This window comes from Actinoplanes rectilineatus (assembly GCF_000962825.1).
In the GTDB taxonomy this organism is placed as follows: Bacteria; Actinomycetota; Actinomycetes; order Mycobacteriales; family Micromonosporaceae; genus Actinoplanes; species Actinoplanes rectilineatus.
Genome location: NZ_JZKF01000012.1, coordinates 113,228 through 158,853, shown reverse-complemented (window position 1 = coordinate 158,853; position 45,626 = coordinate 113,228). Strand labels below are relative to the sequence as shown.

General features: G+C 72.3%; 44 protein-coding genes. 29 read left to right on the top strand and 15 right to left on the bottom strand.

Annotated elements, in window-relative coordinates; all coding sequences use genetic code 11:
• Positions 1-118: 118 nt before the first annotated feature.
• Positions 119-3,067: a M4 family metallopeptidase gene (locus tag WH85_RS12540; protein WP_157410960.1), complete on the bottom strand. Its 2,949-nt coding sequence runs from the start codon at positions 3,065-3,067 to the stop codon at positions 119-121.
• A gap of 261 nt (positions 3,068-3,328) precedes the next feature.
• On the opposite strand from WH85_RS12540, the gene WH85_RS12535 reads away from it, so the two are divergent.
• Entirely contained in the window at positions 3,329-4,372 is a 1,044-nt protein-coding gene (locus tag WH85_RS12535) for a helix-turn-helix domain-containing protein (RefSeq protein ID WP_045741960.1), read from the top strand.
• A gap of 27 nt (positions 4,373-4,399) precedes the next feature.
• Here WH85_RS12535 and WH85_RS52225 read toward each other — a convergent pair whose 3' ends face one another.
• Positions 4,400-5,350, bottom strand: a complete 951-nt coding sequence (locus WH85_RS52225) for a helix-turn-helix domain-containing protein (RefSeq protein ID WP_211275350.1) — start codon at positions 5,348-5,350, stop codon at positions 4,400-4,402.
• Positions 5,351-5,503: 153 nt separating this feature from the next.
• On the opposite strand from WH85_RS52225, the gene WH85_RS46940 reads away from it, so the two are divergent.
• A complete protein-coding gene (locus WH85_RS46940) occupies positions 5,504-6,550 on the top strand; it encodes an SAM-dependent methyltransferase (protein WP_052720380.1) in 1,047 nt (348 codons plus the stop codon).
• Positions 6,543-7,217 (top strand): hemerythrin domain-containing protein, encoded by a 675-nt coding sequence (locus WH85_RS12520; RefSeq protein ID WP_083448954.1) that lies wholly within the window; start codon positions 6,543-6,545, stop codon positions 7,215-7,217. The genes WH85_RS46940 and WH85_RS12520 overlap by 8 nt, the downstream gene beginning before the upstream one ends.
• A 28-nt stretch (positions 7,218-7,245) precedes the next feature.
• Here the strand turns inward: WH85_RS12520 and WH85_RS12515 are convergent, their stop codons facing one another.
• Positions 7,246-7,917 (bottom strand): SDR family oxidoreductase, encoded by a 672-nt coding sequence (locus WH85_RS12515; RefSeq protein ID WP_045741958.1) that lies wholly within the window; start codon positions 7,915-7,917, stop codon positions 7,246-7,248.
• Positions 7,918-7,989: 72 nt separating this feature from the next.
• Between WH85_RS12515 and WH85_RS12510 the strand changes: the two genes are divergently transcribed.
• A complete protein-coding gene (locus WH85_RS12510; protein ID WP_063775499.1) occupies positions 7,990-8,595 on the top strand; it encodes a TetR/AcrR family transcriptional regulator in 606 nt (201 codons plus the stop codon).
• Here WH85_RS12510 and WH85_RS12505 read toward each other — a convergent pair.
• Positions 8,569-9,027 (bottom strand): YybH family protein, encoded by a 459-nt coding sequence (locus tag WH85_RS12505; RefSeq protein WP_045741957.1) that lies wholly within the window; start codon positions 9,025-9,027, stop codon positions 8,569-8,571. The two genes, WH85_RS12510 and WH85_RS12505, sit on opposite strands and share 27 nt — an antisense overlap.
• A 106-nt stretch (positions 9,028-9,133) precedes the next feature.
• On the opposite strand from WH85_RS12505, the gene WH85_RS12500 reads away from it, so the two are divergent.
• Entirely contained in the window at positions 9,134-9,793 is a 660-nt protein-coding gene (locus WH85_RS12500) for a TetR/AcrR family transcriptional regulator (protein ID WP_045741956.1), read from the top strand.
• A 49-nt stretch (positions 9,794-9,842) separates the two neighbouring features.
• Here the strand turns inward: WH85_RS12500 and WH85_RS12495 are convergent, their stop codons facing one another.
• Positions 9,843-10,742, bottom strand: a complete 900-nt coding sequence (locus tag WH85_RS12495) for a TIGR04222 domain-containing membrane protein (RefSeq protein WP_045741955.1) — start codon at positions 10,740-10,742, stop codon at positions 9,843-9,845.
• 125 nt (positions 10,743-10,867) lie between these two features.
• On the opposite strand from WH85_RS12495, the gene WH85_RS12490 reads away from it, so the two are divergent.
• From WH85_RS12490 to WH85_RS12465, 6 genes are all read left to right on the top strand, one after another.
• Positions 10,868-11,920 carry a LacI family DNA-binding transcriptional regulator gene (locus WH85_RS12490; protein WP_045741954.1) on the top strand — a complete coding sequence of 351 codons (1,053 nt, stop codon included), beginning with the start codon at positions 10,868-10,870 and terminating at the stop codon, positions 11,918-11,920.
• Between the two features lie 89 nt (positions 11,921-12,009).
• A complete protein-coding gene (locus WH85_RS52875) occupies positions 12,010-13,278 on the top strand; it encodes an extracellular solute-binding protein (protein ID WP_045741953.1) in 1,269 nt (422 codons plus the stop codon).
• Entirely contained in the window at positions 13,275-14,159 is an 885-nt protein-coding gene (locus WH85_RS12480; protein WP_045741952.1) for a carbohydrate ABC transporter permease, read from the top strand. Before WH85_RS52875 ends, WH85_RS12480 begins: the two co-directional genes overlap by 4 nt.
• A complete protein-coding gene (locus WH85_RS12475) occupies positions 14,156-14,971 on the top strand; it encodes a carbohydrate ABC transporter permease (protein WP_045741951.1) in 816 nt (271 codons plus the stop codon). The genes WH85_RS12480 and WH85_RS12475 overlap by 4 nt, the downstream gene beginning before the upstream one ends.
• Positions 14,972-14,981: 10 nt before the next feature.
• Complete coding sequence (locus WH85_RS12470; RefSeq protein WP_045741950.1) at positions 14,982-16,151, top strand: glycoside hydrolase family 1 protein; 1,170 nt, start codon at positions 14,982-14,984, stop codon at positions 16,149-16,151.
• Complete coding sequence (locus WH85_RS12465) at positions 16,112-17,902, top strand: glycoside hydrolase family 3 protein (RefSeq protein ID WP_245673911.1); 1,791 nt, start codon at positions 16,112-16,114, stop codon at positions 17,900-17,902. Before WH85_RS12470 ends, WH85_RS12465 begins: the two co-directional genes overlap by 40 nt.
• Here the strand turns inward: WH85_RS12465 and WH85_RS12460 are convergent, their stop codons facing one another.
• Both WH85_RS12460 and WH85_RS12455 read right to left on the bottom strand, forming a co-directional pair.
• Positions 17,903-20,056, bottom strand: a complete 2,154-nt coding sequence (locus WH85_RS12460; protein WP_157410959.1) for a carbohydrate-binding protein — start codon at positions 20,054-20,056, stop codon at positions 17,903-17,905.
• A 125-nt stretch (positions 20,057-20,181) separates the two neighbouring features.
• The gene (locus WH85_RS12455; RefSeq protein WP_157410958.1) at positions 20,182-21,180 is read right to left on the bottom strand and encodes a hypothetical protein; all 999 of its coding nucleotides are present in this window, start codon (positions 21,178-21,180) and stop codon (positions 20,182-20,184) included.
• Positions 21,181-21,602: 422 nt separating this feature from the next.
• On the opposite strand from WH85_RS12455, the gene WH85_RS12450 reads away from it, so the two are divergent.
• The 7 genes from WH85_RS12450 (at position 21,603) to WH85_RS12420 (ending at position 26,035) form a co-directional block, all read left to right on the top strand.
• Positions 21,603-23,228 carry a glycosyltransferase family 2 protein gene (locus WH85_RS12450; RefSeq protein ID WP_063775498.1) on the top strand — a complete coding sequence of 542 codons (1,626 nt, stop codon included), beginning with the start codon at positions 21,603-21,605 and terminating at the stop codon, positions 23,226-23,228.
• 202 nt (positions 23,229-23,430) lie between these two features.
• Positions 23,431-23,913, top strand: a complete 483-nt coding sequence (locus WH85_RS12445) for an Asp23/Gls24 family envelope stress response protein (RefSeq protein ID WP_211275348.1) — start codon at positions 23,431-23,433, stop codon at positions 23,911-23,913.
• On the top strand, positions 23,910-24,206 hold the full coding sequence (locus WH85_RS12440) for a hypothetical protein (RefSeq protein WP_211275347.1): 297 nt from the start codon (positions 23,910-23,912) through the stop codon (positions 24,204-24,206). Before WH85_RS12445 ends, WH85_RS12440 begins: the two co-directional genes overlap by 4 nt.
• Positions 24,207-24,242: 36 nt before the next feature.
• Positions 24,243-24,422: a hypothetical protein gene (locus WH85_RS12435; protein WP_045741946.1), complete on the top strand. Its 180-nt coding sequence runs from the start codon at positions 24,243-24,245 to the stop codon at positions 24,420-24,422.
• On the top strand, positions 24,415-24,897 hold the full coding sequence (locus tag WH85_RS12430) for an Asp23/Gls24 family envelope stress response protein (protein WP_052720375.1): 483 nt from the start codon (positions 24,415-24,417) through the stop codon (positions 24,895-24,897). Before WH85_RS12435 ends, WH85_RS12430 begins: the two co-directional genes overlap by 8 nt.
• On the top strand, positions 24,894-25,454 hold the full coding sequence (locus WH85_RS46935; protein WP_157410957.1) for a DUF6286 domain-containing protein: 561 nt from the start codon (positions 24,894-24,896) through the stop codon (positions 25,452-25,454). The genes WH85_RS12430 and WH85_RS46935 overlap by 4 nt, the downstream gene beginning before the upstream one ends.
• The gene (locus tag WH85_RS12420; RefSeq protein WP_045741945.1) at positions 25,454-26,035 is read left to right on the top strand and encodes a hypothetical protein; all 582 of its coding nucleotides are present in this window, start codon (positions 25,454-25,456) and stop codon (positions 26,033-26,035) included. The genes WH85_RS46935 and WH85_RS12420 overlap by 1 nt, the downstream gene beginning before the upstream one ends.
• Before the next feature lie 84 nt (positions 26,036-26,119).
• On the opposite strand, the gene WH85_RS12415 is transcribed toward WH85_RS12420, so the two are convergent.
• From WH85_RS12415 to WH85_RS50310, 3 genes are all read right to left on the bottom strand, one after another.
• Positions 26,120-26,683 carry a hypothetical protein gene (locus WH85_RS12415; protein WP_045741944.1) on the bottom strand — a complete coding sequence of 188 codons (564 nt, stop codon included), beginning with the start codon at positions 26,681-26,683 and terminating at the stop codon, positions 26,120-26,122.
• 139 nt (positions 26,684-26,822) lie between these two features.
• A complete protein-coding gene (gene tkt / locus WH85_RS12410; protein WP_045741943.1) occupies positions 26,823-29,033 on the bottom strand; it encodes a transketolase in 2,211 nt (736 codons plus the stop codon).
• Positions 29,030-29,173 (bottom strand): hypothetical protein, encoded by a 144-nt coding sequence (locus WH85_RS50310; protein ID WP_157410956.1) that lies wholly within the window; start codon positions 29,171-29,173, stop codon positions 29,030-29,032. The genes tkt and WH85_RS50310 overlap by 4 nt, the downstream gene beginning before the upstream one ends.
• A gap of 214 nt (positions 29,174-29,387) precedes the next feature.
• Here WH85_RS50310 and WH85_RS12405 point away from each other — a divergent pair, with 214 nt between their 5' ends.
• A complete protein-coding gene (locus WH85_RS12405; protein ID WP_045741942.1) occupies positions 29,388-29,669 on the top strand; it encodes a hypothetical protein in 282 nt (93 codons plus the stop codon).
• A gap of 72 nt (positions 29,670-29,741) precedes the next feature.
• Here WH85_RS12405 and WH85_RS12400 read toward each other — a convergent pair whose 3' ends face one another.
• The gene (locus WH85_RS12400; protein WP_045741941.1) at positions 29,742-30,524 is read right to left on the bottom strand and encodes an IclR family transcriptional regulator; all 783 of its coding nucleotides are present in this window, start codon (positions 30,522-30,524) and stop codon (positions 29,742-29,744) included.
• Positions 30,525-30,761: 237 nt separating this feature from the next.
• Between WH85_RS12400 and WH85_RS12395 the strand changes: the two genes are divergently transcribed.
• From WH85_RS12395 to WH85_RS12355, 9 genes are all read left to right on the top strand, one after another.
• Complete coding sequence (locus tag WH85_RS12395; RefSeq protein WP_083448953.1) at positions 30,762-32,348, top strand: ABC transporter substrate-binding protein; 1,587 nt, start codon at positions 30,762-30,764, stop codon at positions 32,346-32,348.
• The gene (locus WH85_RS12390; protein WP_045741939.1) at positions 32,342-33,364 is read left to right on the top strand and encodes an ABC transporter permease; all 1,023 of its coding nucleotides are present in this window, start codon (positions 32,342-32,344) and stop codon (positions 33,362-33,364) included. Before WH85_RS12395 ends, WH85_RS12390 begins: the two co-directional genes overlap by 7 nt.
• The gene (locus WH85_RS12385; protein WP_083448952.1) at positions 33,361-34,179 is read left to right on the top strand and encodes an ABC transporter permease; all 819 of its coding nucleotides are present in this window, start codon (positions 33,361-33,363) and stop codon (positions 34,177-34,179) included. The genes WH85_RS12390 and WH85_RS12385 overlap by 4 nt, the downstream gene beginning before the upstream one ends.
• Positions 34,176-35,081 carry an ATP-binding cassette domain-containing protein gene (locus WH85_RS12380; RefSeq protein WP_052720369.1) on the top strand — a complete coding sequence of 302 codons (906 nt, stop codon included), beginning with the start codon at positions 34,176-34,178 and terminating at the stop codon, positions 35,079-35,081. The genes WH85_RS12385 and WH85_RS12380 overlap by 4 nt, the downstream gene beginning before the upstream one ends.
• On the top strand, positions 35,078-35,812 hold the full coding sequence (locus WH85_RS12375) for an ABC transporter ATP-binding protein (protein ID WP_045741938.1): 735 nt from the start codon (positions 35,078-35,080) through the stop codon (positions 35,810-35,812). Before WH85_RS12380 ends, WH85_RS12375 begins: the two co-directional genes overlap by 4 nt.
• Positions 35,809-36,696, top strand: a complete 888-nt coding sequence (locus WH85_RS12370) for an amidohydrolase family protein (protein WP_045741937.1) — start codon at positions 35,809-35,811, stop codon at positions 36,694-36,696. The genes WH85_RS12375 and WH85_RS12370 overlap by 4 nt, the downstream gene beginning before the upstream one ends.
• A gap of 16 nt (positions 36,697-36,712) precedes the next feature.
• On the top strand, positions 36,713-38,176 hold the full coding sequence (locus tag WH85_RS12365; RefSeq protein ID WP_045741936.1) for a dihydroorotase: 1,464 nt from the start codon (positions 36,713-36,715) through the stop codon (positions 38,174-38,176).
• A 74-nt stretch (positions 38,177-38,250) separates the two neighbouring features.
• The gene (locus WH85_RS12360; RefSeq protein WP_063775497.1) at positions 38,251-39,585 is read left to right on the top strand and encodes an MFS transporter; all 1,335 of its coding nucleotides are present in this window, start codon (positions 38,251-38,253) and stop codon (positions 39,583-39,585) included.
• Entirely contained in the window at positions 39,582-40,814 is a 1,233-nt protein-coding gene (locus tag WH85_RS12355; protein ID WP_045741935.1) for an MFS transporter, read from the top strand. Before WH85_RS12360 ends, WH85_RS12355 begins: the two co-directional genes overlap by 4 nt.
• Positions 40,815-41,637: 823 nt before the next feature.
• On the opposite strand, the gene WH85_RS12350 is transcribed toward WH85_RS12355, so the two are convergent.
• Positions 41,638-41,997 carry a peptidase inhibitor family I36 protein gene (locus WH85_RS12350; RefSeq protein ID WP_083448950.1) on the bottom strand — a complete coding sequence of 120 codons (360 nt, stop codon included), beginning with the start codon at positions 41,995-41,997 and terminating at the stop codon, positions 41,638-41,640.
• Between the two features lie 217 nt (positions 41,998-42,214).
• Complete coding sequence (locus WH85_RS12345) at positions 42,215-43,279, bottom strand: threonine aldolase family protein (protein ID WP_211275346.1); 1,065 nt, start codon at positions 43,277-43,279, stop codon at positions 42,215-42,217.
• A 71-nt stretch (positions 43,280-43,350) separates the two neighbouring features.
• On the opposite strand from WH85_RS12345, the gene WH85_RS12340 reads away from it, so the two are divergent.
• Complete coding sequence (locus WH85_RS12340; RefSeq protein ID WP_045741932.1) at positions 43,351-44,232, top strand: LysR family transcriptional regulator; 882 nt, start codon at positions 43,351-43,353, stop codon at positions 44,230-44,232.
• Positions 44,233-44,323: 91 nt separating this feature from the next.
• On the opposite strand, the gene WH85_RS12335 is transcribed toward WH85_RS12340, so the two are convergent.
• Together WH85_RS12335 and WH85_RS12330 are read right to left on the bottom strand one after the other, a co-directional pair.
• On the bottom strand, positions 44,324-44,815 hold the full coding sequence (locus WH85_RS12335; RefSeq protein WP_045741982.1) for a MarR family winged helix-turn-helix transcriptional regulator: 492 nt from the start codon (positions 44,813-44,815) through the stop codon (positions 44,324-44,326).
• A gap of 127 nt (positions 44,816-44,942) precedes the next feature.
• On the bottom strand, positions 44,943-45,464 hold the full coding sequence (locus WH85_RS12330; RefSeq protein WP_211275345.1) for a MarR family winged helix-turn-helix transcriptional regulator: 522 nt from the start codon (positions 45,462-45,464) through the stop codon (positions 44,943-44,945).
• Positions 45,465-45,626 lie beyond the last annotated feature (162 nt).

Genomic DNA, 45,626 nt, shown 5'->3' with positions numbered 1-45,626 from the left:
CGGCCGCCGGGGGTTGCCGGTTTTTGTTCGCCGCGGGGGGGGGGGGGGGGGGGGGGGGGGGGGGTGGGGGGGGTGACACCCCGGCGCCCCGCCGCCCGCCGGATGCCGCGGGTGGTGCCTACTTGCAGGACTTGACTCCCGTCGCGTACGCCAGGCCGAAGCCCGCCGCCGACGAGTCCATGAAGATCACCTCGCGTCCGGTCGCGGCTGTCGCGAACATCTGCGCGCCCGGGCTGCACGATGCCGGGCCGAGGTACCTGCCCTGGAACGTGTACTGCTTGAGTTTCGGATTGAGTGAGTTGTCGGGGTAGCCGCCGGTCTCGATCCAGGCCTGCACCGGCGCCTCCTCGGTGACGGTGAGGGTGGTGTCGGACAACGCGACGGTGTCGGCGCGGATCGCCTGCGGGGAGTTCTCCTCGAACAGCAGGTGACTGGTGCCGGTGGCGAAGTCGAAGAGCCGCACGGAGTCGTGGTAGGCGCCCTGACTCCACTCGCCGTCGATGATCGTGCCGTAGTCGCGGTCGGTCATCCAGGCGACCGCGGTGTCGGACACGTCGGGGTAGCTCATCCTCTCGGCGCCGACGTCGCCGCCGGCGTAGGCCGTCTGCCCGGTCGTGACGTCATGGACCTCGACGCCCAGCGACCAGTAGTAGCCGTCGGCGTCGGGCTGGTTGAAGATCTCGTAGCGGACGTAGGAGATCTTCCCGCCCTTGACGTCCGGTGCCGTCGCGCTGCCGAACCAGCCGGGATGGGTGAGGGTGTGCACGGTCGGCGAACCGCCGCGCAGGTAGCGCACCACGTCGAGATATCCCTGCGCCGGGTCGTACTGGCTCCACGCGACGACGCCGCCGTCGAAGCCGAGGCCGCTGATGCGTTCCGGGGAGCTGTAGAGCTCCGTGACGGGGCCGCCGCCGATGGGCGCCGACAGGATGCGGTTGGTCTCGTACGTCGGTGATGCGGGGTTCAGTGCGATCGACAGCCACACGACGCGTCTGCCGTCGGTGTGCGGGAAGCTGTTGACGCTGCCGTCGTCGGGGGAGATCCGGTACGGGGTGCCCTTGCCGTTGGTGCGGCCGGCCCAGATCGAGGTCGGTTCGGTGCGGTTCGCGTCGGACCGGGGCACGGCGAACCAGCCGCCGGCCACGCTCGCCTTCATGTCGGCGTACATGCCGGTGTTGAGCCGGTCGATCAGGACCTCGGTGCCCTTGCCGTACAGGTTCGCCTTCCACTTCGCGGTGATCCCGCGGGAGTCGAACGCGGTGCGTACCACCTTGAGGTCGGTGTTGTTCAGGCGGAACGACCTGGCGGAGGCGATGATCGCTTCGCGGGCGTCGACGAAGTCGGACATGGGCGTCAGGTAGTCGGTGAGGGCGCGGTAGACGATCTTGTCGGCGGTCGTCCTGCCGAGTTTCTGGCGCAGGTCCCAGAGGGCGCCGGACACGATCGTCGAGTTGAGGTGCACGCCGCCGTCGTCCATCGAGGGCGTGTCGATGAGGTGCTGGAAGTCCGCGGTGGTGGCGCCGTCGTCGAGGTCGCGCAGGGCGCACTGGGCGGGGGCCAGGGTGCGGCAGAGGTCACCGCCGAGCAGGCTCGCCTGCGGGTCGGACATCGGGGTGCCCGACGTGTCGACGTCGATGGCGTTGCCGAAGTAGTCGGCGACAGCCTCGTTGAGGGCCCCCGACTGTCCGGCGTAGACGAGGTTCGCGGTGTTCTCGACCACGCCGTGGGTCATCTCGTGGCCCACCACGTCCGGGTCGGCGGACAGCGGCAGGTACTCGGCGTCGCCGCTGCCGTACACCATGCGGGTGCCGTCCCAGTACGCGTTCACCCACGGGTAGCCGCCGTAGGTGATGCCCACGATCGAGTCGATCGGCATGCCGGCGTCGTCCAGGCTGTCGCGCCCGAGTTTCGCCTGGTACCACTCGAACACCTGCGCGGCGTCCCAGGCGGCGTCGACGGCGCCGGCGTCGGTCAGGTCGGCGCCGAGCGTGGTCGACGCGGAGACGAACGGTGCCAGGCCCTCCGGCCACTGGCCGCTCATCAGGTTGTAGTAGTCCCAGCCCCGGCCGTCCCAGGTGGTGACCGGCACCGTCCGGCCGCTCGGCAGTTTGTGGGTCAGGTCCTGCATGAGGTACGCGCCGGTGCCGGACTGGACCAGCGGCAGCGACACGGCCGTGCCGTGCAGGGTCGTGCCCTGGCCGACGACCGGGGCCGTCCCGTCACCGGCCGTGCCCGGCGCGGTGCCGGTCTGCGGTGCGGTGGTGGCACCGGCGGCCAGGGCGGCGGCCTGCGCTGCGGAGACGAAGGACTTGATCCGGCTGACGCTGAGCAGCGGCACCCCGTTGGTCGCGCCCACGTAGACGTCGCGGAGCACGGGCTGACCCGTGACGGCGTCCTTGCCCTTGACCAGGATGCGCCGCGCGAGCACACCGGTGCCGGTCGGCATGACCAGGAGTCCCTGGTCGGTGCCGGTGAGGTCGGTGGGGGTCCGGCCGGGCGCCTGCCCGGGGCGGGAGTCGGGGGCGACGACCGCGGTGCCGGGGTGCAGGCTCCTGCGGACCTCCTCGACCGCCCGGGAGACGGCGACGGCCGCGGGGATCGCGGTGGCGTTCGTGTCGACGTCCAGGTTGGTGAAGTAGGTTCCCGAGGTTCCGGTCACCGTGCGCCTGCCGGCGGTCTTCTCGGTACGGACCACGTACTGGGCGCCGAACACGGGCAGGCCCTTGTACTTCTGGTCCAGGCGGACCGTCTCCCGCTCGTCCTGTGTCTCGACGCTCGCGGTGGTGAGGGTGCCTGTCGGATCGTCGATCCGGTAGCGGTCCTGGTGGCCGGCGAGGTGGGCCTTGGCGGCCTGGTCCGCTGCGATCGTGGCGTTGACCGGGTCGGCGACGTCCTCCACGAGCGCGGGGGTGTCCGTGGGAGGCGCCGCGGTGACCGGGACGGGCACCTCCGGCGCCGTCGTGCCGGCCGGCGACGGGTCCGCCGCGTTCGCGGGCTGGGCGGTGGTTCCCAGGATGGCAGCCGTCGCCAGGACGGCGATCGCGGGTAGTGCCTTGGGTCTACGCACGTGTTGCTCCTGCAAGGTCGTGGACGGCGTCCATCCGCCGGCCGGTTCGTCTCCGCACCGGTACGCCCACCTCACCCCGGTGCCGGAGGGCGCCACAAGGACGATGTTGTGCACCTGCGCAAGTGCGCAGCGGCGCCCCGCCCGTCCACACCGGACGAACGGGGAACCGGTGCCCGGCGGCTTCTTACAGATCCGTAATCACCGATTCATCGCAGCGAGAGGCGCCGCGGGCATCCTCATGGCGGAGGATGACGAGAACGTATGGACGACACGGATATACCCTGGTCGGCGACGGGTCTTGATCCACTGGCCGGCCGTGTGCTGGAGCACCTGGTGGCCGTGCGATCGGCGGACCGCGACGAGGTGGCGTCGGCGGCCGGTGTGTCACCGTCGGAGGCGGAGCGGGCGCTGCGGCACCTCACCGACGCGGCCCTGGCGTCGCGGATCGGCGGTGCGGTGCCGCGCTGGGCGGCCGCCCCGCCGCGGCCGTCGCTCGGCGCCCTGCTGGCCCGCCGACGGGCCGAGCTCGCCCGCGTCGAGAATCTCGTGGAGCGGCTCTCCGAAGCGCACGAGGCGGTGTCCTCCGCGCGTGCCACGGACATGGTCGAGGTGCTCATGAGCCGGGACGAGGTTCCGGCGCGCTACCGCCAGCTGCTGAGGGGAAGCTCGTCGGAGGTGCTGCATCTGGCGAAGCCGCCCTATGTGACGGGTGCGGCGGCGTCCGGCGAGACGGCCGCCGTGACGCCCGGCGTCCGGATGCGTTCGGTGTACGAGCTGGACGGCTTCACCGATGCGGTGTCGCTGCGCACGGCCCTGCGCGGGACGGGCCAGGGCGGGAAACTGCGGCTCACGTCGCAGATCCCGGTGAAACTGGCGATCTTCGATCGGGGTGCCGCGCTGATGCCGATCTGGGGTGACCGCCCGTCGTCGGGTTCCGTGGTGGTGCACTCGCCCGCCCTGGTGACGGCGCTCGTCGCGTTGTTCGAGAGCGTGTGGGAGCGGGCCGAACCGGTGTCGCTGACGAAACGGCACGACCTGCCGGAGCCGGAGCCGGAGCGTGGACTGCCGGCCTCGGGACGGGACCTGCGGACCCGGGAGATCCTGCGCATGATGGCCGCCGGGATGAAGGACGAGACGATCGCCCGGATCCTCGCGGTCAGCCGTCGTACCGTCCAGCAGCACATCAGCGATGCGGGTTCGCTGCTCGGCGCCCGGACCCGTTTCCAGCTCGCCGTGCTGGCGGGCAAGCGGGGGTGGCTGAGCGAGCAGGGCGACAGCATGCCGCAGCCGCTGCCGGCGCGATGAGACGGTGGCCCCGGGCGGGGGAGCCGCTCAGGGCGCCCTGGTGTGGTCCGCGACGTAGCCGGTGGGCGTGGTGCCGTACCGCCGTTTGAAGGCCCGGCTGAAGTGGCCGCCGTCGGCGAACCGCCACCGGGCGGCGATCTCGGCGACGCTCAGGCGCCCGGCCGCGTCGACGAGGTCCTGGCGGGCCCGGCCGAGACGGTGGTCGCGGATGCAGGCGGCCACCGACTCGCCGCCGGCGGCGAACGCGCGCTGCAGGGTCCGGGTGGAGACGTGCAGTTCCCGTGCCAGCGTGGCCGGTCCGAGGTCGCGGTCGGCGAGCCGTGCGGCCATCAGCTCCTTCGCGGCCTGGACGAGGGCCGGCGCCGTGCGCGGGTCCGCGGGGCCGACGGCGCCGCGGATCACCGCCGCGGCCAGTTCGACCAGCGCGTCGCGGGCCGCCCGGGCCCCGGGCGGGCTCAGGTCCGGCGCCGTCCGGCGCAGCAGGTTCGCGTACGCCGTCAGCAGCCGCATCTCGGCGGTGTCCGCCGGTCCGTGGGCGACCCGGTCGCCGAGCACGGGGACGAGCCCGGCGCCGGGCAGGGTGATGGACAGCCCCGCGGTGTGCGGTCCGTTGGTGAAACTCGCCGGCCGGTCGAGCCGCCGGATCGCGAAGCTCCCGGCGGGCACGGCGTGCGTGTCGCGGCCGACCTGCAGCTCGGCCGAGCCCCGGCGGACCAGGATCAGCGTCACGCCGCCCTCCCCGCCGGTCGGTTTGCCGGCGCGTACGGCGGAGAAGCCCTCGTGGTGGTGCAGCAGCGCGTCGTGGACCCGTGTCTGGTGGAAGCGGATGCGCAGGTCGGCGAGCGTCGCGGGATCGTAGGCGGGGGTGGCCGCCGGGGCGCCGAGCCAGGCCCGCCAGCGCCGGAGGGACACCGACAGCCCGGTGGCGCCGAGCGGCCGGGTGTCCAATGCGAACGTCGTCGTTGCGGGGTCGCCCATCGCACCATTCAAACGCGCCGGCGCCGAGTCCGCTGGGTACGGGCGGCCCGGCCGCTGACGCCGGTGTCCGCACCGGATGTCGCGGATGTCCAAGCCGGATGATCTTCAACCCTTTTAGCGTGGAGGCGGATCAGACGCTGGACGGAGGCAGTGATGCACGACGCGGACACCGAGGCGATGACCCGTCTCCAACAGGCGTTCACCGCACGGGACACGGTGCAGGGCTGGGCGGCCGCGGCCAAGGCGCTCGCCCTGCTCGGCGCCGTACGCGATGCCGGGCTGATGACCGTCCTGGACGGAGGTGACCTCCGTGACCTCGCCGCCCGCACCGGTATCGGCGAGGCGCAGGCACGCGACGTCGTCACCGTCCTGGCCGCCATGGGTGTCGTGACGCACGACGACGGAAGACTCGGGCTGACGCCGGCGTTCGGGGTCCTGGCCCGTGGCCGGTCCGCCGTCAGCCTGGACAGCCTGCTGGATCAGGCGTCGGCGGAGATCGAGGAGACACGCCGGGCGCTGACCGTCCCGCCGGGGCACCCGCCGGACGGTGCCGCGGCGCTGGCTCTGGCCGCGACCACCGGCGTCCGGGTCGACCGGGCGGCCATCGCGCTCTACCGGTCGGTCCATGACGCGGTGCCCGAGTTCAGTGGGCCGCTCGCCGCGGGCGGCACGCTGCTCGACGTCGGCTCGGGAGTGGGCGGAGCGCTGCTCACCACCGCCGTCCTGTTCCCCGCCGCCCGCGCCACCGGCGTCGAGGTGATCGCCGCGGTCGCGGAGGAGACCCGGCGGCGTGCGGCCGAACTGGGAGTGGCGGACCGGGTCGAGGTACGCACGGGCGATGCGGCCGAGCTGACCGACGAGGCGGTCTACGACGTGGCGTTCTGGGCACACCCCTTCTTCGCCGACACGCTGCGCGCCCGCACGCTCGGTGCCGTCCGGCGGGCCCTGCGACCCGGGGGAGTGCTCCTCATGCAGGAGCTGCACCCGCCGGCCGGCGACGCGGCACCCGACCTGGTCACCGCCCAGGAGGTGCTTCTGCACCGGCGGCGCGGGATCACCTACGCGCGCTCGGCCGAGGACCTGACCCGGGAGGCCGCCGCGAACGGCTTCGACCCGGTCCGCATCGCGCGGACACCGCTCGGCCGCGTCGTGCTGGCGGCCCGGCCCACCACCGCAGGAGAGGAAGACCCTGATGACTGACGCAGGTGTACGGATGGCGGACAGCCGCGACATGGTCGGCGCCCACGACATGTTCCGGGCCCAGTTCGGTGCCCTGCCGGCCCTCCTCGCCGGGGTCGCCCCCGGCGACACGGCCCGGGCCGCCGTCGTCGAGGAGCACGTGGTCCTGCTGGCCACGCTGCTGCACGGGCATCACGGCGCGGAGGACGAGCACGTCTGGCCGAAACTGCACGAGCGGTGCCCGCGGGAGTCGCAGGACCTGGTCGCCACGATGGAGGCCCAGCACGCCGGGATCGACACCGCGCTGCAGGACCTGGTCACCGGTGCCCGGCTCTGGGCGCCGGCCGCGGACGCCGCCGGCCGCGACGCGCTGGCGGGTGTGGCCGCACGGCTGGGACCGGCGCTGGCCGAGCACCTCGCCCTCGAGGAGGCCGAGACGCTGCGGCTGATCGACGGCTACCTGACCGAGCAGGAGTGGAAGGCCACCGTGGCGGCGGCCGCCGGGAAACTGACGCCCGATCAGGGGCCGCTCGCGATCGGCATGATGCTGCACGAGGCGGACGAACACATGGAGGAACTCATTCGTGGCGGCGCGCCCGAGGAGTTCTGGACCGAGGTCCGCCCGGTCGCCGTCGGCGCCTATGCGGCGTACGCCACCCGCGTCTACGGTGACGCCGGGCGTCCCTGACGGGTCCGGCGGGTCTGCCGTCCTCACCTCATCCGGCGAGTGCCGCCTTCACCTGGCGGGTCGCCTGGTCGCCGAGGACCTCGGCGTCGCCGCGGGCGACCGCGTCGAGGGCGAGTCGCGCGACCCCGGCCGGGTCGACCTTGTGTCCGGCCGGGACGGCTGCGGCCATGTCGGTGTCCATGTAGCCGACGTGCAGCCCGGTGACGGTGATGCCGTGCGGGGTGAGCAGCTCGCGGGTGGCGCCGGTGAGTGCCCAGGCGGCGGCTTTGGCCGCAGAGTACGAGCCCGCGGCGCCCGGGTGCAGCCAGGACAGGACGGAGAGCACGTTGAGTACGGCGCCGCCGCCGTTGGCCGTGATGACCGGTGCGAATGCCCGGGTGAGCAGCAGTGGCCCGAAGTAGTTGGTCTCCATGTCCCGCCGGATCCCGGTGAGGTCGCCGTCGAGCAGTGGTGTGCCGGTGGCGATGCCGGCGTTGTTGATCAGCAGGGTGACGTCGGTGGCCGCTGCGGCGGCCTCGGCGATCGAGGTGGGGTCGGTGACGTCGAGTCGCAGGGGGAGGGCCCCGGGGAGGTCCACGGATTTCGGGTCGCGGGCCGCGGCGTAGACGGTGGCGCCGCGTTCGAGCAGCTGGGCGGCGAGGTGGCGGCCGAATCCGCGGTTGGCTCCGGTGACCAGGGCGACGGCGGTGGTGAGTTCCATGCGACTTAGATTACGACCGACATCTAAAATGCGCGACGTAATAGATGACACATGCCATCTATAGTTGACGGCATGGGACGGGTGTCGCAGGCGCAGGCCGCGCAGAACAGGGAACGCATCGTCGCCGTCGCGGCACGGCTCTTCCGGGAGAAGGGCATCGGCGGCGTCAGCGTCGCCGACGTGATGGCGGAGGCGGGACTCACCCACGGCGGGTTCTACAAGCACTTCGCCTCGAAGGACGCCCTGGTCGCCGAGGCGGTCACGGCGGCCTTCGGCTCCCGGTGGGTTCCGTCGCCCGGCGCCTATCTGTCGGCGGCACACCGGGACGACCCCGGCGGCGGCTGCCCGACCGCGGGCTTCGGTGGCGACGTCGCGAAAGACCTCGGCGGCGACGCGACGCGTGCGGCGTACGCGCGCGGGGTCGAGGATTTCGCCCGCGGCCTGGGCGGCGGGGAGCCGGACCTGGTCGCCCTCAGCACCATGGTCGGTGCCCTGCTCCTGTCCCGGGCCACCGCCGGCACCGGCCTGTCCGACCGCATCCTGGCGGCGGCCCGCGCCGCCCTCGAAGCCCCGGGGCGGGATCCGGAGCCGGCCCTGGGGCCGGCACTGGAACCGGCTGCGGAACCGGCCCCGGAGTCGGTCGCGGAACCGTCAGCGGCTGCCTTCCCAGAGCGGTAGGCGGAACGTCGCGTAGGTGAACTTGCCGGTGATCCGGCCGGCGCCGTCGAAGTGGAAGACGTCCAGGCCGTGCCACTGCATCCGGCCGCGGTAGCGGAGCCGGGCGAACAGCCGCACCAGGGGTGTCGCGCGCCTGCCGGCGTCGCCGGTCAGGTCCAGCCGGCACGCCCAGCGGATGGTGGCGCGGCGGCGGGACTCGTCGATCACCTGGTCGTACACGTCGAAGGTCATCGCGCCGTAGCGGCCGGCGAACTGGGGGGCGAACTCGGCGCGGATCGCCGCGAGCCCGTGCAGTTCGGGCCCGTGGCCGGGCAGGTAGCGGGCGTCCTCGGCGAAGAAGGACATCACCTTGTCGAGGTCGGGTTCCGGCTCGTTGAAGGCGGCGACGAAGGCGTCGATGGTGTGGCCGAGGTCGGTGCTGGTGGAGGTCATGGTCCTGCCGATCGGAGCCGAGGGGTCGGGTGCGGTCAGGGAGACGTTATAAGAACACTGTGCTCTTAACAAGAGAACGCCGTTCTCTTGTTGAGAGGTTAGGGTGATGGCTGTCATGGAAGCGTCGTTCCAGCGGGCCAGGCGCCCGGAGCAGAAGAACCAGCGGCGCGAGGACATCCTGGCCGTCGCCGCCACACTCGCCCGGGAGACCGGCGTGGCCCGGGTCAGCCTGGGCGACATCGCCGTGGCGGTCGGGCTGGCCAAATCCAACATCCTGCGGTATTTCGGAACCCGCGAGGAGATCTACCTCGAGCTGACGATGCGCGAAGGCGCCGACTGGGCTGCCGCCGCCGGTGCGGCGCTCCGGCAGGCCCGCGGCTACTCCGGGGTGGCGGCCGCGCTCGCCGACGCCTACGCCGACCGTCCGCTGTACTGCGACCTCACCACCCACGCCGAGACGATGCTGGAACACAACGTCTCGATGGCGGCCCTGAAGACCTACAAGACCTGGGCCATCGAGACGTACTTCACCGTGGGCCAGCTGATCATCACCGCCTGTCCGCAGCTGAGCGGCACCGAGGGCGCCTCCCTGGTGATGGCCTCCAGCGCCTTCGTGGCGAAACTGTTCCCGGTGACCCGCCCACCGGAGGCCCTGCGCCGGCTGTACGACCGCGAGCCGGAGATCGCCCGGGTGTTCCCGCCGTTCCGGCCCACGCTGCAGCGCATGATCGCCGCCACCGCGGCCGGGATGCCGGCGACGCGCTGACCCTCGCCGATCGTGGGCATCCGGAGACGGGCCCACGCCGGTGCCGGGGTCAGCGGCGCGGAGCGGGGACCGTGGACTGGGCGGGCGAGCGCCACCACCGGATGCGGGGTTCGCCGACACGGGGGGCGTACCACGGGACGTGCCAGGTGCTGGGCGGGACCGGGTGCGGGTCGGTGGCGCCGGGGCGCAGGTCGGCGACCGAGCGCAGGCCCCGGGCGGCGATCCGGTACCGGGGTTCGCCGGTGGCCGCGGCGTCCAGGGCGAGAGCGGTGGCGCGCAGCCCGGCGGCGGTGCGCGGGTCGAAGCCGTAGCCGGTCAGGTAGCGGGTGCGGGCCACGGCCAGGATGCCCAGCAGCAGCGCGCCGGTGCCGAGCACGAAGGTCAGGCCGGGCAGGGTGGTGGCGAGGGCGTATCCGGTGGCGGCGATCGCCCCGGCGACGTAGACCTGCGGGTACTGCCGGTGCCAGGCGGGCAGGAGCAGGCCGTGCCCGGCGGCGGTACCCCAGAGCTGCGGGAGGGCCGCCGGGGACCGTGCCGCGAACCGCAGCCCGGCCAGGTCGGTGCTGCCGTGCGCCAGCCGGTCGAGGACCTCCGCCCGCAAGCCGGTGGCCCCGGGGGCGGCGGAGGCCACGGTGAGGCGGCCGTCGTCGTCCACGATGACGTGCCGTTCGGCGACCAGGTCGGCGACGGTCAGGTCGACGACCCGGTCCGGGCCGCCACAGAGGAACGCGACCTCGGCCGCGCTCGGCCCGCGGGCCCACCAGCGTGCGGCGGCCCGGGCCGTGCGGGTGGCCCGCCGCAGCCACCACTGCAGAACGTGCGGGCCGAGCAGAAGACCGATCAGGATCAGTCCCAGCACCCACCGTGCCACGTCCGGCGCGGCCACCGCGAACGCCAGCGAGCCGGCACCGATCCCGGCGACCGCCGCCAGCCAGGCCAGAGTCCCCATGCGCCATCATCCCCCGTTCCGTGCTGTGAGGATGCCCGCATCCGGGGGTTCCAGGCATCGGTCGACCGGTGGGAACACGCTTACCGTGACGTGTACGGTGGGCGCACCAGCACAGGGGGAACCTCGTGGCGAAGGCAGCAACGGTCTACGACGTGGCCAAGCACGCCGGTGTCTCGATCGCCACGGTGTCGATGACGTTCCGCCGTCCGGAACGGGTCAGACCGTCCACCCGGGATCTGGTTCTCGCCGCCGCCCGCGCGTTGCACTACGTGCCGTCGGCGAGCGCCCGGGGGCTGGCCGACGGGCGCACCGGTGTGCTGGGGTTGTTCTCGTTCGACTATCTGCTGCCCGTGGAGGTCGACGAGGGTGCGGACCCGGACGAGGACTGCCGGGACTTCCCGCTCTACGTCGACGAGATCCAGCGGGGCATGGAGCTGGCGTGCCGCAGGCACGGGTACGCGCTGCTGATCGGCGGTCCGAGCCGGGTCGGTGGCGCCGGGAACCTGACCGACATCGCCGGTCACGTGGACGGTCTCGCGGTGTTCCCGCAGACGCTGCCGGCCGAGGCGCTGGAACGCATCGCGGGGCGGATCCCGGTGGTGGCGGTCTCCGAGCCGCCGGACGACGACCGGCTCAGTCACGTCACGGTCGACAACCGGGGCGGGATGCGCGCGGTCACCGAGCATCTGATCCGTGCGCACGGGCGGCGGGATCTGCTGTTCGTGGGCGGGCTCAACCCGGCGGAGGGCCGGGACCGGTTCGCCGGGTTCCAGGACGCGGTGCGGGCGGCGGGGTTGCGGGTGCCGCGCGAGCCGCTGGTGCCGCGGACGAGGGCACTGCCGGGCGGCCGGGCCGCGGTCGTGCTGCCGGCGGATCTGCCGTTGCCGGAGGCGTTCGTGTGCGCCACCGACGATGTGGCGCTGGACCTGCTGGAGATCCTCGCCGGGCGGGGTGTGCGGGTGCCGCAGGACGTGGCGGTGACCGGTTTCGACGGCATCGTCGCCGGGCGGGTGGTGCGCCCGTCGCTGACCACGGTCCGGCAGCCGATGGCGGAGATGGGCCGGGTGGTGGTGGACATCCTGCGCGGTCGTCTCGACGATCCGGGCCGGGCGCCGGTGTTCCGTGAGTTGCCGGTGCGGGTGGTGCTCCGGGAGAGCTGCGGCTGCGGTCCGCGGTAGCCGGACGCCGGGTTTCAGTGACCATTGCCAATGGCTGCGCTAGGCGCTTAACTGAAATCTAAGCGCTTAGATCTCCGGAAGGAGAAGCGATGCCACGAACGCGGAAGACACTGTCGATACTGGTCGCCGCCGCCCTCACCGTCACCGCGTGCGGCCGGTCCGGCACGGCCGGCACCCCCGCCACCGCCACCACCGTCGGCACCGGCCCGGCCACCGGGACCGTCACCCTGTGGGCCCAGGGCGCCGAGGCCGAGAAACTGCCGGCGATCCTCGCGGAGTTCGAGGCGGCCAACCCGGACGTGACCGTGACCGTCACCCCGGTCCCCTGGGACGCCGCGCACAGCAAGTACCAGACCGCCATCGCCGGCGGCACCACCCCGGACATCGGCCAGCTCGGCACCACCTGGATGAGCGAGTTCACCGCCGCCGGGGCGCTCGCCGCGGTCCCCGCCGACCTGGGCGCCGGCCCGTTCCACCCCGGCGCGGTCGCCTCCACCCGCTTCGACGGCGGCACGTACGCCGTCCCGTGGTACGTCGACACCCCGGTGCTGTACTACCGCACCGACCTCGCCGCCCGCGCCGGATTCCGGCAACCCCCGGCCACCTGGGACGACTTCAAGAACCTCGCCAAGGCGATGCAGACCAGGGCCGGCGCGGAGTACGGCGTCGCCCTCGCCCCCCGCGACTTCCAGGGCTTCCTGCCGTTCGCCTGGTCCAACGGCGCCACCCTGACCACACCGGACGCCCGAACCTGGACCCTCGACAGCCCGGCCATGATCGAGGCGGCCCGCTACTACCAGAGCTTCTTCACCGAGGGCATCGCCGACCGGACCCCGAGCACCGACCCCGGCGCCTACCAGGCGGCCTTCACCGACGGCTCGGTACCGATGTTCATCGGCGGCCCGTTCGAGGTCGCCGCCCTCGCCGACCTCGGCGGCCCCGGATTCGCCGCCAAGTACGCCACCGCCACCCTCCCGCGCGCCCGGTCCGCCACCTCGTTCGTCGGCGGCTCCCACCTGGTCGTCTTCGAGAAGTCCGCCAACGCCGCCGCGGCCTGGCGGCTCATCCGCTTCCTCAGCCTGCCGCAGACCCAGGTGGCCTGGTACAAGGCGACCGGTGACCTGCCGTCCGCGCAGGCCGCCTGGGACGACCCGGCACTGGCCGGCGACCCGAAACTCGCCGTCTTCGGCCGCCAGTTGCAGGACGTCGACTCCCCGCCGTCCACCGCCGAGTGGACCCGCCTGCAGGACGCCGGCAACGCGCAGATGGAACGCCTCACCGTCTCCGGCGAGGACCCGGCCCGGGCCATGGCGACCCTGCAGGCCACCGCCGCCGGGATCGGGACCGGCGCCCGGTGACCGCCGCGGCCCGGCGGCGGCAGGCCTGGACGGCCTGGGCGTTCACGCTGCCGTTCGTCGCCGTCTTCGGCCTGTTCATGCTGGTGCCGCTGGTCAGCTCGGTGCTCATGTCGTTCACCGACTTCCGCGGCAGCGACGTGACGACCCCGTGGGCGGTGAACGTCGTCGGCCTGGACCAGTACACCGCCCTGTTCGCCGACCCGGCGTTCCGGCGGGCCATGCTCAACACCGGCTACTTCGTACTGGTCGGCATCCCCCTGACGATGGCGGTGGCGCTGGCCCTGGCGCTGGCCCTGAACACCGGCATCACCCGGTTCCGCACCGCGTTCCGGGTCGGCTTCTACACCCCGGTGGTGACCAGCGTCGTCGCCGTCGCCGTGGTGTGGCGGTTCGTGCTGCAACCCGACGGGCCGCTCAACCGGCTGCTCGGCGGCCTCGGCATCACCGGCCCGGACTGGCTGCACAGCACCACCTGGGCGATGCCGTCGCTGATCGTGATGGCCGCCTGGCGCAACATGGGCACCCTACTGGTGATCTTCCTGGCCGGGTTGCAGGCGCTGCCGGCCGAGGTCGTCGAGGCGGCCGCGGCCGACGGCGCCGGCCCGTGGCAGCGGTTCCGGCACGTGATCCTGCCGCTGCTGCGCCCCACCCTGCTGCTCGGCGCGGTCCTGATCTCGGTGGTCTACCTGCAGTTCTTCGAGGAACCGTACGTGATGACCCGCGGCGGACCGCTGGACGCCACCCTGTCGGCCACCTACTACACCTTCAACCAGTTCGGCTTCGGCCGGTACGGGACCGCGTCCGCCGCCGCGTACGTGCTCTTCGTGGTCATCGCCGCGGTGAGCGTCCTGCAGTTCCGGCTCCTGCGAGCCCGGGAATGACGGCCCGGCGGGTCCTGCTCCACGCCGCGCTGATCGCCGCCGCGGCCCTGACCGTGCTGCCGTTCCTCTGGATGCTGCTCGGCTCGGTCAAACCGGACAGTGAGATCCGCGCCGACCCGGCCGCCTGGCTGCCGCACACGCCCACCCTGGACAACTACCGCCAGTGGTTCGGTGCCCTGCGCATCGGCACCTACTTCGGCAACAGTGTGCTGGTCGCGCTGGTCACCGTGCTGGGCAACCTGCTGTTCTGCTCGATGGTCGGCTACGCCCTGGCCAAGCTGCGCTTCCCCGGGCGGCGGCTGCTCTTCGGCCTGGTCATGGTCACCCTGATGGTGCCGGGCGTGGTCACCTTCGTCCCGCTGTTCGTGGTGGTCGCCAGACTCGGGCTGGTCGACACGTACGCCGGCCTGATCCTGCCGTTCCTCACCTCACCGACCGGGGTGTTCCTGATGCGGCAGTACCTGCGGTCCATCCCGGACGAACTGCTGGAGGCGGCCCGCATCGACGGCGCCGGCGAATTCCGGATCTTCGCCCGCGTGGTGCTGCCGCTCTGCGGGCCACCGCTGGCGACCCTGGGCATCCTGCAGTTCCTGGCGTCGTGGAACAACTTCCTCTGGCCGCTGGTGGTGGCGCAGAGCCAGGACCGGTACACCCTGCCGGTCGCGTTGTCGCTGTACTCCACCGGCGAACAGGCCACCGACTACGGCCTGCTGCTCGCCGGATCCGTCATGGTCATCACCCCGATCGTCGCCCTGTTCATCGCGCTGCAGCGCTGGTTCGTCCAGGGCGTGGCCACCGCCGGTCTCAAGTAAGGAGACGCCCGTGCGCACCTTCCCGCCCGGATTCCTCTGGGGGGCGGCCACCTCCGGCCACCAGACCGAGGGCAACAACGTCACCAGCGACTACTGGCAGCGCGAGTACGCTCCCGCCGGCACCGTCCCCGAGGTCAGCGGCGACGCCTGCGACAGCCTGCACCGCTACCCCGAGGACATCGCGCTGCTCGCCGAAACGGGCCTGACCAGCTACCGCTTCGGCATCGAGTGGTGCCGCATCGAACCCGAGCGCGGCCACGTCTCCACCGCGATGCTGGACCACTACCGGCGGATGGTCGACCGCTGCCACGAGCACGGGCTGACCCCGATGGTCACCCTCAACCACTTCACCGTGCCCCGCTGGATGGACGCGCTCGGCGGCTGGCGCCACCCGCACGCGGCCGAGATGTTCGCCCGGTTCACCGAGATCGCCCTGCCGGTGGTCCGCGACGGCGTGCCGTGGGTGTGCACCATCAACGAGCCGAACATCATCGCCTGCCGGGAGGGCGCGAACCTGCCCGGGGTGGCGCCGGTCGCGTACGGCATGGCCCGCCCCGACCAGCGGGTCTCCGCGGAGCTGACCCGCGCGCACCGGATGTCGCGGGAGGTACTCACCGGCGTGCCGGGCCTGCGGTCCGGATGGACGGTGGCCACCCAGGCGATCCACCCGCTGCCCGGGTGCGAGGAGCAGGCGTACGCGTACAGCCGGCCGATCGAGGAGTACTTCCTGGAGGCGGCCCGCGACGACGACTTCGTGGGCGTGCAGGCGTACACCCGGACGTTCGTGGGGCCCGACGGCGCGCTGCCGCCGCCCGCCGGCGCGGAGACGACCCTGACCGGCTGGGAGTACTTCCCGGACGCGCTGGCCATCGGGGTCCGCAACGCGTGGAAGGTGACCGGGGGAGTGCCGGTCATGGTGACCGAGAACGGCATCGCCACCGCCGACGACGACCGCCGCATCGACTACACCCGGGACGCGCTCACCGGGCTGCACGAGGCGATCGCGGACGGCGTCGAGGTCCACGGCTACTACCACTGGAGTGCGCTGGACAACTACGAGTGGGGCAGTTGGGCGCCGACGTTCGGGCTGATCGCCGTCGACCGGCGGACTTTCCGGCGTACCCCCAGAAGGAGCGCACGGTGGCTCGGAGCCGCCGCCCGGGCGAACGGCCTGGCATGACCGCCTGCCTCTACCGGGATCCGGATGTTCCGATCGGCGCGCGGGTGACCGATCTGCTGGCGCGGATGACGCTGCCGGAGAAGGCCGGTCTGCTGTTCCACACGATGATGAAGGCGGTCGGCGACGGTCTGTACGAGCCGGGGCCGGACGGCGACGACGTCCCGCACGACGTGCTCTCCACCAGCCGGCTGGTCACCGCGTCGCACATCACCCACTTCAACGCCGCGCCGCGGATCGCGCCGCGCGCGTACGCCGCCTGGCAGAACCGGCTGCAGGACCTGGCCGCGGGTACCCGGCTGGGTATTCCGGTGACGCTGTCCAGCGATCCGGTGCACGGCTTCACCGACAACCCGGCGACGTCGATGGCGAGCACCACGTTCTCCCGCTGGCCGGAACCGCTGGGGCTGGCCGCGGTGGGCGACGTCCGGCTGGTGACGGAGTTCGCCGAGGTGGTGCGGCGCGAGTTGCGGGCGGCCGGGATCCGGATGAGCCTGGGGCCGCAGGCCGATCTGGCGACCGAGCCGCGCTGGTCACGGCTGCCGGGCACGTTCGGCGCCGACGCGGCGACGGCGTCCCGGATGGTCGGCGCGTACGTGCGTGGCCTGCAGGGCGACCGGCTGGGACCGGACAGCGTGGCCTGCATGACCAAGCACTTCCCGGGCGCCGGCCCGCAGCGGCGGGGCGAGGACGCGCACTTCCCCTACGGCCGGGAGCAGGTCTATCCCGGCGGCAACCTGGAGTACCACCTGCGGCCGTTCCGGGCGGCGTTCGACGCGGGCACCGCCGCGGTGATGCCCTACTACGCGATCCCGGTGGGCCTGGGCGTCGAGGAGATCGGCTTCGGCTTCCACCGGGAGGTGATCACCGGCTGGCTGCGCGAACGTTTCGGGTTCGGCGGGGTGGTCTGCTCGGACTGGGGGCTGGTCACCGACGTCCGGGTGGAGGGGATGCGCTGGCCGGCCCGCTGCTGGGGCGCCGAGCACCTGTCGCGCCGCGAGCGGGTCCGCCGGATCCTGGACGCCGGCGTCGACCAGCTGGGCGGCGAGTCATGCCCGGAGCTGGTGGTCGATCTGGTGTCGTCGGGGGAGATCAGCATGGCGCGGATCGACGCGTCGGCGCGGCGGATCCTGCGGCTGAAGTTCGCGCTGGGCCTCTTCGAGAACCCCTATGTCGACCCGGACGAGGCCGAGCGGGTGGTGGGTGCCGCCGCTGCCGCCGGGGTCCGCGCCCAGCAGCGGGCGGTCACGGTGCTGAAGAACGGCCCGTTGCCGCTGCGCCGCGGTGCCCGTATCCACCTGGACGGTGTGGACCCTCGGGTGGCGGCCGGCTACGGGCCGGTGGTGCCGTCGCTCGACGAGGCCGAGGTCGCGGTGGTGCGGATGGGCACGCCCTACGAGCGGCGCGACACCGGCATCGACTACGAGGCCGGTTTCCATCAGGGTTCGCTGAGCCTGCCGCCGCAGCGGGTGGCCGAGCTGGTGGCGCGGTTCGCGCGGGTGCCGACGGTCCTGGTGGTGCATCTGGACCGGGCGGCGGTGCTGCCCGAGGTGATCGGGGCGAGCGCCGCCGCGCTGGGGGAGTTCGGGGTGACCGACGAGGCCCTGTTCGGGGTGCTCTTCGGCGACGCGCGGGCGCAGGGACGGCTGCCGATGGAGCTACCGTCGTCGATGGCCGCCGTCGAGGAGTCCCGGGAGGACGTCCCCGGCGACAGCCGATCTCCGTTGTTCCGGGCCGGGCATCCGGCCTCGTGATCAGGCGACCGCCAGCCAGTCGATCGACAGCCCGGTCGCCGCGTCGCCCGCGTTGCGCTGCACGATCACCGTGGCGTTCTCCGGGACGGCCAGCGCCAGCGTGGCGGTGCCGAACCCGCTGCCGGTGGCCGGGAAGGCGATCCGGTGGCCCACGTCGTTGAGGATCACCGTCATGCTCGCCGCCCGGGTCGCCCGGTACCGGACGGTGAGGCGGCTGCCGGCCCGGACCGGCGAGTACACCACCGAGGCGCCGAGCACGTCGAGGTCGGTGGCCAGGGCGCCCTGCGACGCCGATGCCAGGGCGACCGCGTGGGCGCCGTTGTAGAGTCCGCCGGACGATTCGGCCTCGTACTGCCCGTCCACCCGGAGCAGGTCGACGACCAGAGCGCCGCCGGCCGCGTCGCGGGTCAGCTCCAGCGCGGTGCCGCTCACGACCGTCTTCTCCACGGTACGGGTGCCGAAGCCGTCCCCGGTCGCGGGCAGGGTGACCGCCGTGCCGCCCAGCCGCACGGTGACCGCGGCCGCCGCCGCGTACCGGATCAGCGCCCGGGTGCCGCCGCGTACCGGGTCGACGGTCATCGTGCTCGCCTGCCCGGCCGGCATGCTCAGTGCCTCGCCCCGCGACGCGCCTGCCGCGGTGACCGTGGCCGCGCCGGTGTGCGGCACGAGTTCCGCCTCGTAGTCGGGCTTGCCGCCCAGCCAGTCGACGGTGACCGCGGCACCGGACGCCGGCCGTTGCAGGGTCACCACCGCCTGCAACGGCAGGTCGGTGGGCACGGTCAGGGTGCTCCACGTGGCGGCGGCGGGCAGCGTGACGGTACGCGCCGAAGCCCCGTTCACCGACAGCAGCAGGCTGGTGGCCTGCGGCGCACGGTAGCGGATCTGGAGGACGGTGGCGGCGGCGAGGTTGACGAACGCTAGGGCGTCCCCGCCGCCGGTGAGGGTGACGGCCGCACCGCCCCACGCGGTCGCGTCGGCGACGGGTGTGGTGTCGACCGGTGAGCCGCCCCGGTAGTAGCGGGTCAGCGAGGTGTCCTCGGCCTGTGCCTCGGCGGACGGGATGCCGAGCGCCCAGTCCATGACGGCGGGCGGGTTGCCCTCCGGTTTGAACAGGTTCTCGGCGAAGTACAGGGTGCCCCGGACGTGGAAGCGGGTGTCCCGGTAGTACGCGGTGGTCTCGGTGAGCGCCCGTTTCTTGGCGGCCTGTGAGCGGACCAGGCCGGCGGTCTGGTCCGGGACGACGCCGCCGGCGAAGTCGACGGTGTGGAACCCGTACTCGATGATCTTCGGGGCGTCGCCGTACTGGCCGATCATCCGGTCCATGGCGCTGCTCAGGCGGGGCACGTTGAGCAGGTCCGCGGTGGAGGCGCCGGCGTCGGCGGGGGCGCCGACCGGGTAGGAGTAGTTGTTCAGGAAGTAGCCGTCGGCGGGGTGGGCGATCCCGGCGTACGAGGGTGTCGGGTAGGACTGGTCCCAGCCGTAGAAGACGCTGAGGTAGAGGTCGGTGTCGCCGACGGCGCGGCGCAGGCCGGCGAGCAGCCGTTCGGCGTACGGGGCCTGGGTGGCCGCCCATTGCGGATTGGCGCGGCCGTCCGGGTACCCGCTCGTGACGAAGTGGTCGCTGACCATCGCGTCGTCGACCGGCATGTTGACCGCGAAGTAGGCGACGTCGGCGAGCTTCCCGCGGCGGACCAGGTAGTTCAGCAGGGCGGTGTAGCCGTGGGCGGTGTCGTCGGTGGTGTAGTGGCTCAGCACCCGGTCGGCGTCGGCCGCGGTGAAGGCGAAGGTCTGCCGGTCGTACCACTCGATGCGGACCACGGCCTTCATCCGCTGGCGTTCCAGTTCGGCGAAGAGCCGGTCGCGGTCGGCGTCGGTCATGTGCACCAGGTTGTAGAGGCCGACGGTGTTGACCCCGATGCCGCGCATCTGGGCGATGTCGAAGGCCGCCCGCCGCTGCCAGTCGGCGGTCGGGTTGAAGACGTAGGTGGCGCCGGTGATCGGTCCGCCGGGGTCGGCGTAGAGGTCGGCGAACTGGGCCGGGTCATAGGGAGTTAACAGGTTGGACACACCGGGCGCGGCCTGTGTGGCCTGCGCGGCGGTGCTGGAGGTGAGACACAGGACGGTGGAGAGAAGTGCCGACATCACCCTCTTCATGGGCCGACTCCTTGATCGAGGCCGAACGAAGGTAAGCCGGTCGCAGATCTAAGCGCTTAGATTGACCGATGGCCCGACTCTAAGCGCTTAACAAGGAAGTAACAAGAACGTTATCGGGCCAAGGTTTAGACCAGGCCGAAATCGGTGACGGTCGACGGCTCGCCCTCGCTCTTGTGGATGTCGAAACCGAAATACATCGTGCCGCGTACGCTCGGATACCCGGCACAGTAGAACCGGGTGGTCGCCGCCAGCGCGCGCCGCTTCGCCGCCCGGTCCCGGACCAGACCGGCCTCCTGCGCCGGGCCGCCGGTGGTCTGCACGCCGTACTCGATCACCACCGGGGCGTCGCCGTACTGGTCGAGGAACCGGCGCATCACCGCATGCCGGGCCCGCGCGTCGATCAGCGCGTCGTCGCCGTCCGCCGCGCCGGGCGCGTCACCACGCGGATAGCTGTACTGGGTCAGGAAATAGCCGTCCGCGCCGGCCCCCGCATAGGACGGTGGCCGGTAGGCGCCGTCCCAGCCGTAGAAGACACCCAGATAGACCGGCAGGCCGGGAGCGGCGGCGCGCAGCCGCGACGTCACCGCGACGGCGTACTCGGCCTGCCGGGCCACCGACACCGGCGAGTTCACCCCACCCAGACGGGCCTGCACCCGCGGATCGTCGAGCGGCATGGTGACCGCCAGGTAGGCCACCCGGCTGCGCGCCCCCGCCTCGCCGAGGCGGCCCAGCAGGTCCCGGTAGCGCTCCACCAGCCGGTCGGCGTCGGCGGTGGTGAAGGCGAAGGTCTGCGGGTCGTACTCCTCCAGCCGCACCACCGCCGTCATGCCGAGCTCCTCCAGCGCGGCCAGCACCGGGCCGGGATCGTCCAGCCGGTACAGCCCGGCGGTACCGATGCCGAACCGGTCCCGCATCGTGCGCAGCGTCGCCCCGGTCGTCGCCGGATCGCCGTCCGGGTCCAGGGACGCTCCCCGCAGGAAATCACGTCCGGCCATGGCGGGGTACGGCGTCAGCGTGCTCCCGCCGTCGTCCGGCGCACTCCCGCAGGGCCCCGGCGTGGGCGTGTCGCCACCGAGCCCGGCGACGCCCAGCACCACCGCCAGAGCGATCAACAGCCGTGTCACCACGCGTCCTCCGCTCCTCGAGGGCATCGTCGCCCACCCCATTCCCCGGCCGCCGAACCATACCTCCGGCGGGGAACGTGACGCCCGCCACCGATATGGCGTTCGGATTTCATTTCACGCGAAGTGGATCGCTATTCGAGGCCATCCGCGACCGTGCGCCACACGTCTTTAACGCGCGGGCAATACGGGCTGGTCCGCAGTGATTCCGGTCTCGTCGGCCGACTTGCTGTCCTATCGACGTGTCGCTATGGTTGGCGCCGTTCGCACATCCAGGCTCGCGACGACGCCAACGACAATCAACGGTGATTGCCCAGGGCGCGGCAGGCGGATGCCGAGAAACAGTTTCGGTGCCGTATCACGGACCGCCACCTCCCCAGTCGAACAATTCCTCATCGAGGACCGATTCACCTGAGAGGGCAGTCGTGACCAAGTCACCTCGTGTCTACCTGATCATTCTGGCCGTCTGGCTGGCGATCCTCGCCCCGGCGGTGCCGGCGATGGCGCACGTCGTCGCCTCCGCCACACAGACCGCGTGGTACCTGGGGGCGCTGACCCTGGCCAGCGCGCTCTTCGTCACCTACTTCTGGCTCAACGGCACCAAGGACATCGTCTACACCCTCTACTTCCACCTCGTCCAGCGCCCGCACCTGATCCACGTGCCCCGCCGCCCGGACGGCCCGGAACCCAAGGTCGCGCTCCTCTACTGCACCTGCGACGACTTCTCCGCGGACAGCCTGCTGCGCAGCATGGCCCAGCGCTACGGCAACTACGAGACGGTCATCCTGGACGACTCCAGCAAACCCGAGTCGCTCGCCGAGATCGACGACTTCGCCGCCCGCCACGGCGTCCAGGTCGTCCGCCGGGCCGACCGGGCCGGGTTCAAGGCCGGCAACCTCAACAACCACCTGCGGACCGCCGAGTACGACTACTTCGTCATCCTGGACAGCGACGAGATCATTCCCAGTGATTACGTCACCCGCAGCCTCGACTACTTCGCCCATTACGGCAACGCGGGCATCGTCCAGGCCAACCACAGCGCCACCCGCAACCGTAACGATTTCATGCGGGTCTTCGCGATCGGCGTCGACTCGCACTGGATCGCCTACCAGACGGTCAAGGACCGGCACGGATTCCTGTCTCTTCTGGGGCACGGCGCCATGGTCAGCCGCGAGTGCTACCAGGCCGCCGGCGGATTCCCCGCCGTGGTCGCCGAGGACCTGTGCTTCTCCATCGCCGCGCGCGACGCGGGATATTACACGGTATTCGCGCCCGACATCCGCTGCGAGGAAGAATTCCCGGTCAGTTACCACGCTTTCAAGAAACGACACTCGAAATGGACTCAGGGAAACATGGAGTTCATCAAGCGGTACACCACGACCATCCTCGGCTCGCGGATGACCTGGTTCGAGAAGCTCGACATCGTCCTGTTCACCTACAGCCTGCCGCTGACCGCGCTGTTCTCCGTCTACGTGGTCATCCACGTGGTCGCGCTGCCCGCCCTGGGATACACGGTCACCTACCCGCTCTGGATGCTGGTGCCCACCATCGCGTTCCTGCTGGCGCCGCTGCTCAACGACACCGTCTTCCACTTCCGGCGGATGCCCAAACTGCGGCTGCTCTCCTACCTGCTGCACTCCGTCGTGCTGTACGGGTCGATGTTCTTCGTCAGCCTGCGTTCCTCGGTCACCTCCGCCTTCGGCAAGTCGGTCTTCCTGGTCACCCCGAAGAGCTCCGGCCGGGTCAGCATCCGCGAGGCACTGACGGCGACCCGCGGTGAGATCGCCTTCGGCATCGTCCTGGCCGCCGTGTCGTACCTGCTCACCGGCAGCGTCCTCCCGGTCGTGCTGATCGTGGTCCCGGCCCTGCTCTGCGTCTTCCTGGCCCGCAAACACAACAAGACCTCGGCGGGCACCGTCCGGACCGAACTCCCGGCGGCCGTCGTCGCCCCCGCCCGCAGCGCCGCCGAGGAACGCCGGCAACTCGCCACCCTGGCCCGTGCCGCGGACCCCGGCCCGCCTCACGAGCGCACCCCGGAACTGGCCGCCTGACGCGCGGCGGGGCTCACGCGTACCCCGGCAGGAGCGGAACCGGAAGGCCCCGGAGCGACCGGCCACCGGTGTTTCGGATCGCGGCGAACGGGTATCCGGTGAACCTGGTCTCGATGCCGTGACGCGTTCGCGTCACGGCGGCCGTCCGGACTCCGCGGCCCCGTCTCCTGCCACCGCCCCCGCCGCCCCGAAGGAGTCCCGCATGACCGAGCCGATGACCACCATCACCACCACGAACAACACCGCCGACCGGACGAGCACCGACCTGGCCGCGCGGGACCGGGGGCTGCAGGGCCCGCAGGGCACCACCTCCATCGCCGACACCGTGGTCAGCAAGATCGCGGGGATCGCCGCGAAGGACGTCTCCGGTGTCTACGCACTCGGCAACGGCACTTCGCGTGCGGTGGGCGCGTTGCGGGAGCGGATCCCGGGCGGGCGGGTGAACCACTCGCAGGGCGTCTCGGTGGAGGTCGGCGAGACCCAGGCCGCCGTCGACATCGACATGATCGCCGAGTACGGCGTGGCGATCGCGGACCTCGCCGTCGGTATCCGCCGCAACGTGATCACCTCGATCGAGCGGATGACCGGCCTGCAGGTGACCGAGGTGAACATCTCGGTCGCCGACATCCACCTGCCACAGGACGACGAGGGCGACGACCCCGATCACGCCCCGCGGGTGCAGTGACCACCGAACATCGCGCCGGCCCGGTCGCGGTGACCGTCGACGCGATCGTCCGCGCGGTACTGGCGGTGCCGGGCGTGGTACGGCTGCACGGGGGCCCTTTCGGCGAGGCCGGCACGTACCTGCCCGGGCGCCGTGTGCCCGGGATCAGGCTCGGCGACGACCGGGCCGAGGTGCACGTGACGGTCACCGGCCGGGTCCCGTTGACCGCCACCGCGCGGCTCGTCCACGCCGCGGTGGCGCCCCTGGTGACCGTGCCGGTGCACGTCCGTATCGAGGACGTCGTCCTCACCTGATCCGCGGCCCTCGATCATTCTCGTTCAGGAGTCCTCATGTCCCCGTCCCTCGCCGGTCTGTTCACCGGGCTACTGCTCGCCCTGATCGCGGCGACCGCCGGATTCGGCTGGTTGCTGCTCGCGATCCTGTTCGCCACCGCCGGCTATCTGGCCGGCGCCCACCTCGAAGGCCGGATCGACCTCGCCGGCGTCGTCCCGGGCCGCAGCCGTGGCTGACCGGAGCGCCGTCCCGGCCGCTGACCGGGGTGCCGTCTCGGCGGCTGACCGGAGTGCCGTTCCTGGCGCTGACTGGAGTGCTGTCCCTGCCGGGGGCCCGGCCCGCACCGGCCACGACGACCCGGGCGACCGGGGAGACCTGATCGTCACGGACCGGGCCGCCCGGCGCATCGCCGAGGTCACCGCCCGCCGGGTTCCCGGCGTCGTCCCGGTCACCGACAGCGGCGGCGCCGTCGGCAACGCCCTGGGACTCGGCTATCCCCGGGTGGACTGCACGGTGTCCGCCGGCCGGGTCCGTGCCGAGGTCATCATCGCCGGACTCTGGCCGGTGCCCGCCGCGACGCTGGCGGCACAGGTCCGCTCCGCGGTCACCGACCAGCTGCACCGGCTGGCGGGGCTGCACGTCGACAGCGTCGACGTCACCGTCGCCAAGGTGGTCCGCCTCGCGGCGGCACCGGGCCGCAGGGTCCGATGAGCGTCTCCCCGCAGGTGTCGATGCCCGCGGCCCGGCCACGGACCGGGGCCGGGCGCATCGGTTTCGCCGGGCCGCTCCTGGCGTGTCTGCTCACCGCCGCCGGTGTCGTGCTGCTGCACGACGCGGTCGCCGAGGCCGACCGCAGACCGGGACGCACCTGGCTGGCCGCCGTCCTCGACGGCCTGGACGGGCTGACGGCCTCCTGGTGGATGATCCCCGCCGGGGTGGCGGTCGCCGGCGCCGGCGTCTGGCTGATCGTCACCGCGGTACGGCCACGGTCGCGCCGGACCCTGGCGGTGACGTCGGCGACCGGGGTCTTCCTGCACGTCCGTGACGTCGCCCGGCTGGCGTCCGCCGCCGCCGAAGACGTCGACGGGGTCCGCTCCGCCCGGTCCGTCGCCGGCCGCCGCGCGGTCACCGTCACCGTCACGTCACCGGACCCCGAGATCGCCGGCCGCGTCCAGGAGGCCGTCGAACGCCGTCTGTCCGTCCTGGAGGACCCGCTGCCGGTGACGGTCCGGGTCCGTTCCGGCCCACTGCCGAAGGAAGATGCCTGATGCGCCGATCCGTTCTCGGCCTCGACCGGGCCGCCGCGATCCTGACCGGTCTGCTGCTGGTCATCGCCGGTGCCGTCATCGCCGGCTGGTACGACGGCGGCCTGGTGCGGCTGTGGCCGTCCGTCTCCCGCGAACTGTCCACCGGCGGCGCCGGCGACGTCCTCGACACGGCCTGGTGGCCCTGGGCAGCCGGTGCGGCCGGGACACTCGCGGTCGTGCTCGGCCTGTGGTGGCTGGCCGCGCACCTGCCCCGCCGCGGTGCCGGCCTGCTCGTACTGCCCGGCTCCGGTGCGTCCGGGCGTCTTCTGCTCGACCCCGCCGGCACGGCCGGCGCCGCCGCGGAGGCCCTCGCCGACACTCCCGGATTCCGTTCGGCGCACGGCCGGATCCTGCACGACCGGGGAGAACTCGTCGTCGCTCTCACCGGCACCGTCGACCCCCGTGCGGACCTCACCACGATCGTCGCGGCCGCGGACAGCGTCGCCGCCACGCTGCGGGCGGTCCTGGGCCGTGACGACGCCCGCGCCCGGGTCCGGTTGTCGGTCGCCCGGCGTGCCCGGGCGCAGGCCCGCGTGCTCTGACCGCCCGGAATCCGGCAAGACCGGGTGGACAGGACACCGCCCGGACCCGCAATCGGGTCCGGGCGGCGGCCGGTGCGCATGCGGTCAGCGGCCCAGGACACCGGTGAGCCGGTCGGTGACGCCGTCCCACATCTGGCGCGGGCGCTGCTGCTCACCCTGCTGCGACCCCATCGCGATCATCGTGCCGGTCAGCGCCGGGATGGCCCACTGCAGCAGGCGCTGCTGTTTGAGCGCCACGGCGACGTGCTCCGGGGTGTTCCACGCCGGGACGGACCCGCCCTCGGACGGCACCCGGCCGGCCCGGGCGATCCGCGCGCCGAGCAGCCCGCTGTACGCGGTGGCACTCAGCGCCGCGACGGTCACCGCGGTCTTGATGACCGTGTTCGCGGTGACACCGGACTGACCGGCCACCCGGCCCCGGTTGGCGATGAGCAGGCCCAGGCCGCCGACCAGGTGCGTGGCGATCGCGGCGGCGGACACCGGCGCCCACCGGGCCCAGCCGCGGGACGCGATCTGGGTCCGTTCGGTGGCGTCGGCGGCGTCCTGGGAGGCGCCGTTGAGGCCGACCGCACCCATCAGCGAACCGCCCATCCAGACTGCGGCGCCGAGGTCGTGCATGCTGCGGATCGTGGTGTGACGGTCGTTCATGGTGGTGCTCCTTCACTGGCGGATGTGCGACGGCCGCGCGGGTGTTCCCCGGCGCGGTGCTGATCGCGGGCCGCGGGGTCTGGACGACCGGATGACGACACGTTGCTGTCGATGGAGTGCATGCCCGGGCGGGCCGGGATCAAACGGGCCGGTCGCCGGTGCCGCCGGCGGTGGGCGTGGCGGCCGCCCCGGCGCCGCCGGGACGCACCGGGCCGGTCACGTCGTGCAGACTGTCGCGGGCCGCGCGGGCGACGGCCCGTGCGGTGATGCCGAACTCCTGGTAGAGCCGCTGGTGGTCGGCGGAGGCGCCGAAGTGTTCCAGGCCGACGATGCGGCCGGCGTCGCCGACGATCTCGCGCCAGCCCTGGCCGACACCGGCCTCGACGCTGACCCGGGCGCGTACCGCCGGCGGCAGCACCTCGTCGCGGTAGGCGGCCGGCTGCTCGGCGAACCACTCCCGGCACGGCATCGAGATCACCCGGGCGGTGACGCCCTCGGCGGTGAGCAGATCACGGGCCTGCAACGCGATCGGCACCTCCGATCCGGTACCGATGAGCAGCACGTCGGCGTCGTCGCCGGCCCCGGCCAGGACGTAACCGCCGCGGGCGGCGCCGGCGGCCGGGGCGTACCCGCGAGGCCCGCGTTCGAGCACCGGCAGGTTCTGCCGGGTCAGGATCAGGCCGGCGGGCCGGTCGGTGTGTTCCAGGACGGTGCGCCAGCAGGCCGCGGTCTCGTTCGCGTCAGCCGGGCGGACCACGTCGAGGCCGGGGATGGCGCGCAGCGCGGCCAGATGCTCGACCGGCTGATGGGTCGGGCCGTCCTCGCCCAGGCCGATCGAGTCGTGCGTCCACACGAAGACGGCGGGCAGGCACATCAGCGCGGCCAGCCGGACCGCGGGCCGCATGTAGTCGCTGAACACCAGGAACGTTCCCCCGTAGGGGCGGGTCAGGCTCTGCAGGGCGATGCCGTTGAGGATCGCGCCCATGGCATGCTCACGGATGCCGAAATGCAGGGTGCGGCCGTACGGTCCGCCGGTCCACGTGCGGGTCTGCCGCCCGGTCGGCACGAACGAACTCTCGCCGTCCATCGTGGTGTTGTTGCTCTCGGCCAGGTCGGCGGACCCGCCCCACAGCTCCGGGAGGACCGGCGCGAGCGCGGAGAGCACCGCCCCGGACGCCGCACGGGTGGCCATGCCCTTGGCGTCCGGCGCGAACGTGGGCAGCGCCGACGTCCAGCCGTCCGGCAGCCGGCGGGCCTGCAACCGGTCCAGCAGCGCGGCCCGGTCCGGGTTCGCGCGGCGCCAGGCCTCGAAACCCGACGACCATTCCCCGTGTACGCGCGCGCCACGCGCCACGACGGCACGGGTGTGCGCCAGCACCTGCTCGTCGACGGCGAACGAGGCGTCCGGGTCGAAACCCAGCATCCGTTTCGTCGCGGCGACCTCGTCCACGCCCAGGGCGGAACCGTGGGCCTTGCCGGTGTTGCGCCTGGTCGGCGCGGGCCAGCCGATGATCGTACGCAGCCGGATCAGCGACGGCCGGCCGGTCTCCGCCTTCGCGGCCTCGATCGCCGCCAGCAGCGCGTCGACGTCCTCCACGTACCCGCCGGTGCTCTTCCAGTCGACGCTCTGCACGTGCCAGCCGTACGCGGCATAGCGGGCGGGCACGTCCTCGCTGAACGCGATGCCGGTGTCGTCCTCGATGGAGATGTGGTTGTCGTCGTAGAAGACGACCAGATCGCCGAGCTGCTGGTGGCCCGCGAGCGAACTGGCCTCGGCGGTGACGCCCTCCATCAGGTCGCCGTCGGAGGCGACCACGAACACGTGATGGTCGAACGGGCTGCAGCCGGGTGCGGCGTCCGGGTCGAGCAGGCCCCGCTCGCGGCGGGCGGCCATGGCCATGCCCACCGCGGCGGCGAAACCCTGACCGAGCGGGCCGGTGGTGATCTCCACGCCGCGGGTGTGCCGGTACTCGGGGTGTCCCGGGGTCGCCGAGCCCCAGGTGCGCAGGGCGCGCAGGTCGTCGAGTCTCAGGCCGTACCCGCTGAGGTAGAGCTGGCAGTAGAGGGTGAGGCTGGTGTGCCCGGCGGACAGCACGAACCGGTCCCGGCCGAGCCACTGGTCGTCGTTCGGGTCGTGGCGCATCACATCGTGGAAGAGCAGGTAGGCCAGCGGCGCCAGACTCATCGCGGTGCCCGGATGGCCGTTGCCGGCCCTCTGCACGGCGTCGGCGGCCAGCAGCCGTGCGGTGTCCACGGCCTGCACGTCCAGGGCGGTCCAGCCCGCGGCTCCGGCGATCGGCGCCGGCACGTGCCGGGGGAGCGTGGTCGCGGTGGGAGGGAACCGGTTCATGGTGATCTCCTCGAGGAGCGGTGGTGCGCGGACCGGGCGGCGCTCACGTCGTCGTAGCCGACCCCGCCGCGGGTCAGCGTGTCGGCGGCCCGCCCGTGGTCGAGGAACGTCTCGAGGGTGGCGCGGGGCATGGTGGACATCGGTGATCCCGTCCGGAACCGAGTGCCGGGCGACGCGGCGCGCCGTGACCGGCGAAGAGGGACGGTGCTCGCGGCCGCCGGTAAGCGACCACAGTGACCGGAGAAGGCGCGGGAAGCGCGGACGTGGCGCGACTGAGGACGCCTGTGCTTGAGGATGCCCGCCGCCCGGACGGCTAAACCGTCAGGTCCGGCGAGGTCCGCCTGACGGACCCGGATGGGAACCGTCTCCGCGTCTGTCCCCGGCCACGCCACCGACATCCCGTTCGTCTTCGACACGATCCACCTGCCGGAACTGGCGCCAAGGCTCGGTGCCGCCCCGAGTGTCGCGGTGGCGGCGACGGTCCACGGCGCCTGGGTGTCGTTCGTTCGCGACGGCCACGTCCCGTGGCGGCCGTTCCGCCCGGACCGCACCGTCGGCCTCCTCGCCGCCGGGATCCGCACGGGTCGTGCGGCCGGTGACGGCCGGCCGCGACCGGTTCCACGAGGTGGCCGTTGACGAGCCCGCCGGGCGGGTGCCGCTCGCGGGCGGCCGCACGGGCCGCTCGCGGGCGTCGTCTCACGGCGGCGCTCAGCCGCGGTCGGGCAGGCCGCCGTGCCAGCCCAGCTTGCGGGAGATGGTGTCGGCGGCGGCCCGGACCAGCGGGACGACCTTGTCGCGGGTGTCCTCGTCGAGGCGGGTGGCCGGTCCGCAGACCGAGATCGAGCCGGTGACCTCGCCGTCGAGGCCGAACACCGGTGCGGCGATCGCGCCGGCGCCGAGTTGCCGTTCGCCGGCCGAGGTGGCGTAGCCCTGGTGCTGGATGGTGTCGAGGCGGTCCTGCAGCAGGGCCGGGTCGACCAGGGTGTGCTCGGTGACGGCGGTGATCTCGGCGGCCAGGACGGCCTCGCGTTCGGCGGCGGGCAGGAAGGCCAGGATGCAGTTGCTGGAGCTGCCGGCGTGCAGCGGGTAGCGGCGGCCGATCTCCACCGTCATCTTGATCTCCTGCGGGCTCTGCACCTGGTCGAGGTAGACGCGGCCGCCGGCGACGCGGGCCGAGACGGTGGCGGTCTCGCCGGTCTGCAGGCTGAGCTCGCGCAGCACCGGCATGGCGGCCTCGCGCAGGCGGGACTCCCGCAGGGCGCGGGCGCCGAGGGCGGCCGCGCCGGGGCCGAGGCGGTAGCCCCGCACGCCGGGGTCGGTCTCGAGCAGGCGGCGGTCGACCAGGGTGGTGAGGATGCGGTGCACCACCGCCTTGGGCATGCCGAGCAGCCGGGCGATCTCCGAGACGCCCCGTGCGGTGGGGCCGTCCGCGAACAGCAGGAGAACGTCCGCCACGCGCGCGGCCGATGCGGTCCCCGTTGCCTCCGTCATGGCTGCCTCTCCTTCGCCGCGCCCATTGTCCCGGGCCCACTGTCGAGCGTGACACTAGCATCCGTTCCTTCCAGCGGAACGAAATCCGAGGCTGCTAGCAAGCCGGAAATCATGGAAACGAACTGTTAACGGCGCTGAACGGGAACGATCTTGACCGACCAGGGGCGCGCTGCAAGATTGGATCCCGTTCAACGTTCCTCTCAGGGGAACGTTCGGAATCACTTGGCGGGAGTGCCGATGAGAACCACCACCTGGCGAGTGGCGCTGGCGTGCGCCATCCCTGTCGTGCTGGCCGGCTGCAACGGCTCAGCACCGTCGGCATCGGGGCCGGCCACGTCCACCTTCACCATCGCCATGGAGTCGCTGACGAACTCGATGGAGCCGTCGGCCTGGGACAACGCCTCGCACCGGTTCGCCCTGGACCCGGTGAAGGCGACCCTGGTGCAGTACAAGGACTACGAGCAGACCGGCGGCAAGGTGCCGGGACCGGCCGACATGGAACCCGCTCTGGCCACCACGTACGAGGTGGGCGCCGACGGCATCACCATGACCCTCGGCACGGCGAAGAGCGCCGCCGGGAACACCCTGAGCCCGGAGGACGTCAAGTACACCTTCGAGCGGGTCGTCGGCGTCAAGGACACCGTCGGCACGTTCCTGATGACCAACGCCGGCATCGACCCGGCGAACCCGGTGACCATCACCGGCGAGCACGAGGTCCGGATCAACGCCAAGCCGACCGCCCTGTCGCTGCTCAGCCTGGACGCCTACAACTTCGCCATCCTCGACTCCACGGTGGTCGAGTCGCACGCCACGGCCGGCGACCCGTGGGCCTCACAGTGGCTGACGACCAACACCGCCATGTTCGGGGCGTACACCGTCACCGCCTTCACACCGGGCACCAGCGTGGCGATGGAGGCGAACCCGAACTACGACGGTGAACTGGGCTATCCCAAGGTCGTCATCCAGGCGGTCCCGGACGCCGCGGCCCGGGTGGTGCTCGCCAAGACCGGCAAGGCGCAGATGGTCGCCGGACTGCCGCTGGCCACCATCAAGACACTCGCCGCCGACCCCGCGGTGAAGGTGGTCACCACCCCGACCCCGGGCCAGGACTTCCTCGAACTGAACAAGAACTTCGCCCCGTTCAAGGACCCGGCCGTGCGCCGGGCCATCTCCCAGGCCCTGGACCGGACCGCGCTCGCGGCCGGCCCCTACTCCGGGCTGGCCACCCCGGCGACGTCGATCGTGGCGTCCACCATCAACGCGCAGAACTCGACCTCGCCGTACTTCCAGCACGACATCGAGGCCGCCAAGGCCGCGCTGGCCGCCGCCGGGCAGAGCAACCTGACGTTCACCATCACCACCAACTCGGCCTCGATCAGCAGCGTCCCGGTGGACAGCCTGCTGACCACGCTCCAGCAGCAACTCGCCGCGGTCGGCATCACCGTCGAGGTGGCCACCGTGCCGGCCGCCGCCGACTTCACCGCCGGCTACCGCGCCGGCAAGTACGAGGCGTTCATCCGGGTGGAGAGCCCGGTCGCCGCCGACCCGGTGTTCCTGCTCAACGCCTTCCACTCCACCAAGGGCGTCTCGAACTACGCCAACGACGACGACCCGGCCGTCGACGCGGCGATCGCGGCGGCCACCCCGCTCTCCGGCGACGAGCGCCTGGCCGCCATCGCCCCGGGCATCGCCAGCGCCAACGACCTGATGCCCGACGTGCCGCTGGTGGAACTCACCAACCAGTACATCTACCCGGCGTCGGTCTGCCTCGGCACGCAGAGCAACTCGCGCTGGTTCGACCCGGCGGTGGCCGCGCCGTGCTGAGGACCGCCCGACGGCCCAGCCGGGCCGGTTACGTCGGCCGGCGGCTGCTGATGATCCCCGCCGGGGTCCTGATCGTGATCACGGCGACCTTCTTCCTGATCAACGCCGTCCCGTCCGACCCGGTCGGGGCCCGGCTCGGCGACCTGGCCACCCCGGAGCAGATCGAGGCCGAGAAGCAGGCGCTCGGCCTCGACCAGCCGCTGCCGCTGCGCTTCCTCGACCTGCTCGGCGGGATCGTCCGCGGCGACCTGGGCGTCAGCTACTACACCGGCCGGCCGGTCGCCGACGACCTGTTCGGCCACCTGACCAGCACCCTGGTGCTGATCGTGCCCGGCTTCCTGCTGGCCGCCCTGATCGGGATCGGTCTCGGGATCGCCGGCGCCGAGGGCCGCAAGGCCCGCGGCATCCGGCTGGTGGTGACCGTCCTGCAGGGACTGCCCGCCTTCGTCCTCGCGGTCCTCGGCATCCTGCTGCTGGTGGTGGTCCTGCCGCTGCTGCCCTCACCCACCGGGCAACTCGACCCGGACCTGCTCGCGCCCCCGGCACACACCGGTGCGGCACTGGTCGACGCGCTGCTCGCCGGGCGTACCGACCTGATCGGCAACGCCGTCGGCCACGCGGTCCTGCCGGTGCTGTCGATCGCCCTGATCGCCGCGGTGCCGTTCGCCCGGATCACCGCCAGCGCCGTCCGCACCTCGCTGGCGGCCGACTTCTCCGCCTTCGACGAGGGCAACGGGATCCCCCGGAAGGTCATCATGAGCAACGCCCTGCGCACCTCGCGCCCCGGCATCGCCATGGTCGGCGGCATCGTGGCCGCCGAACTGATCGGCGGGTCCATGCTCATCGAGCAGGTGTTCTCCTGGAACGGGCTCGGGCAGTGGGGCCTGACCGCGATCAACCAGAAGGACCTGCCCGCGGTCCAGGCCTTCGTGCTGTTCGCCGCGATCGGCACGATGGTGATCTACCTGCTCGCCGACATCGTGGCGGTCCTGCTCGACCCGAGGACCGGATCGTGAGGGCCCGCGCGGTGCTGCGCGACCCGGTGATCCTGCTCTGCCTCGGCTACATCGTGGTCCTGCTCGGCTGGTCGGTCGCCGGATTCCTCCCGCACAGCCCGACGGTGGCCGACCCGGCGGTCTCGCTGAGCGCGCCGGGCGCCGGGTACTGGTTCGGCACCGATGCGAACGGCTACGACCTGCTGTCGAGGACCGTCTACGCGGCCAAGTTCGACGTGCTCACCGCGTGCGCGGCGGTGCTGGTCGCCGCGGTGGCCGGCAGCTGGGCCGGGATCGCCATGAGCACCGACGGACGCCTGGCGTCGCTGGCCTCGCGAGGACTGGACGTCTTCCAGGCCGTACCCCTGCTGGTGATCGCCGTGGCCGTGGTCGGCCTGGTCGGCGCGTCCCGGCCGGTGCTGGTCCTGATCATCGCGGCGATCAACGTCCCGCTCTTCATCCGCCTGGTCCAGGCCGAGGGGCGCCTGGTCCGCAGGCGTGGGTTCGTCACGGTCGCCCGCGTCCACGGCGTGCCCGAGCGGACCATCCGGTGGCGGCACATCCTGCCCAACGTGACCGGGGTGATCTTTCCGCAGCTCTCCCTCTCCACCGGGTACGCCGCCGCCTCGGTCGGCGCGCTCAGCTTCCTGGGACTCTCCGAACCGGGCAGCGCCAGCTGGGGATCGATGATCAAGGACGGTGTCCCGCTGCTCGCCCTCGGCCAGTGGTGGATCGTCTTCTTCCCCTCACTCGCCCTGTTCCTGCTGGTCCTGTCCTTCAGCGAACTGTCCCACCGCGTACAGAGCCTGGTCGAGACCCCGGGAGGCCACTCGTGAACCCCGCCGAACCGGTGGTCGACATCGCCGGCCTCAGCGTCGACTACCGGACCCGGCAGGGCCCGGTCCACGCCCTGCGCCGAGCCGACCTGAGCGTCGGCGCGGGCGAGGTGGTGGCCGTCGTGGGGGAGAGCGGATCGGGCAAGTCGACCCTGCTGCACGCCCTGCTCGGGCTGCTGCCGCGGACCGCCGGGATCACCGGGGCGGTCACCGTCCGGGCCGGCGGCGAACCGTTCACCCCCACCGCCGCGTCCCGCCGGGCGGCCACCCGCTACCGCTTCGCGCACGTCGGCTACGTGCCGCAGCTGACCCAGCGGTCCCTGGTACCGGTGCTCACAGTCGGTGAGCACTTCCGGCAGTTCCTCGGCGGCGGGCGTACCGGCTGGCGGGAACCGGCCGTGCGGGCACTGACCGATCTCGGCCTGCGTGACCCGGAGAACGTGCTGTCCCGCCATCCGCACCAGCTCAGCGGCGGCATGGCCCAGCGGGTGTGCATCGCGCTGGCCACCTTCGCCGGTAAACCCCTGCTGGTCGCCGACGAACCGACCTCCGGACTGGACCCGCTGGTCACCGTCCGGGTCGCCGACCTGCTGCTGGAGTCGATGCGGCGTACCGGCAGCAGCCTCGTGCTGGTCACCCACAACCTGCAGCTCGCGCGGCGGATGGCCGACCGGATCGCGGTGTTCCGCTCCGGCGTGCTGGTCGAACGCGGCCCCGCCGCCGACGTGCTCGGCGAGCCGCTTCACCCGTACACCCGGAATCTGATCGACGCGGTGCCGCAACCCGGCCGCCCCCTGCCGGAACCGGCGCCGGTCGCCGATCCCGGCGACGACCTCACCCTCCGCGAGGTCGCGCCGGGCCGGTTCGTGGCCGGCACCACGGTGACGGGAGTGACCCGATGATCGAACTCGAAGCGGCCCGGATGGTCTACGGCCGGACCGTCGCCCTGGACGACGTATCACTGGCCGTGACCGAGGGCGAATGCCTCGCGGTGATCGGCGAGAGCGGCTCGGGCAAGTCGACCCTCGCCCGGGTGATGCTCGGCCAGGAACAGCTGACCTCCGGCGTCTTCCGCCGCACCGGATCCGGCGGCCCGGCCCGGACGGCCTATGTGGCCCAAGACCCGGCCGACTCCCTCAATCCCCGGATGAGCGTACGCCGAGTGATCGCCGAACCGCTGCCGTCCGGGCGCGGTGACGACGCCGTCCTGCGGGCCGCCCTGGAGGCGGTCGCGCTGGACCCGCACGTCCTGGACCGGCGCCCCGGCGACCTCAGCGGCGGCCAGCAGCAGCGGGTCAGCATCGCCCGCGCCCTGGTCGCCGAACCGGACCTGCTGGTGCTCGACGAACCGACCTCGGCGCTGGACCCGTCGGTGCAGGCCCAGATCCTGCGCCTGCTGCGGAAACTGCGCACCGAACGGGGCCTGACCAGCGTCCTGGTCACCCACGACCTGCCGGCCGCGGCCTGGCTGGCCGACCGGATCGCGGTGCTGCACCGGGGCCGGCTGGTCGAGATCGGACCCGCGCTCGACATCTGGAACGCGCCGACCCACCCCTACACGAAGGCCCTGCTGGCCGCCGCGCTCGGCGACCCGGTGCCGGAGAACCACCACGACAGCGAAGGAGCACCATGAAACCCCGCATCCCCATCGTCGACGTCCTCGTGCCGGTGACGCCGGCCGGCGCGTTCGACCTCGACGAGGTGCCGCCGGGCATGCGATTCCCGGCCGTCGTGAACGCGCTCACCGTGGAGCAGCTGCTGGCCCGCATGGACCACTACGGCATCGGGCAGTCGGTCATCCCGGCCCGCAAGTACGGCCCGCACTGGGGCCTGGACTACGCGCGGGTCCGTGACTTCGTCGCCCAGGCACCGGACCGGCTCTTCGCCACCGCCGGTATCGACCCGCTGGAGAAGATGCCCGGCGTACGCCGTTTCGAGGAGGCGGTCCGCGACTTCGGGTTCGTCGGGGCACACACCTACTCGTCGTGGTCGCAGGTGCCGGCCGACGACCGGCTCTACTACCCGTACTACGCCAAGGCCGAGGAACTGGGCGTGCCGTTCCAGATCGAGTGCATGGCCGCGAAGGCGCCGCGCTCGATGGGCCACCCGGACTACTTCGACCGGGTCGCCGCGGACTTCCCCGGCCTCAAACTGGTCGCCACGCACACCGGCTATCCGTGGGAACGCGAACTGGTCGCGTACGCCGAGTTCCGGCCCAACTTCTACATCGGCGCGGACGGCTTCCCCACCCCGCTGTGGCACGAGGACCTGATCCGCTTCATCAAGGGCACCACCTTCGCCGGCATGCACCCGCTGTCCCGGCAGCGGATCGCCGACGGTGACCCGACGTTCAGCCCGACCAGCGACCGGGCGGTGTTCGCCACCAACTACCTGAGCATGGACCTCGAGGAGACGTTCGCCGATCTGGACGCCATGGACCTCAGCGACGAGATCCGCGACAACCTGTTCGCCCACAACGGCCGTCGCCTGTTCAATCTGCCCGACTTCTCGTTCTGATCGTTAGGGAACAACCATGAGCACGATCATCAAGAACATCACCGTGGTACGCCCGGAGACCGGTCCCGCGGCCGGCGAGCAGCTCGACCTGGAGATCGACGGCGGGAAGTTCGTCCGGGTCGCGGCGAACCTGCCGGTCGACGGTGCGGCCGAGGTCGTCGACGGGCGGGGACTGCTCGCCTTCCCCGGTGTGGTCGACGCCCACCAGCACTGGGGCATCTACAACCCGCTCGCCGAGGACACCGCCACCGAGAGCCGGGCCGCCGTGCAGGGCGGCGTGACGACCGGGCTGACCTACATGCGCACCGGCCAGTACTACCTCAACCAGGGCGGGCCGTACCGCGACTTCTTCCCGAAGGTGCTGGAGCAGTCGGCGGGGCGGTCGTACATCGACTACGCCTTCCACCTGGCCCCGATGATGAAGGAACACATCGACGAGATCCCGTCGCTGATCGAGGACTTCGGCGTCACCTCCTTCAAGATCTTCATGTTCTACGGCGCCCACGGCCTGCACGGCCGCTCCGCCGACCAGAGCAGCTTCCTGATGACCCCGCCCGGCGAACGCTACGACCTGGCGCACTTCGAGTTCGTCATGCGCGGTGTGCAGGCCGCCCGGGAGCGGTACCCGGACAAGGCCGGCGCGATCTCGCTGTCGCTGCACTGCGAGACCGCCGAGATCATGAGCGCGTACACCAGGATGGTCGAGGAGGAGGGCACCCTGACCGGGCTGGCCGCCTACAGCGCGTCGCGCCCCCAGCACTCCGAGGCCCTCGCCGTGAGCATCGCGGCAGTGCTCGCCGACGAGACCAACCTGGCCAACATCAACCTGCTGCACCTCTCGTCGGCCAAGGCCATGCGCGCCGCCCTGCTGATGGCCAAGACCTTCCCGCACCTGGACTTCCGCCGTGAGGTCACCCTCGGCCACCTGCTGGCCGACATCGACACCGCCGCGGGCATCGGCGGCAAGGTCAACCCGCCGCTGCGCCCCCGCGACGACGTCGAGGCGCTCTGGCGGCACGTCCTGGCCGGTGAGGTCGACTGGGTGGTCAGCGACCACGCCTGCTGCAAGGACGAGCAGAAGTTCGGTGAGCAGCGCGACGACGTGTTCGCCGCCAAGTCCGGCTTCGGCGGCGCCGAGTACATGCTGCCCGGCATGGTCGGCGAGGGCACCAAGCGTGGCCTGTCCTACCAGCGGATCGCCCAGCTCGTCTCGTGGAACCCGGCGCGCCGCTACGGCCTGGCCACCAAGGGCACCATCGGTGCCGGGTACGACGCCGACCTCTGCCTGGTCGACCCGTCCCGCTCCTGGACGGTCACCCCGGCCGCCTCCGAGTCCACCCAGCAGTACACCCCGTTCGACGGCTTCGAGATCGGCGCCACCGTCACCGACACCTGGGTCCGCGGCAACCGGGTCCTGCGCGACGGCAACGTGGTCGGCGCCCCCGAGGGGCGCTACCTCGCCCGCCCGACCGGGCTCTGACCCGTCCCCTCGGCCGCGGCGGGGCCGTCCCCGCCGCGGCCGCTTCCTTGACACCCCGAGAGAACGGATAGCTCATGGGTGCGCAGCCGTCCTGGCTTGCCCGCACGTTCGCCTCGCTGAGCGTCCGCAACTACCGCTGGTACTTCCTCGGCCAGCTGATCGGGCAACCCGGCAAGTGGATGCAGACCACCGCCCAGTCCTGGCTGATGCTCGAACTCACCGGATCCGGCACCGCCGTCGGCGTCACCGTCGCCGCCCAGTTCCTGCCGGTCCTGCTCTTCGGCCCCTACGGCGGCGTCCTGGTCGACCGCTGGGACAAACGCCGCCTCATGATCGTCACCCAGGTGCTCACCGCCCTGTTCGCCACGATCCTCGGCGTCCTGGTGGTGACCGGCACCGTCGAGGTGTGGATGGTCTACCTGCTGGCCGCCGGGACCGGCGGCATGAACGTGGTGGACAGCCCGGCCCGGCAGAGCTTCGCCATCGAGATGGTCGGCCCGGCCCAGGTCACCAACGCCGTCACCCTCAACACCACCGTCATCAACATCGCCAAGATCGCCGGCCCGGCGCTCGCCGGCGTCGCCATCGCCCTGGTCGGCACCGGCGTCTGCTTCCTCGTCAACGGCGCGGCCAGCCTGGCCGTGGTCGCCGCGCTCGCCGCGATCCGCCCCGCCGAACTGCTGCGCCCGCCCCCGGCCGGACGCGGACCCGGCCAGGTCGCCGAGGGCCTGCGGCACGTCGCCGCCACCCCGGCGCTGCGGACCACACTGATCATGCTCGCCATCGTGGGCTGCCTGGCCACCCAGTTCCCGGTCGTGCTGCCACTGCTGGCACAGGAGACCTTCGGAGCCGGAGCCGACGCGTACGCCACGCTCTACTCGCTGCTCGGCATCGGCGCGGTGCTCGGCGGCCTGGCCACCGCCTCCCGGTCCGGTTCCGGCACGTCGCGGCTGACCGTGCTGGCCGCACTGCTGGCGGTCGCCTTCGCGCTGGTCGCCGCCGCACCGACACTGTGGAGCGCCGGCGCGCTGCTCGTCGTGGTGGGGTTGCTCTCCGCGCAGTTCAACATCACCGCCAACGGCACGTTGCAGATCGCCGCCGACCCGCGGATGCGCGGCCGGGTGATGTCGCTGTGGTCGATGGCGCTGCTCGGGACCACCCCGCTGGGCGGGCCGGTCGTCGGCGCGGTGAGCGAACACCTGAGCCCGCGGTGGGGGATGGCGATCGGTGCCCTCGGCGCGGCCGCGGCGGGCCTGGTCGGCGCCGTCGAACTGCGCCGGGCCCGCGACACGCCCGCCCCGGCGTCTGCTCCGCCGTCGCTCTCTGCACCGGCGTCTTCTGCACCGGCCCCCTCGGTACCGGCGTCCTCTTCGCCGGCCCGATCCGACATCGCGGAGGAGACCACATGACGGCGACCGGGAGTGTCTCCACCACCGCCGGCCGGGAGCGGCTGCCGGCGGTGGTCTGGCTCGTCGGCGCGGCGGCGTTCCTGACCGGCACCAGCGAAATGATCGTCACCGGGCTGCTGCCCGAACTCGCCGCCCGCTACGACGTCGGCCTCGGCACGGCCGGACTGCTCGTCACCGTCTTCGCCACCGGCATGATGGCCGGTGCCCCGATCATGGCGTTGGCGACCCTGCGCCTGCCCCGCCGCACGGCCCTCGTCGCGGCACTGATCGTCTTCGCCGCCGGGCACGTCCTCGGCGCCCTCGCACCGTCGTTCGCCCTCGCTCTGGCGGGCCGGTTCCTCGCCGCGCTGGCCACCGGCACCTTCTGGGCCGTCGGCGCGGTCGTCGCGACCACCGCCGCCGGACCGTCCGCCGGGGCGCGGGCGATGAGCGTGCTGCTGGGCGGGGCGACCCTGGCCGCGATCGTCGGCGTGCCGGCGGGCGCCGTCGCCGGGCGGGCACTCGGCTGGCAGGGCCCGTTCTGGGTGCTCGCCGCGTCGGCCCTGGCCGCCGCGGCGGTGCTCGCCCGCCGGCTGCCGGCCGTCGCGTCGCCGGCCGGCACCACCGTCCGCGGTGAACTCGCCGCGGTCCGCCACCCGCGCCTCTGGCTCATCTATCCGGCGACCGCGCTGATGCAGGGGGCGGTCCTCGCCGTCTACAGCTACGTCGCACCGGCACTGACCGACCGGGCCGGACTCGCCCCCGCACTGGTGCCGCTGGTCATGCTCGGATTCGGTGCCGCGGCCCTGGCCGGATCCCGGTTCGGCGGGCGCCTCGGCGACCGGCACCCGGCCGCCGTCACTCTCGGGGCCACCGCCGCCTGCGTCGTGCTGACGGCCGCGATCAGCCTCGGGGCGACCAGCCCTCCGGCCGCCGTCCTGCTGTACGTGCTGCTCGGCGTACCCGGCATGGTCTTCGCCCCGGCGATGTCCGGGCAGATCATCGGCGTCGCCGGGACCGGCCACGTGCTGCCCCTGGCCCTGTCGACGTCCGCGGTCCAGGTCGGCATCGCCCTCGGCTCCTGGGGCGGGGGCCTCGCCCTGGAATCCGGCCTCGGGCTGCGCGGCCCGGCGCTGGTCGGTCTGGCCTTCGCCGTTCTCGCCGCGATCCCGGTCGGCGCGCTCGCCCTCACCCGCCGTTGCGCGCGGGCCGGCATGATCGAGGGCCGACCCATGGCTGAAGGGGCGTGAGGCGCCACGGCGCCTCGCCGGTCCGCACGCCGGGGGCGTGCCGGCCGGCGAGCAATGCCGCTTAGCTTGAGTTGACCAACGCCGTGACCGGTAACCATGCGATGCCCTTCGCCGCGGCGACTCGCCAGTCGTTGGTCTCGGCCGTGGCCGTGGCCGTGGCCGTGGCTGTGCCCGTGGGGTGGCGGTCGCATCAGCGCAGCTCAGCCGTTTGTCGCGGCGTGTGGTCAAGTCCATGATCAACTTAAGCTGGGTGGCATGGTGCGACCGCCGGCCGTCGCTCACGGTCGTTTTCGGCTCGCGGATGGACCGCAGTCGACGGCCGGGCCGGTCGAGCCGTCGACCACGGCTGTTCGGCCAGGTGGGAATCAGCCATCGGCGACGGCCCGGGGTCGCCCAGCCGTCGTCCACGGTCGCTTTTGGCCCATGGGTGGACCGTGGGCGACGGCTGGGGGTGGCCGGAACGTCACCGAACTCGCTCTGATCTCGGCGACGGCTCTGGTGGGGCCGCGAGTGGCTGAACGGCGCCGACGCACGGGGCGCTCGGAGGCGGCGCTCGGAGGCGGCGCCCGGAGGCGGCGCCCGGAGGCGGCGCTCGGCAGACGTGATCGCGGCCGCGGCGAAGTCGATGGGCAGACTCATGATCGACTTAAGCTGAGCGGTACAGCTCGCCGGCCGGCACGCCCCCAGGGCGCGGGCCGGCGAAGGCCGTGGCGTGCGGGCCGCCGAGGGCCGTGGCGTGCGGGCCGCCGAGGGCCATGGCGTGCGGGCCGCCGAGGGCCATGGCGTGCGGGCCGGCGAGGGCCGTGGCGTTGAGGAGGCCGGACTACGACACTCCGAGGAGCCGCACGCTGCGGGCGTTGAATCCGAAATCGTAGACCTGGATGCCGGCGCCGAGAGTCGCATAACTGCCCGAGCAGTCGGCGTTGCTGAAATACCGGACCGCGTACACGCTCCGGTTCTTTCCGGCCCGGGGGCGGTTGGCGGTGACGTCACACAGGCCGGCCGGCGGGGCATAATGGGCGAACGTTCCGGTGTAACTGGCTCCGGTCCATTCGCACAGCCTGCCCGTGTAGGCGGGCTGGCATTCGGCGACGCTGGCCTGAGCCGGAGCGGCGCCGAGGAGAATGCCGGCTCCGGCCACCGCCGACGACAGGGCCAGCGCCGTCACCTTACGAATTTCCATTTCCTGTTTCCTCTCGGGAGGTGATTCGCCTCCACATTAGAGGGCTGTTCCATGGCTATCGATGTGATAAAAGGCACCGCGCCGCTGTGTGCGTATTTGGTTCGTTCTGCGGATTCCCGCCGATGCGTCGGGGTGGATCGCCGAGCGATTTTCGACAATAATGTCCACATCATTCAAAGAGATTGAATCGTATATTGAGCAGCGATTTATAACCCGTTCATGTGGGATTCGTCTTCGCGTGAACGGGGTTCAGGGCCGCCCGCACCGCCGCGGCGAGGCGGGTGACGTCGTCCGGGGTGGTGTCGAAGGTGGTCATCCAGCGGGCCTGGCCGCCGGCCCAGTCGTAGAAGTGGAACTGGTCGTGCAGCCGGGTGCGGGCCGCGTCGGGGAGCGCGACGAAGACGGCGTTCGCCTGGACGGGGGCTTGTACGCGTACCCCCGGGAGGGTGGCGATCTGGTCGTGCAGAAGGGTGGCCATCGCGTTGGCGTGGGTGGCGTTGCGCAGCCACAGGTCGCCTTCGAGGAGGGCGAGGAACTGGGCGGAGACGAAACGCATCTTCGAGGCCAGCTGCATCGACGATTTGCGCAGGCGGTCGAGGCCGCGGTCGAGGGCCGGATCGAGGACCACGACGGCCTCGCCGAGGAGCAGGCCGTTCTTGGTGCCGCCGAAGGAGAGGATGTCGACGCCGGCGTCGGTGGTGAGCGCGCGCAGCGGCAGACCGAGGTGGGCGGCGGCGTTGGCCAGGCGGGCGCCGTCCAGGTGGACCCGCATGCCGTGGGCGTGGGCGAAGTCGGTGATGGCGCGGATCTCACCGGGGTTGTAGACGGTGCCCAGTTCGGTGGACTGGGTCAGGGAGATCACCTGGGGCTGGGCGCGGTGCTCGTCGTCGAACCCGTGGGCCTCGGCACGGATGGCCTCCACCGTGAGTTTGCCGTCCGGCGTGGGGACGGTGAGCAGCTTGAGGCCGGCGACCTTCTCCGGGGCGCCGCCCTCGTCGACGTGGATGTGGGCGCTCGCGGCGCAGATCACCGAGGCCCAGCGGTCGGTGGCCGCCTGCAGGGCGATCACGTTGGCGCCGGTGCCGGTGAGCACCGGGTACGCCCGCGCGTGCGACCCGAAGTGGAGACCGAACACCTCCCGCAGCCGGTCGGTGTAGACGTCCCCGCCGTAACTGACCTGGTGCCCGCCGCCGGCGGCACCGATGGCGGCCAGGATCTCGGGGTGGATGCCGGAGTAGTTGTCGCTCGCGAATCCGCGGCTGTCCGCGTCGTGCCTGTTCACGACCCGATTCTGGCCGCCACCCGTACCCCTCGGAAAGCCGATACCCGCAGTGCTGAGCCTAGGATCATCCGATGCTCAACACCCGTCGCCTGCACCTGCTCGTCGCCGTCGCCGACACCGGGTCGATCGCGGGCGCGGCCGCCGCGGCCGGATGCAGTGCGGCCGCGGCGTCGCAGCAACTCGGCATCCTGGAGAGCGACCTCGGTGTGCCGCTGCTCGAACGCACGGCGCGCAGCGTCCGGCTGACCCACGCCGGCGAGGTCCTGGTGGAACGCGGCCGCGGGATCCTCGCCGATCTGGCGTCCGCGGAGCAGGAGGTACACAGCTCGGGCGGGCGCCTGCGGGTGGCCGCCTTCGCCACGGCGACCACCCGGTTCGTGGCCCCGGCGCTGGGGGCGATACGGCGGCGGCATCCCGCGCTGCGGTTGGCCTTCACCGAGCTGGAGCCGGAGGCCGCCCTGCCGGCGCTGCGGGCGGGGGAGATCGACGTGGCGGTCACCCATCGATACGCACCGTCGCCGGAGCCCGATCTGCGTGGGCTGGTGCAGAGCCCGCTGGTCGCCGACCCGATCGTGCTGGCCGTGCCGCCCCGGCTGCGCCCGGCGGGGGACGCGCCGGTGCGCCCGGCCGACTTCGCCGACGCCGAGTGGATCGCCGCCCGGGCCGAGTCGGGGTTCCAGGCGGTGACCGAGTCGGTGGCGCGGGCGGCCGGGTTCACGGCGCGGATCAGCCATCGGGCCGACAGCTACCAGGCGGTGCTGGCGCTGGTCGCGGCCGATCTCGGCGTGGCCCTGATCCTGCGGTCGGCGGTGACGTCACTGGCCGGGATCGCCCTGCTCGAGATCGCCGGGCCGCCGAACATCGTCCGGCAGGTCCAGGTGACCAGCCGTCGCGGCGACCGCAACCCGGCGATCGGGGAGCTGCGCCGGGAACTCACCCGCCGGGTGCGGTGACCAACGTCCGCAGGTCAGTTCAGGTCAGGCCGCGGGCGGGGCGTATGCACGGCGTCGTCCGGCAGTCCGCTGATCGCTGGCGGTCGAGTCCTCAGGAGGTGGTGCCGGGCTCCTCGGCGTCGCCGAATATCGGCGGCACCTCTTCGGCCAGCAGGATGCCGAAGGCGGTGGTGGTGAACTGCTCCTGCTGGTCGGCGGGCAGGTGGGCGACGAGCTGCCGGAGTCTGCCGGACACCTCGGCGTAGAAGTCGTCGGTGATCTCCTTGCCCCGACCGGTCAGGGCCACCGTCACCGCGCGCCGGTCCAGCGGGTTCGTCTCGCGGCGCACCAGTCCGCGCCGCTCGATGCGGGCGACCAGCCCGGACAGCCCGGGACGCTCCACCCCGAGCATGCGGGTGAGTTCGGTGAGGCCGCGTGCCTGGTCCTTGAGGACGCACATGAGCTCGGCCTGGGCGGGGCTGAGGTCGTGCTGGGCGCAGATCTGGGCGTAGTGGCGCTGGACCAGGAACGACAGCCGGACCAGCGCGGCCGCGATCCCCGGGTTCTCCGGCACGGTTCCCTCCCCACCTCGATCTGCCGACATGATCTCACCTTGCATATCTTCGCGCCGCGAAGTATCACGCGGGGAGAGGGGAAGTATCACGCGGGGGGAGGGGCGGTGTGGGCTCCGGCGCCCCGTGCGCCGCCCCGCACCGGGAACGAGTGCCGGTTCAGGACTCCTGCGTGGCGACGCGAGCGAGGTTGGTCTCGATGCGTTCGAGGCTGGTGAGGGTCGCGGCGCGTTCGTCGCCGGATTGATCACCGAGGGTTCTGGCCTCGAGTTCGGCCCAGAGTTTCTCGACCTCGTGGCGCAGGGCGAGGCTCGCGGCAGTGGGCTCGATGATGGAGACGCGCTTGTCGGTGGTGCACGGCCTGCGGCGTACGAACCCGGCGTTCTCCAGTCGATGGACGGTGCGGGTCATGGTGGCGGCGTCCGAGTCGAGCAGCCGCACGAGATCGGTCTGCCGCTGGGGGCCGCCGTCCCAGAGCTGCATCATGACCAGTTCCTGGCCGGGATGCAGGCCGACGCGGCGCAGGAGCTGACCGGCCAGCATGCGATGCAGTCGGGCGACCCGGAAGATCGCATGACTGACCGGGCCGGTGCGGGCGGTGGCCGGGAGTGCCACGCTCGCCGCCGGCCCGGTCCCGGGACAGGCCTGCGGATGCTGGTCCGCGCTCTTCTCGACGGGCACGTGCGCTCCTCAAAGTCTCCGATAGCTGGCCGAGCAGTAAAGCCATCGTCGAGTCTACCGCAGCGAATTTCGAGAGCGTGACATCGATTACTGCCGCATGGCGTGCGAGATCCTGCCTGATTTACTTGTTCAGACAGGTAACTCTTCGAGCATCAAAGGGAA

Excerpts from the sequence above, each read along its gene's own strand:
- WH85_RS12505 (WP_045741957.1), bottom strand. The coding sequence starts at position 9,027 with ATGACCTCCACCAGCACCGACCTCGGCCACACCATCGACGCCTTCGTC.
- WH85_RS12415 (WP_045741944.1), bottom strand. The coding sequence starts at position 26,683 with ATGAACGACCGTCACACCACGATCCGCAGCATGCACGACCTCGGCGCC.
- WH85_RS52875 (WP_045741953.1), top strand. The coding sequence starts at position 12,010 with ATGCCACGAACGCGGAAGACACTGTCGATACTGGTCGCCGCCGCCCTC.
- WH85_RS12395 (WP_083448953.1), top strand. The coding sequence starts at position 30,762 with ATGAGAACCACCACCTGGCGAGTGGCGCTGGCGTGCGCCATCCCTGTC.
- WH85_RS52225 (WP_211275350.1), bottom strand. The coding sequence starts at position 5,350 with ATGGGCGACCCCGCAACGACGACGTTCGCATTGGACACCCGGCCGCTC.
- WH85_RS12360 (WP_063775497.1), top strand. The coding sequence starts at position 38,251 with ATGGGTGCGCAGCCGTCCTGGCTTGCCCGCACGTTCGCCTCGCTGAGC.
- WH85_RS12445 (WP_211275348.1), top strand. The coding sequence starts at position 23,431 with ATGACCGAGCCGATGACCACCATCACCACCACGAACAACACCGCCGAC.
- WH85_RS12435 (WP_045741946.1), top strand. The coding sequence starts at position 24,243 with ATGTCCCCGTCCCTCGCCGGTCTGTTCACCGGGCTACTGCTCGCCCTG.
- WH85_RS12510 (WP_063775499.1), top strand. The coding sequence starts at position 7,990 with ATGGGACGGGTGTCGCAGGCGCAGGCCGCGCAGAACAGGGAACGCATC.
- WH85_RS12420 (WP_045741945.1), top strand. The coding sequence starts at position 25,454 with ATGCGCCGATCCGTTCTCGGCCTCGACCGGGCCGCCGCGATCCTGACC.
- WH85_RS12355 (WP_045741935.1), top strand. The coding sequence starts at position 39,582 with ATGACGGCGACCGGGAGTGTCTCCACCACCGCCGGCCGGGAGCGGCTG.
- WH85_RS12535 (WP_045741960.1), top strand. The coding sequence starts at position 3,329 with ATGGACGACACGGATATACCCTGGTCGGCGACGGGTCTTGATCCACTG.
- WH85_RS12500 (WP_045741956.1), top strand. The coding sequence starts at position 9,134 with ATGGCTGTCATGGAAGCGTCGTTCCAGCGGGCCAGGCGCCCGGAGCAG.
- WH85_RS46940 (WP_052720380.1), top strand. The coding sequence starts at position 5,504 with ATGCACGACGCGGACACCGAGGCGATGACCCGTCTCCAACAGGCGTTC.
- WH85_RS12460 (WP_157410959.1), bottom strand. The coding sequence starts at position 20,056 with ATGAAGAGGGTGATGTCGGCACTTCTCTCCACCGTCCTGTGTCTCACC.
- WH85_RS12365 (WP_045741936.1), top strand. The coding sequence starts at position 36,713 with ATGAGCACGATCATCAAGAACATCACCGTGGTACGCCCGGAGACCGGT.
- WH85_RS50310 (WP_157410956.1), bottom strand. The coding sequence starts at position 29,173 with ATGTCCACCATGCCCCGCGCCACCCTCGAGACGTTCCTCGACCACGGG.
- WH85_RS12515 (WP_045741958.1), bottom strand. The coding sequence starts at position 7,917 with ATGGAACTCACCACCGCCGTCGCCCTGGTCACCGGAGCCAACCGCGGA.
- WH85_RS12520 (WP_083448954.1), top strand. The coding sequence starts at position 6,543 with ATGACTGACGCAGGTGTACGGATGGCGGACAGCCGCGACATGGTCGGC.
- WH85_RS12335 (WP_045741982.1), bottom strand. The coding sequence starts at position 44,815 with ATGTCGGCAGATCGAGGTGGGGAGGGAACCGTGCCGGAGAACCCGGGG.
- WH85_RS12340 (WP_045741932.1), top strand. The coding sequence starts at position 43,351 with ATGCTCAACACCCGTCGCCTGCACCTGCTCGTCGCCGTCGCCGACACC.
- WH85_RS12495 (WP_045741955.1), bottom strand. The coding sequence starts at position 10,742 with ATGGGGACTCTGGCCTGGCTGGCGGCGGTCGCCGGGATCGGTGCCGGC.
- tkt (WP_045741943.1), bottom strand. The coding sequence starts at position 29,033 with ATGAACCGGTTCCCTCCCACCGCGACCACGCTCCCCCGGCACGTGCCG.
- WH85_RS12405 (WP_045741942.1), top strand. The coding sequence starts at position 29,388 with ATGGGAACCGTCTCCGCGTCTGTCCCCGGCCACGCCACCGACATCCCG.
- WH85_RS12375 (WP_045741938.1), top strand. The coding sequence starts at position 35,078 with ATGATCGAACTCGAAGCGGCCCGGATGGTCTACGGCCGGACCGTCGCC.
- WH85_RS12400 (WP_045741941.1), bottom strand. The coding sequence starts at position 30,524 with ATGACGGAGGCAACGGGGACCGCATCGGCCGCGCGCGTGGCGGACGTT.
- WH85_RS12475 (WP_045741951.1), top strand. The coding sequence starts at position 14,156 with ATGACGGCCCGGCGGGTCCTGCTCCACGCCGCGCTGATCGCCGCCGCG.
- WH85_RS12370 (WP_045741937.1), top strand. The coding sequence starts at position 35,809 with ATGAAACCCCGCATCCCCATCGTCGACGTCCTCGTGCCGGTGACGCCG.
- WH85_RS46935 (WP_157410957.1), top strand. The coding sequence starts at position 24,894 with ATGAGCGTCTCCCCGCAGGTGTCGATGCCCGCGGCCCGGCCACGGACC.
- WH85_RS12350 (WP_083448950.1), bottom strand. The coding sequence starts at position 41,997 with ATGGAAATTCGTAAGGTGACGGCGCTGGCCCTGTCGTCGGCGGTGGCC.